Consider the following 56,124-nt stretch of genomic DNA (forward strand, 5'->3'; position numbering starts at 1 on the left):
GGAGCAGCTGGTGGAGCAGATGGAAACCGGCGAGCTGAGCCTGGAAGCGTCGCTCAGTGCTTACGAACGTGGCGTGGGCCTGTACCGCCAGTGCCAGCAGGCGCTGGAGCAGGCCGAACTGCGCGTCCGGCTGCTCAGCGATCCGGCACAGCCCGATACGGCAGAACCCTTCGATCCGCCCAGCCATGACGGCTGAGGCGGCGTTCGCGCGCTGGCGCGACCGGATCGAAAGCCTGCTCGATGCCGCCCTGCCCTCGCCGGCCGATGCACCGCAGCGGCTGCACCAGGCCATGCGCCATTCCGTCCTCGGCGGTGGCAAGCGCATGCGTCCGCTGCTGGTCTATGCCACTGGCCAGTTGTTCGGCGCTCAACCGGAAAGGCTCGACGCGGCCGCGATGGCGGTGGAACTGATCCATGCCTATTCGCTGGTGCACGACGACCTGCCGGCGATGGACGACGATGCACTGCGCCGTGGCAAACCCACCACCCACATCGCCTTCGACGAAGCCACCGCGATCCTGGCCGGCGACGCCCTGCAGACCCGCGCCTTCAGCCTGCTGGCCGAGGCACCACTGCCGGCAACACTGCGCGTGGACTGCCTGCAGGCGCTGGCACACGCCTCCGGTGCCGCCGGCATGTGCGGCGGCCAGGCGCTGGATATCGATGCCACCGGACAGCAGCAGTCGCTGGCCGCGCTGACCCGGATGCATGCGCTCAAGACCGGCGCGCTGATCCGTGCCGCGGTACGTATGGGCGCATTGTGCGGCGATGCGCCGGAGCCGCAGCGGGTGCTGCTGGACGCATTCGCCGATGCACTCGGCCTGGCGTTCCAGGTCCGCGATGACATCCTCGATGTCGAAGCCAGCTCCGAGCAGCTGGGCAAGACGGCAGGCAAGGACCAGGCGCAGGACAAGAGTACCTTCCCCGCCCTGCTCGGCATGGAGGGAGCGAAGGCGCAGCTGCGCGAGCTGGCGGCCCGCATGCAGGCTGCTCTGGCGGGCTACCACGAAGAGGCCGATGCGCTGCGCGCGCTGGCCAGGCTTGCGGTGGAGCGCGATCACTGACGTGGTGCGCAACGAAAACGCCCGGCAATGCCGGGCGTTTTCATGTCCGCATGCAGCCGGTCTTACTTGATCAGGCGCAATGCGAACGGGTAGCGATAGGCTTCGCCGTTGTTGGCCTTGACCGCGGCAATGATGCAGAACACCAGGCTGACCAGTCCGACGATCGGCATCAGGATCGCGCCGATGACCACGATGGTCAGGATGATGCAGACCACCATCGCGATGGCCACGGTGATCTGGAAGTTCAGCGCTTCCTTGGCCTGGTCGGTGACGAAGGACTTGCCGGCGTCGTCCTTGTTGATCAGCCAGATGATCAGCGCGCCGATGAAGCCGGTGAAGATGCCCAGCAGGTGCGCGGCCAGGGCCATGGTGCGCTGGTCTGCCGGGACATCGGCGGTGACCGGCGGCGGGACGTTATCGAATTCACTCACGACAAAACTCCTTTTCATTGGGTGGTCTTGACCCACCGGCATCAGGCCGGTTGCGTCAGGCGGCCATAGCTTACGCCATCGACGCCATCAATCATTACCGGCGATGGTCATCCGCCCCACCAGGATCGAACCGGTCCGGATGTGCGAGCGCGGATCGACATCGCTGCCCACCGCTTCGATCGCCATGAACATCTCGCGCAGGTTGCCGGCAATGGTGATGCCGTCCACCGGGTACTGGATCTCCCCGTTCTCGACACGGAAGCCACCGGCCCCCCGCGAGTAGTCACCGGTCACACCATTGACACCCTGCCCCATCAGCTCGGTCACCAGCAGGCCGCTGCCCATCTGCCGGGCGATGTCTTCCAGCGGCCCGGCGTTGGCCGCCAGCTGCAGGTTGTGCACGCCGCCGGCATTGGCCGTGGTCTGCAGGCCCAGCTTGCGGGCCGAGTAACTGCCCAGTACGTAGCGCTGCAGCACGCCATCGCGGACCAGTGCCGACGCGCGGGTCGCCACGCCATCGCCGTCGAAGGCGGCCGAGCGCAGGCCGCGGCGCAGGTGCGGCAGCTCGTCGATCTGCATCCAGTCCGGGAACAGTCGCTGCCCGGCGCTGTCCAGCAGGAAGCTGGCCTGGCGGTAAAGCGCGCCACCGGACACGGCCGACAGCAGATGGCCCACCAGACTGCGCGCCACTTCCGGGGCGAACAGCACCGGCATGCTGCCCGTAGCCAGCGAGCGCGGTTGCAGGCGGGCGACGGTACGCGCGGCGGCCTGGCGGCCGACCTGGGCCGGATCTTCCAGGTCCTGCCTGGCCAGCGCACTGGTGTACCAGCCGTCGCGCTGCATGCCATCGCCCTGGCCGGCAATCAGCGCACAACCGATCGAATGGTGGGTGCCGCGCTCACGGCCAATGAAACCGTGTGAATTGGCGTACACCGACAGGCTCTGCGAGGTGGACACCGCCGCGCCATCGGAGTTGCGGATCTGCGCGTCGGCCTCGCGTCCGGCGGCCTCGCAGGCCAGCGCCAGGTCCACCGCCTCGTCAGCCTGCAGGGCCCAGGGATGCCAGCCGTCCAGGTCGGGAAAGTCCTTGGCCATCAGGGCGGCATCGGCCAGTCCGGCGGCCGGATCATCCTCGGTGTGGCGGGCGATCGCGCAGGCCTGCTCCACGGTGGCCGACAGGCTGGCCTCGTTCAGGTCGCCGGTGCTGGCGCTGCCCTTGCGCTGGCCGAAGTACACGGTCACGGCAATGCCGCGGTCGCGGGTGGACTGTACGGTTTCCACTTCGCCCAGGCGCACATTGACCTCCAGGCCGCGGTCCTCGCTGCAGCTGACCTCGGCTTGGCTGGCCCCCAGCGCACGGGCACGCTCGAGCAGCTGCTGGGAAAGGTCGGCCAGCCGTTCCAGGCGGGCCGGGCTGTCGTCGCCGACAACCACTTCAGGGGCGATCACGTTCAATGCTTTATCCTGTACAGGTTGGGCCCGGCATCACGCCGGGCGACTTTTTTGAAAGCAGGTGTGGACGATGCGCGGACGCGACGAAGAAACCGGTGAATTCCTTGACAAGAGCCGCAAGCAGAAGCGCGGCGAAGCCCTGGAAGTCCTGGCCCTGGGTGAGAAGCTGGTGTCGCTGACCCCGGCCCAGCTGGCGCGCCTGCCGATTCCGGAGGATCTGCTGCCGCATATCGCCGAGTGCAAGCGCATCACGGCCCACATCGCCCACAAGCGGCAGCTGGCGTTCCTGGCCAAGCACATGCGCCGCGAGGAAGACGAAACCCTGGAGGCGATCCGCGATGCGCTGGACGCCAACAGCGAAACCTCGCGCCGCGAAGTGGCGATGATGCACCGCGTGGAAGACTGGCGCGAGCGCCTGCTGGACGACGGCGACAAGGCGCTGGCCGCGCTGCTGGACGAGTATCCGCAGGCGGATCGCCAGCAGCTGCGCACGCTGGTGCGCAACGCCCAGGCCGAGAAGGCGAAGAACAAGCCGCCGCGCGCCTACCGCGAGATCTACCAGGTGCTGCGCGGGCTGATGCTGCCGGCCGCGCTTGGCCTGAAGGTCGCCACCGACGACGACACCGGCGCCGATCTGGACGACGCGACCGACGAGGACTGAGTCCCCGCCGGCCGGGGCGCTGGCCGGGGCCGTTGCCATGTTCAGGCCTGGGTGCCGCCGACGGTCAGGCCCTCGATCAGCAGCGAGGGCTGGCCGACACCCACCGGCACGCTCTGCCCGTCCTTGCCGCAGATGCCCACGCCCTCGTCCAGGGCCAGGTCGTTGCCGACCATGCGCACCTTCTGCATGGTTTCCGGGCCGTTGCCGATCAGGGTCGCGCCCTTCACCGGCGTGGTGATGCGGCCATCCTCGATCAGATAGGCCTCGGTGGCCGAGAACACATACTTGCCACTGGTGATGTCGACCTGGCCACCGCCGAAGTTGACCGCGTACAGCCCCTTCTTCACCGAGCGGATCATCTCCTGCGGATCGTGCTGGCCGGCGCGCATGTAGGTATTGGTCATCCGCGGCATGGTCAGGTGCGCGAACGACTCGCGGCGCGCGTTGCCGGTCGGTGCCATGCCCATCAACCGTGCATTGAGGCTGTCCTGCATGTAGCCGACCAGGATACCGTCCTCGATCAAGGTCGTGCACTGGGTCGGATGGCCTTCATCATCGACGTTCAGCGAGCCGCGACGGCCGTCCAGGGTGCCGTCATCGACGATCGTCACCCCCGGGGCCGCCACGCGCTCGCCGATGCGACCGGCGTAGACGCTGGTGCCCTTGCGGTTGAAGTCGCCCTCCAGCCCATGGCCGACCGCTTCATGCAGCAGCACGCCAGGCCAGCCCGGGCCGAGCACCACCGGCATCACACCGGCCGGCGCCGGCACCGCGTCCAGGTTCACCAGCGCCTGGCGCAGCGCCTCGCGGGCGAACGCTTCCGGCCGGCCATCGGCGAACAGTTCTTCGTAGCCATAACGGCCACCACCGCCGGCATAGCCGGACTCGCGGCGACCGTTCTGCTCGACGATCACCTGCACGTTCAAGCGCACCAGGGGGCGGACGTCGGCACCCAGAACGCCGTCGCTGCGCGCGATGAGCACGGTGTCAACGCCACCGGACAGGCTGACCATCACCTGCTTCACCCGCGGATCGGCCGCACGCAGATAGCCATCCAGGCGCTTGAGCACTTCAACCTTGGCCTCGTTGCCGAGCCCATCGATCGGATCCAGCGCCGGATACAGCGCGCGTGCATTGCCGCGCAGCAGCGAGCGGCCCGCCTGGGCACCGCCCTCGCGCGAAATCGCGCGTGCCGACTGCGCCGCCGCCAGCAGCGCATCGGCATGGATGTCATCGGAATAGGCGAAGCCGGTTTTCTCGCCGGCAATGGCACGCACGCCGACCCCCTGCTCGATGGAATGGGCACCGTCCTTGACGATGCCGTCTTCCACGCTCCAGCTCTCACGCCGGGCGTGCTGGAAATAGAGGTCGCCGAAATCGACACCGGGGCCGAGCAGCTGGCCGAAGGTGCGCTCCAGTCCAGCGGTATCCAGGCCGCCGGGGCGCAGCAGGCGGTCTTGGGCAAGCGTCAGGGCGATATCAGTCATGGCTCTCGATCTGGGGATGCAGGGGCACTCAGGCAAGCCCCGGGGAATGGGAGGCCGCGCTCAGCGCGACCGCGGCAGGTCGGTCACGGCCGGTGGAAGGGTCGGCGCAGGTGCGGGAGCCGGCGGGGTCCGTTCGCGGCTGCGTTCGATCACCTCCACCTTCGGCTCCTTCCAGGGACCGGTCACCTTGTAGGTACGGGCGCCGATCTCACCCAGCGGCTTGGACAGCACCGCATTGGTCGCCGCCCCCAGCGCCGCCCCGACCGGGCCACCGGCCACTGCGCCGACCACGGTCAGCAGATTGCCGGCACGCGGATTGACGTCGATGGTCTGGTCGAACTGCTGCTGGCGCAGGTCGGCTTGGCCGCGGATGGTGATGTTCGCCGCAGGCCCTTCGATCAGCACCTTGTCGGTGCGGGCCACGCCCTGGCCGAACTGCAGGCTGCCCTCGATCTGGTTGAACGCGAAGCCCTTGGAGAAGAAATCACGGAAGTCGAACATCAGCCGCCGCGGCAGCTGGGCCACGCTGAGCAGACCCAGCACGCGACCGGCACCGGGGTCCAGTTCCAGCAGCTGACCGTTGCGCGCATGGATATCCAGCTGGCCCTGCAGATTGCCCAGCTGGAAGTCCGACGGCCCGCCATTCCACGACGCCTGCAGCTGCGCCTGGCCGGCGCCGCCACGCAACTGGCCACCGTAGTCGAGATTCTGCATCAGCGCGCCGAGATCCTCGCTGCGCACCTGCGCGTTCAGTTCGGTGCGGGCGCCGCTGCTGCTGCCCAGCCAGCGGCCGGTGATGTCGATCTCCTGGTCGGGCGCGCGGAAGCGCAGGGTCTGCACCTCCAGGCCGTTGCCCCGCGGGCGGGTGCGCAGCACGGCCTGGCCGAGCGCCACCTTGCCGAACTTCAGGTCGGCGATGTCCAGCGCGAACGGCGGCAGTCTGGCCGGATCCATGTCGTTGGCGCCGGCCTGCACCCGGGCCGGTGCCGCTGGCGCACCGGACGCGGCCGGCGGTGACTGCCAGTACACCCGGTCGAGCTGGCCGCTGATGGTGCCGCCCTCGGCATTGGGCACGCTCAGGCGGCCAGCCAGCGAAGGGCCGTCCAGGCGCACATCCAGCGCCTGCGCGCCCGGGCGCAGTTGCAGGCGGGTCTGCTCGAACACCCCTCCGATCAGCATCAAGCGGCCGACCTGCACGTCGATCGCCCGCAACGGCATCGGATCGCCGTCGCCGTCTCCGCCGCGGGCCAGGCCGATCCACTCCAACGCGTCCAGGGTCGGGCTGTGACCGTTGACCGCCAGCCCGCTGGAAGGCGGCTCGCGGTCGACCTGGCCGCTGCCCAGGGTCACCTGCACGCCGGTCTGATTGTTATGGCTGCGCGCGGCCAGGGCCAGGCGCTGGCCAAACGCCACGTCGATACGGCCATCCCCCATCGGCAGCTGCGCAGTCACGGTGGTGGCCAGTGGCTCGTCGGCGGGCTTGTCCAGCGGGGCGGGAAGATCCAGGCGCGTGCCTGCCAGATCCGAGCGCAGGCGCAGTTCGCTGGGAGGAGCGGGCGCGCCTGGCGCGACCTTCGGCAGGTTGACGGCGATGGTCCAGGGCGAGGTACCGGTGATGTAGGGCTTGAGCCAGGCCATTTCCGGCGCGCGGTCAATCAGCACGCCTGCATCAAGGCGCGCCGAAAGCTCCGACTCAAAGGCCAGCTTCGGGTCACGCACGAACCCACCCGCGCGCAGGCTCAGTTGGCCGTCCTGGCCCAGATGGCGCACCGCCAGTTGCTCGGCGGCAAAACCACCGTTGCCGTAGCGGGCCAACCCACGCATGTTGTCGAATTCCAGCGCGAAGCGCTTCTCCACCAGCTTCACGCCGGCCAGATCGACCGTGCCCTGCAGGTGACCTCCCCCTTCGTCGGCATGCAGCGGCTGCAGCAGGTCGAAGGTCACCTGCGCCGGCCCGGTGGCGGTCAGGTTGTCCAGCGTCTCGCCGTATTCCTGGTGCAACGGGCTCTGCCGCAGCAGCGCCAGCAGCTTTCCGGCTTCGCTGCGGGTATCGGCACGCACGTACAGCGGCTGCTGGCCGAAATCCTTGATGCCGGCCTCGAAGTGCTGCACCGGCACGCCTGCCAGGTCACCGCGCCCCTGCATGTGGAAGCCAGGACCGATGAAGGCGATGTCGGCGTCAACCTGGCTCATCAGCGGCCAGTCGCGCTGGAAGCGGATGTCGCCGCGGGTGATATGGCCGGTCGCCTCGAACCGCCCGTCGTTGTTGTCGAAGGGCCAGTCGTCGAGGTCACCGGTGACCAGGCCGATACCATCACGCACCTGGCCGCCGGCCAGCGCCATGTCCAGCCAGTCGGTGGCACCCTTGCTCATCCTGGAATGGATCCAGAAGCGCTTGGCGGCCGTCATCGGTACATCGTCCAGCTTGGCCGCCAGCTGCAGCCACGGACGCGTGCCATTGCCCTGGAACCAGACACCGCCGCGCAGATCGGCTGCGTAATCCGTGCCTTCCACACGCAGGGCGGCCGTGCCGATGCGCCAGCCGCCGCCTTCGTCGCGCCACCCCACCACTTGGCCTGCCAGGTGCAGGTCATGGCGCACGCCGAAGCCGGTCGGCCAATCGAACTGGAGCTCGCGCTGCGGCTGCAGCTGCAGGCGGAAGCCATCGGCGTCGCCTTCGAAATGGCCGCCCAGCCCACGCAAGCCAGGTGCGTCACCGACGCTGGCAAAACCCAGCGACTGCAGCTCGCCCTGGGCCCACAGCGGACCGTTGCGCTTGCCGGCCAGCTGCAGTTCCCGCAGATCCAGCTGCGGCTTTGACAGGAACAGCCAGCGCCGCAGGCCAGGGTCCAGGCGGTCACTCAGCGCCAGCGCACGCAGCGCGGTGCCGGCCTGCACCGCCCCGCTGCGGATGCCCAGTTGCGTGCCGACCTGCAGTTGCAGTCCATCAAGCTGCTGCGCGCCGGTGTCGTCCACCAGCCGCAGGCGCGGTACCTGCATCGCCCATCCGTCCGCCTGCCGCTGCCAGCGCAGCAGCGCCTGCATGCGCTGCAACTGCAGCCGCGGCACTGCCAGCCCCGGCATCGGTGCGCCGTCGATGCGCAGATCCCGCAGATCCGAATCGGTGGTCAGCGCCACGGGGACGAAATCGCGCAGGGTCAGCCACACATTGAGTTCGCCGCGTCCTTCACGCAGGCGCACGCCGCCGGCCGCCAGCAACGGCGACCAGGCGCGGAAATCGATGGGATCGGCGCCCAGCCATGCCTCGCCGTCGCCACGCACACGGTCCACATCCAGCACGGCGGTCAGCGGCAGTGCGTCGGTCTGGGCCCAGGCCCGCACGCCTACCCGCAGGCGGTCGCCATTGACGCGCAGGCGCAGATCGACGCGCGGCAATACGGTGTCGATGCCGAGTGCCGGGGCCTGCACGCCCAGCCGGCCGCCGATCACCTGCAGCTCGCCCAGCCGGCGCAGCGCCTCCAGCGGGTCACCACCGCTGCTGGGCTGCGGCAGGCCACGCACCGACCAGCGACCGTCCTCGCTCTGCTGCAGATCCAGGGCCAGGCCGCGCAGACGCAGCTCGGTCAAGGAACGGCCCGGCAGCAGGCCGCTGTACATCGACACCAGGATTTCAGCCTCGCCGACCGCCAGGCCCTGCCCGGCGCCGATGCGCAGGCCCTTCAGCTGCAGCAGCGGGCCACGACGGGTCCACGCCGTGTCCAGCTGGTCGAAACGGACCGGCTGGCCTGCGCGCTCGCTCAACCAGGCGGCGATCCTGTCGGGGTGTCGCTCGGCCAGCGGCAGCAGCTGGCTGAAGGTGCCCACCAGCAGCGCCAGCCCGACCAGGGCCACCGCACAGGCAGCAATGAGATGACGGCGGATCCTTCGCAGTCGCAGGCGCGGCGGCGCGCTCATCGGCCGCCGCCGACCTTCTGCCGGCGTGGATCAGAGCAGCACAACATCGAACTGCTCCTGCAGGTACTGCTCATCCGCCTGGAAACGGATGCTCTTGCCGAGGAACTCTTCCAGCTCTGCCACCGCCGCGGATTCCTCATCGGTGATGCGCGCCACCACCTTGGTCGACGCGATCACCAGCAGGCGCGCGGCATCGAACTGGCGCACCGCGCGGGTGATCTCGCGGAAGATCTCGTAGGTGACCGTTTCGGTGGTCTTGATGGTGCCGCGACCGCTGCACTGCGGGCAGGTCTCCGACAGCTGGCGCTCCAGGCTTTCGACCGTGCGCTTGCGGGTCATCTCCACCAGGCCCAGCGGCGAGAAGTCGTAGACCGTGGTCTTGGCATGGTCCCGCGCCAGCGCCTTTTCCAGGGTCCGCAGCACCTGGCGGCGGTGCTCGGCATCGTCCATGTCGATGAAGTCGATGATGATGATGCCGCCGAGATTGCGCAGGCGCAGCTGCCTGGCCACGGCCTGCGCCGCCTCCAGGTTGGTGCGGAACACCGTCTCCTCCAGGTTGCGCTGGCCCAGGAACGACCCGGTGTTGACGTCGATGGTGGTCATCGCTTCGGTCTGGTCGATCACCAGGTAGCCACCGGACTTCAGCGGCACCTGCTTGTCCAGCGCGCGGCCGATCTCGTCCTCCACGCCGAACATGTCGAAGATCGGGCGATCGCCGGAGTACAGCTCCAGCTTCTCGGCCAGCACCGGCATGTACTTGGCCACGAAAGCCTGCAGCTGCGCGAACGTTTCCTTGGAATCGACCTTCACCTTGTCCACGTCCTTGCGGATCAGGTCGCGCACCGAACGCAGCGGCAGGCTCAGGTCTTCATAGATCACGCTGCAGGGGGTGGCGTCGCGGCCGCGGCGCTCCACCACGTTCCAGACCCGCGACAGATAGGCGATGTCTTCGGCGATGGCTTCGGCCGGCTGCCCTTCGGCGTTGGTGCGCACGATGTAGCCGTAGCCGCCGTGCTGTGCCGACAACTCGGTCACCAGCGCCTTCAGGCGCGCGCGCTCGGCCTCATCCTCGATGCGCGCGGAGACGCCCACCACTTTCGATTGCGGCAGCAGCACCATGTAGCGCGACGGGATGCTGATCTGCGTGGTCAGCCGCGCGCCCTTGGTACCGATGGGATCCTTCACCACCTGCACCACGATGTCCTGGCCGTCGCGCAGCAGCTCGACGATCGGCACGCTGGCCGGTGGTGGCAGCGTGGTGTTCTCGGTGTCGGCACTGGCCACCGGCGCTGGCCGCACCACGTCGTTGGCATGGAGGAACGCAGCGCGCTCAAGGCCGACCTCGACGAAGGCGGCCTGCATGCCCGGCATCACCCGCTGCACCTTGCCCTTGTAGATGTTGCCGACCACACCCCGGCGCCAGCCGCGCTCGATGTGCAGTTCCTGCAGCATGCCATTCTCGATCACCGCGACCCGGGTCTCGCGTGGGGTCACATTGACCAGGATTTCCTCAGACATCTGCAGCCTCCCTGGCGGCGTTGGCAATGGGAGCCGGCACGCCGCAGCGCGCCAGCAGACGATCGGTGTGCAGCAGCGGCAGCCCCATCACACCGGAGTAGCTGCCGGACAGGTGTTCGATCCAGCGCTCGGCCCCACCCTGGATGGCGTAGGCCCCGGCCTTGTCCAGCGGCTCACCGGTGGCCACATAGGCGGCGATGTCGGCGGCGCCGATCGCAGCGAACGTGACCTCGGACACCACCAGTTCGCTGTCCAGCCCGGCCGCGCCGACCACCACCACGGCCGTCATCACCTGGTGCGTGCGTCCGGCCAGGCGCGTCAGCATTGCCCGGGCATCGGCGGCATCGACCGGCTTGCCGAACACCTCGCCATCAAGCACGACCTCGGTGTCCGAGCCCAGCACCCGTGCGTCCGGGTCATCGGCCAGCACCCGGGCCAACCCGGCGCGCGCCTTGTCGGCCGCAACCCGGCAGACGTACTGTTCGGCGCTTTCACTGGGCGCGCGCTGCTCGACAACCTCCAGGTCAAGCGCCTGGAAGGGGCGTCCGAGTCGGGCCAGCAGCTGGTTGCGTCGGGGGGAGCGGGAAGCAAGATAGAGCATCGGCACAGCATAACCTGAGGCCGCCGCCTGAATCGTCGGCAACCTGCTCCCGCGTGCCTTCAACCCCGAACGGACTCACAGCGCGTTCATCGCTACGACACCACCCTCACGCCACAACAAGGAGATCCCATGCGCCTGACCGCCTCCCCGCTGCTGCTTGCCCTGTCCCTCGCCCTTGGAGCCTCGATGTCCGCCCATGCCGCCCCGCCGCCGCCGATCGCCGCCCCGGCCGAGGGCACCCTGCTGAACATTTCGGCCAACGCCGAAGCGACCCGTGTGCCGGATGTGGCCACCCTGTCGGCCGGCGTGGTCACCCAGGCCGCCGACGGCAACAGCGCCATGCGCCAGAATGCGCAGCAGATGGACAAGGTGCTGGCCGCGATCAAGGCGGCCGGCATCGCCGAGCGCGATGTGCAGACCAGCGGCGTCAGCCTCAACCCGCAGTACCGCTATGCCGACAACGAAGCGCCGAAGATCACCGGCTACCAGGCCAGCAACACCGTCAGCCTGAAGGTCCGCGACATCGCCAAGCTGGGCCGGGTGCTCGATGCGCTGGCCGCCCAGGGCGCCAACCAGATCAACGGCCCCAGCTTCGAGATCGACCAGCCGGAGCCGGTCTATGACGAAGCCCGCTTGGCCGCGCTGAAGAAGGCACAGGCGCGCGCCCAGACCTATGCCAAGTCGCTGGGCCTGCAGGTGCGCCGCATCGTCAGCATCTCTGAAAACAGCAACGGCGGCTTCCGCCCGGTGCCGATGATGCGGGCACAGATGGCCTCGGCCGCCATGGACAAGGCCACGCCGGTCGCGCCGGGCGAATCCACCGTTTCGGTCAACCTGGACGTGGTGTTCGAGCTGGGTCGCTGACGACCGGGCACGGCGGGGGCACTGTCCGCCGGACAGCGCCCTGCCCTGATCTGCTGCCCACGGGGCCGGATGCCTTTCCAGCGGAAAGGTCTCCGGCCCCGTTGCGTAGATGAAGGCCAGTTCAACATCGCCTGACATGCCTCTAGGCAGTGGCGGCCACGACGCGCTAATGCTTGGCTGCCAGCCGCGTGCGGCAAACCCCGATGGCGGCCCTGGTGCGTTGACGTCTTTCGACACTGGCACGGAGGTGGACCATGGTTCGTACGTATCCCGTTGCATCCGCGCACTTCGACCCCGCCCGCATCGCCGCCTGGAGCGCGGCCATCGCACTACATCTGCTGGCGTTGCTGCTGCTGCTCATCCCCGCCACCTACCAGGCGGTACAGGCCCCGCGTGACACGACCACGGTCCGCTGGATCGAAAAGGTCGAGACACCGGAACCTCCGCCGATCCTGCCCACCGAACCCGAACAGGTGAAGGTCGCCCCCCGCTCCCAGGCGGTGCCGACCGCACCGGCGCTGCCAGCCCCCACCGCAACGGTCGAAGACGCGCCGGGCATCGTCCTGCCGGCCGCCGAACCGACCGCCGTGATGGCGCCGCCGACGCTGGCGGCAGCTACGCCGCTGGCGGGAGCCCAGCTGCAGTACCGCAGTGCGCCGCCCCCGGCCTATCCCATCCCCGCGCTGCGCAACCGCGAACAGGGCACGGTCCTGCTGCGCGTGGAAGTGGACAGCAACGGCCAGCCTGTTGCGGTCAGCATCGAACGCAGCAGCGGTTCGCGCAGCCTGGACCAGGCCGCACGCCAACAGGTGCTGCGCCACTGGCGGTTTGAGCCCGCCCAGCATGACGGCGTGGCGGTGCCTGCCATCGGCATGGTGCCGGTGCAGTTCTCGCTGCCCGACTGACCGCTGCACCGGCCCCGCCGCACGCCCGGGCGGGAAACCCGCCCCGGGTTTCCAATACCCCCCCCGCCCCGGCCCGCGGGGCCCCTTAAACAAAAATTAACCCCAACGTGACCAGCCCGGAACCCATAATTGCCCCGCCCCGGCCTGATCCGGCGACAGCCCTCAACGCAAGGTTTTCCAGTTAGGAGAGAAGCTGTGAAACACCCGATCCATCGGCCCGCCAGCCGCCGTGACACCCTGGCATCGTCCATCACTCACATCCTTACCGGCAGCGCCCTGCTGCTGGCCGGCGCCGTGGTTTCCTCCTCCGCCTTCGCCCAGGAGCAGGCCACCAATCTCGACCGCATCACGGTCACCGGCTCGAACATCCCGCGCACCAATACCGAGACACCGTCCCCGGTGCAGGTGGTGACCCGCCAGGAGATCGACCGCACCGGCAAGACCACGGTCGCCGAATACCTGCAGACCCTGACCGCCGACGGTTCCGGCTCGATTCCCAAGACCTTCGGCAACGGCTTTGCCGGCGGCGGCGCCGGCATCTCCCTGCGTGGCCTCGGCGCCGGCTCGACGCTGGTGCTGTTGAATGGCCGCCGCATGGCCACCTACGGCCTGGCTGACGATGGCCAGAAGGTCTTCACCGATCTGAGCACCATTCCGCTGGATGCGGTGGAGCGCGTGGAAGTTCTGAAGGACGGCGCATCGGCGATCTATGGCTCCGACGCCATCGCCGGCGTGGTCAACATCATCCTGCGCAGCGATTTCCAGGGCGCGATCCTGCGCGGTTCCTACGGCGTCTCCGGCGACGGCGACGGCGATGCCAAGAAGGCGACGCTGACCGCAGGCACCGGCGACCTGGCCACCGATGGCTGGAACGCATTCTTCAGCCTGGACGTCGGCAAGACCGACGCGATCAAGATCGGCGATCGCAAGAACCGCAAGTGGATCGGCACCGGTGACATCCGTCGCTGGGGCTATTCCGCCGCCGACGCGCAGTTCCTGGGCGGTGCCTACCTGTCCGGTGGTACTGCCGGTGGCGTGGGCCCGAACGGCTCGGTGTTCGACGACCGCAATGTCGACGACGACAATCCCGCGTTCCTGGTGGCTCTGCCGGGCTGTGCCAATCTGACCAGCATTCCCGGCCAGACCGATGCGACCGCACAGCAGCAGGGCTGCCTGTGGGATCCGGCGCAGAAGTTCCGTGACCTGAGCCCGGAAGAGAAGTACATCAACGTGTTCGGACGTGCCAGCTTCGCCTTCGGCGAAGGCGGCGAGATCTACACCGAGATCGGCTACTCGAAGAAGGAAACCACCTTCAGCAACACGCCCTCGGGCGTGTCCGGCGGCTGGGGCTACCCGGAAGGACCGGTCAACGCCAACAGCGGTTCCGGTGCCACCGTGCTCGGCCCGGATCATCCGGACAACCCGATTCCCGGCCAGGCCTCGCGCCTGCGCTATTCGGCCTGGGACGTTGGTCCGCGCGTGACCAACAACACCAACGAGTTCAACCGCTTCCTGGTGGGCGTCAAGGGCAACTGGGGCGACTGGAACTATGACACCGCCTACCTGCACTCCGGCACCGACCTGATCAACCGTCGTACCGGCTTCCTGCACTACGACAACGTCCGCTGTGCACTGGCCAACCCGAACTGTGCCGGTGGCGTATGGCGCATCGGCGACAACGCCAACCTCAACTCGCAGGCGCTGTACGATTTCATCTCGCCGGAGATCAGTGCACGCGCCAAGTCCAGCCTGGACATGTTCGACTTCACCGTGTCGCGCAGCCTGATGGACCTCAAGGGTGGCCCGCTCGGCCTGGCGATGGGCACCGAGTGGCGCAAGACCAGCAACAGCCTGACCCCGCAGACGTTCACCGACACCGGCGACATCATCGGCCTGGGCTACTCGGCCTATGACGGTACCCAGAACGTGTACGCCGGATACGTCGAACTGTCCGCGCCGGTGCTGGAACAGCTGGAGCTGTCCGGTGCACTGCGCTACGACAAGTACGAGAGCGGTGAAGGCAAGGCGACGCCGAAGCTGGGCGTGAAGTGGACCCCGGCCGACTGGATCGCGCTGCGCGCCAGCTACGCCGAAGGTTTCCGCGCGCCGAACCCGGCCGAGAACGGCGACGGTGGCCTGGCCGCCTTCTCCAACGCCCGCGACCCGGTGCGCTGCGCCATCAGTGAAGCCGAATGCACCGCACGCTCGGTGGCGATCATCACCCGCCCCAACAGCGACCTGAAGCCGGAGGAATCCAAGAGCTATTCGGTGGGTATCGTGCTGCAGCCGACCTCCTCCACCTCGATGACGGTGGATGCGTGGCAGATCAAGCGCACCAACGAAATCGCCCAGGGCAGCACCGCCGACGCCATTGCCGCCGGCAACGTCCTGCGCGACACCAACCTGCTCAACGGCATTGCCGGCACCGGCAGCATCCTGGCGGTCAACACGCAGTACATCAACGCCGCTTCCACCCGCGTGCGCGGTATCGACACCGATATCCGCCAGACCTTCGATATCGGTCCGGGCCAGCTGGAAATGGATCTGCAGTGGAGCCATGTGCTGAAGTTCGAGCGCACCGATGCTGACGTGACGGTCGACTACGCCGGCACCCACGGCAACTGCGACGTCACCAACTGCATCGGCACGCCGAAGGACCGCATCAACTTCGGCACCACCTGGAGGCAGGGCCCGTGGAGTGTCAGCGGCGTCGCCAACTACATCAGCAAGCTGGAGAACAAGGACCGCCGTGGCGGCGACTACCTGGCGTTCTACGAGGATGGCTCGCCGGTCGAGAAGATCTCCTCGTTCACCACCTTCGACCTGTCCGGTCGTTGGAACATCACCGAAGCCTTTGAACTGAACGCATCGGTGCAGAACGTGTTTGATCGCATCGCACCGCTCGATCCGACCACCTATGGCGGCGTGAACTACAACCCGCTGCACTTCAGCGGAGCCATCGGCCGCTACTTCACTGTCGGTGCCAAGTACACCTTCAACTGATCGTCGCTGCAGCATCACCTTCGGAGGCCCGGCCACATGCCCGGGCCTCCGTCGTTGCAGATGTTGCATGCGGCTTCACGGCACTGCCGCTACTGTGCCCCTGCGGCCGCGCTGCCGCAGGGGAGATTCATGGCTGCGACCTCACAAAGGCTGGGCCTGGCTGCACTGACCGCTCTGGTGGTCGGCTCGATGGTCGGCGCCGGCATCTTTTCCCTGCCACAGAACGTGGCGCGCAGCGCCGGTCCGGCCGCCGCGATCATCGGCTGGGCGGTGAGTGGCGCCGGCATGCTGATGCTCGCCTTCGTGTTCCAGGCCCTGGCCAACCGCCGGCCGGACCTCGATACCGGCATCTACGCGTATGCGCGGGAAGGCTTCGGCAACTACATCGGCTTCTCCGCGGCATGGGGCTACTGGGTTGCCTCGGTACTCGGCAACGCCAGCTTCTTCGTGCTGATCTTCAGTGGCCTCGGCCACTTCATGCCGGTGTTCGGTGAAGGCAATACGCCGGCAGCGGTGGCTGCCTCGTCGCTGTTGCTATGGACCGTGCACCTGCTGGTGCTGCGCGGCCTGCGCACTGCCGCCATCGTCAACGGCCTGGTCACGGTGGCCAAGCTGCTGCCCATTGCGTTGTTCCTCATCCTGGCCGCCGGCGCGTTCCGCATGGACGTGTTCGGCGCCGATTTCCTGGGTACCCCCGCACTTGGCGATCTCGGCCAGCAGCTGCGCGGCATGATGCTGGTGACCGTATGGGTGTTCATCGGCATCGAAGGCGCCAGCATCTATTCCCGGCGCGCTGCGCGTCGTGCCGATGTAGGGCGCGCGACCGTGATCGGCTTTCTCGGCGTATGGCTGCTGCTGGTCCTGGTGAGCCTGTTGTCGATGGGCGTGCTGTCGCAGGCCGAGCTGGCCGCCCTGCCCAATCCATCGATGGCCTACGTGCTGCGCGCCATCGTCGGCGAATGGGGCGCGACCGTGATCATCATCGGTTCGATCATCTCGGTGCTTGGCGCCCTGCTGGCCTGGGTACTGCTGTGCGCCGAGGTGCTGTATGCGGCTGCCGGCGACGGCACCATGCCCGCGTTCCTTGGCCGCGAGAATGCGCGCGGCGTGCCGGCCAATGCGCTCTGGCTGAGCAACGGCCTGATCCAGTTGTTCCTGCTGCTGGTGCTGGTGAATTCCGGCAGCTATACCGGCCTGGTACTGCTGGCTGCATCGATGAGCCTGGTGCCCTATTTCCTGTCCACGGCATTCGGCGTGCAGCTGGCCTGGCGTGGTCAGGCCTATGCGGGCGGCGAAGCAGGAATCCGCTGGCGCGACTTCAGCGTCGCGCTGCTGGCGAGCGCGTATGCGCTGTGGCTTGTGTATGCCGGTGGCCTGCACAACCTGCTGCTGTCGGTGCTGTTGTATGTGCCGGGCGTAGCGCTGTTCGCGCTGACCCGTCGCCAGCGTGGCGAACAGGTGTTCACGCCTTGGGAGTGGGTGCTGTTCGGCGCCATCCTGGCCGTTGCGATCGCCACACTGGTGGCGTTCTGGCGAGGAGCGCTGACTCTGTAGAGCAAAAAAAAACCTGCATCTCGCGATGCAGGTTTCTGAAAGTGGCGCCCGAAGTTGGACTCGAACCAACGACCCCCTGATTAACAGTCAAGTGCTCTAACCGGCTGAGCTATTCGGGCAGACGAACAGTATAACGGCTCTTCACGCGCGATGGTAGGGGTGATTTGCAATCATTGCGGCGGCCCGGTACAGCTGTTCCGCCACGACCAGCCGCACCAGCATGTGCGGCAGCGTGAGCGGACCAATCGACCACTTCTCGTCGGCCAGTGCCGAAACTTCGGGCGAATGCCCCTCGGGACCGCCGATCAGGAACGCCAGGTCCCTGCCCTGTCCCCGCCAATGCTCCAGGCGCTGCGCCAGCTGTTCGGAACTGAGCTGGCGGCCGGGCACATCCAGCGCCACGACGTAGGCATTCTTCGGCAGCGCGGCGATCACCCGCCGGCCCTCGTCCTCGGTGGCACGGCGTGGATCGCGGCCTTTGCCGCGCAGGCCGGGCTCGATCTCGACCAGCTCGAACGGCAGCCAGTGCGAGAGCCGCTTCTGGTACTCGGCGAACCCCTGCGCGACCCAACTGGGTGCGCGTTCACCGGTGGCGATCAGGCGGGCTTTCATCAGCGCTCCTCGAAAACGTCGAGGGCGCCCAAGGCCCCCGGGAAAGGGTTGAAAAAACAGCGGGGCAGGCCCCAAAGTAGGCGCAGGAAGGGGGCGGGGGACCCCCCCCCCCCCCCCGTGGTGGCGCTTCCCCGGGTGGCCTGCTGGCGGTCTTTCATCCGCGTCCCTCAAAACCGCCCCCGCCGCCTGCGGCGCCCTCGAAGGGATGCATCAACGTGCGGCTCAGGCCACTTCGTCGTCGCTGGACGGCGGCTGGTCACCGACCGTCCACAGGCGCTCGAGGGCGTAGAACTCACGCACGCGCGGCAGCATCACGTGGACGATCACGTCGCCCAGATCGACCAGTACCCACTCGGCTTCGCGCTCGCCCTCAACCCCGAGCGGCATCACGTCGATCTTCTTGGCGAAGCGCACGACCTCGTCGGCGATCGACTTGACGTGGCGGGTCGAAGTACCCGAGACGATCACCAGGTAATCGGCAACGCTGGACCGGCCGCGCACGTCGATCTCGACCAGGTCCTTGGCCTTCAGGTCTTCGGTGGCTTGACGGACACTGGCCAGCAGTTCCGGCACGGACGGCGGCGGGCTGGGCAGATCGACCTTGATGGTCTGGGGCTGGGTCTGGTTGCTCAAAGTGGATCGACTCGATAAACGTGGGGGCGATTATACGGGGATGGCGCGGTCGCGGCATTCACGGTGTTGCCGGATGGTACAGCCGCTGCGCGGCCACGTAGTCGGCCACCGCCGGCGGCAGCAGGGCACGCCAGGGCCCTGCCGCGGCGATCTGCGCGCGCACGGCGCTGGCCGATTCCCCGCGCAACGGATGGTGCAGGCGCAGGATGCGGCCGGCCGGACTGGCAAACAGGTCCTGTTCGCTGTCGGCCCACCGCCCTTCCAAGACACGGCCGAGCTCGCCGTCGACCGAGGCCTGCAGTGGACTGCCCGGCCGCTCCGCCACCACGAAGTGGGCCAGGCCGAACAGCGCCTCCCACTCATGCCAGCCGGGCAGGCCCAGCAGGCTGTCGGCGCCGACCAGCCAGGCCAGGGGCCGGCTGGGACCGAGCTCGCCGCGCAGTTCGCGCAGGGTATCGACGGTGTAGGACGGGCGACCGGGAAAGCGCGCGGCCCGATCCAGTTCGTGCCGGTCCAGCAGCAGCCCCGGCTCGTCGCCGATGGCCAGCGACAGCATCGTGCAGCGCTGTTCGGCGGTCGCGCCGGGAACCGGGCGGTGCGGTGGATCGGCCGCCGGCAGCATCCGCACCGCGACCTGCAGCTCATCGCGCGCGGCGCGCGCGATCGCCAGGTGCCCCAGGTGCACCGGATCGAAGGTGCCCCCGTAATAGACCCGCAGGCTCATCGATCAGGCCCGGGCCAGCAGCCGCACGGCGCGCGGCTCGGCCACGGCCACCAGCAGGCGCTCCAGCGCCAGCCAGGCGTCGCCGTCGGCGCGCCCCTTGGCGATGCGGTCGACCAGCCCGGCCTCGGCCACGAAACGTTCCCAGCGCTTGCCTTCCGGATGCCGCTGCAGCGCACGCTTGTACGGTGCCTGCCGCGACTCCCAGATGCCGCGCGATTTCATCTCGGCGGCAAGGTTGCCACCGCGTGCCTGCACCCGCGCCAGCCCGGCACCTGCCAGCAGTTCCCGGATCACGATCGGCATCAGCGCGGCCACCGCCTCGCCTTCGCCGCGCAGGCCGGCAAGCATACGCAGCACCGCCGCCGGTTGCCCGGAGAACGTGGCTTCCACCAGCCGGAATACGTCATAGCGGGCGGCATCGGCCACCAGCGATTCCATCCGTTCCACGTCCAGCGCGTGCCCATCGGCCAGCAGCGCCAGCTTGTCGATCTCCTGCGCCGCGGCAAGCAGATTGCCTTCCACGCGCTCGGCCAGGCGCTGCACTGCGGCCGGATCCGCGCGCAGGCCTTTGCTGCGCAGGCGACGCTCGATCCAGTCGGGCAGTTCATGCGGCTTGATCGCCCAGGCCACCGACAGCACGCCGACCCGGCCCACCGCTTCAGCCCACTTGCCCTGGTGCGCCTTGCTCCATTCGTTGGCGGTGATCATCAGCACGACGTCCGGTGCCGGATCGGCACAGAACCGGCTGATCACCTCGGCGCCGTCCTTGCCCGGCTTGCCACTGGGCAACCGCACTTCCACCAGGCGACGGGCACTGAACAGGCTCGGCGCGTTGAAGCTGGCGTCGAGCTGGCCCCAGTCGAAGTCGCGACCATCGGCGTCGAACACCTCGCGCTCACCGATGCCGGCGGCGCGCGCCCGCGCACGGACCGCGTCGGCGGCTTCCAGCACGCGCAGCGTCTCAGGGCCGGCGATCAGGTAGACCGGCGAAAGCGGGGTATCAGCGCCCTGGCTGGCCAGCTGCTCCGGACGCAGTTCCATGCCGGTCCCGGTCAGGGCTTGATGGCCGGTGCCGGTGTCGGCTCGGCCGGAACCGCAGGATCGACCGGCTTCGGCGCGGACAGGCTGCCCCCCTTCGCGACTTCGGCACGGACCACGCTGTCGATGCGGCGGATGATCGAGGCCGACATCTCCCGGCGCAGTTCATCGGCCAGGATCTCGCGCTCGGTGGTGGTACCGGTCGCGTCGGTGGGCGGCGACACGTAGTCGCGCGACAGTTCGATCACCTGCTGCGGCACCAGTTCGCTGCCATCCTCGCGCCGGAAGATGAAGATCACCGCGTAGCGCAGGCTGTATTCCTGCGCACGACCCTGCGAGTCGATCGCGATCGGCAGGTCGCCCCAGCGCTCGGACAACACTTGCAGCTGGGTGCTGGGTTCGTTGCCATCCTCGCTTGCCAGCTTGGCGCCGGACGCCTGCAGACTGCGGTTGAGCAGCTTGACCAGTTCACTGTACGGGGCCGTGGAGACCACCTTCACCGGCGCGGTGTCGGTCGGCAACATCAGCTTGTTGCGCAGATGGAAGCCACAGCCGGCAAGGCCGAGGACAAGAACGAGGGCAAGCAGGAGTCGGGTCATGGAGAACAGTCTGGCGGAGCCGGGCGATCACGGCAACAGACAGCGTGCCCGAGACCGCGTGAACGCAGGGCCATCAACCGCATGCCCCCGCGTTGCTGGAACACCGGCCGCCGGGGGGGCGGCCGGTGCGGGGTACATCAGGCGGCGACGATGTTCACGATCTTGCCCGGGACGATGATGATCTTGCGCACCGTCAGGCCTTCCATGAACTTCGCTGCATTCGGCTCGGCCAGGGCCAGCGCCTCGACCTGCTCGCGAGCGGCATCGGCGGCCACTTCGATGGTGCCGCGCAGCTTGCCGTTGACCTGCACGGCCAGGGTCAGCGCGTCGCGCACCAGCGCGCTGGCGTCGGCCTGCGGGAACGGCTGGTCCTCCAGCAGCGTCTCGCCATGGCCAAGCACCTGCCACAGGGCGTGGCTGGCATGCGGGGTGATCGGATTCAGCAGCAGCACGATGGCCTGCAGTGCTTCCTGACGCACCGCGCGGCCAAGTTCGCTGCCGTCCTCGAACTTGGCCAGCGCGTTCATCAGTTCCATCACCGCAGCGATCGCGGTGTTGAAGCTGTGGCGGCGGCCATAGTCGTCGCCGACCTTGCCGATGGTCTCGTGGGTCTTGCGGCGCAGCGCCTTCTGGCCACCGTCCAGCGCGGCCACGTCCAGCGCGGGGGCGGCACCCTCGGCGGCATGCTTCTGCACCTGGGCCCACAGGCGACGCAGGAAGCGGGCCATGCCGTCCACGCCGGCCTCGTTCCACTCCAGCGACTGTTCCGGCGGTGCGGCGAACATCGAGAACAGCCGCACGGTGTCGGCGCCATACTTGCCGACCATCGCCTGCGGGTCCACGCCGTTGTTCTTCGACTTGGACATCTTCTCGGTGCCACCGACCACCACCGGCTGACCGTCGGCGATCAGGGTCGCGCCGGTGATGCGGCCGCGCTCGTCACGCTGCACTTCCACGTCGGCGGGATTGATCCAGTCCTTGGAACCGTCCGAGTTCGGACGGTAATAGGTCTCGGCGATCACCATGCCCTGGCACAGCAGATTGCGGGCCGGTTCGTTGCTGTCCACCATCCGCGCGTCACGCAGCAGCTTGTGGTAGAAGCGGAAGTACATCAGATGCAGGATCGCGTGCTCGATGCCACCGATGTACTGGTCCACCGGCAGCCAGTAGTTGCCGCGCTTGTCCACGGCATCACGCGCGCCCGGCGAGGTGTAGCGCGCGTAGTACCAGCTCGACTCCATGAAGGTGTCGAAGGTATCGGTCTCGCGCTCGGCTGCACCGCCGCACTCCGGGCAGGTGGTCTTGCGCCACTCCGGGTCGGTCTTGATCGGCGAACCGGTGCCGGAGAACGCGACGTCCTCCGGCAGCACCACCGGCAGCTGCTCTTCCGGCACCGGTACCGCGCCGCACTTGGCGCAGTAGATCACCGGAATCGGGCAGCCCCAGTAGCGCTGGCGGCTCACGCCCCAGTCGCGCAGGCGGTAGTTGACGCGGCGCTGCCCCTGCGCCTTGCGCTCGAAACGCTCGGCCAGGGCTTCAAAGGCGCCCTGGAAATCCAGCCCGTCGAACTCGGCCGAATTGATCAGTTCGAAGGCACGGTTCTTGTCGCTGTACCAGTCCTGCCAGCGCGCGCCATCCCAATTGCGCTCGTCGTCATTGCGCGGATCCTTCAGCGCGATGACCTGCACGATCGGCAGGCCGTACTTGTTGGCCACTTCGTTGTCGCGCTGGTCATGGCCGGGCACGGCCATCACCGCACCGGTGCCATAGCCCATCAGCACGAAGTTGGCGACCCACACCGGCACCTTCTCGCCGGTGACCGGATGGATGGCGCGCAGGCCGGTATCCATGCCGCGCTTTTCCTGGGTTTCCAGCTCGGCCTCGGACACGCCGCCCTGCTTCATTTCCGACAGCAGCGCGGCCAGTTCCGGATTGTTCTTCGCTGCGTGCAGCGCCAGCGGGTGCTCGGCGGCGATCGAGACGAAGGTCACGCCCATCACGGTGTCCGGGCGGGTGGTGAACACGCGCAGCGGATCCAGCGCGCTGCCATCGACGTCGCGCACGTCGAACTGGATCTCCAGGCCCTCGGAACGACCGATCCAGTTGCGCTGCATGGTCTTGACCGATTCCGGCCAGCCGTCCAGCTCGTCCAGGCCGTCCAGCAGCTCCTGGGCGTAATCGGTGATGCGCAGGAACCACTGCGGAATCTCACGCTTCTCGACCAGCGCACCGGAACGCCAGCCACGGCCGTCGATGACCTGCTCGTTGGCCAGCACGGTCTGGTCGACCGGGTCCCAGTTCACCACCGCGTTGCGGCGGTAGGCCAGGCCCTTGCGCATCAGACGGGTGAACATGCGCTGCTCGTGGACGTAATAGTCCGGGCGGCAGGTGGCGAACTCGCGCGACCAGTCGATGGCATAACCCAGCGACTTCAGCTGGCTGCGCATGTGGTCGATGTTCTTGTAGGTCCACGCCGCCGGCGCGGTTTTGTTCTTGATCGCCGCGTTTTCTGCCGGCAGGCCGAACGCGTCCCAGCCCATCGGCTGCAGCACGTTGTGGCCGGTCATGCGCTTGTAGCGGCTGATCACGTCACCGATCGTGTAATTGCGCACGTGCCCCATGTGCAGCGCACCGGACGGGTACGGAAGCATCGACAGGCAGTAGTACTTCGGCTTGTCGGAAGTCTCGTCGACCTCGAACGCGCGGGTGGCGTCCCAGTACTGCTGGGCGGCGGATTCAACCTGCTGCGGGTCGTAGGCGTTGGGTTCAGCGCTGGTCATGGAACACGCGGATGCGGCGGCAAAGCGGTACAGCGTACCGCAGTGCGGCAAACGTCTCCAATCCTGTCCGACGGCTGTGGGCCCGGTGGCGGCCCCGCGACCGTCTCAACGGGCCCGCGACAGCGGCAGCGCCAACGCCAGCCAGACCGCCCAGCAGGCGAAGGCCAGCCGCTGCGACAGAGGCGCCGGCAGCACGCCCTGCAGGGCGAAGGCTGCCAACGCGGCAACCACACCACAGGCCAGCGCCACCCAGCCCAATGCCCGGCCCTGTGTGTCGCGCAGGCGCGCCGTGCCCAGCAGCAGGGCGCCGGCAACGAAGCCCAGCACCCATACCATCCAGGCGCTGGCATGCAGCTGGCTGGCCAGCCCGTGCAGGTCATCCACATCCAGCGGCAGCACGCCCATGGCGGCGAACGCCAGGCCGGCCAGCAGCAGCATCTGGCTGCCCACACGCGGGGCCCAGCCCGCGGTGGCCGGCAGCTGCCGGCGCAGGCATTCGGCCACCACCACCGCCAGCAGGCCCGGCAGCATGAAGCCCAGCAGATTGAAGCCCAGGGCATGCGGCATCCCCTGCGCGCCCAGCAACGCCACCGGATGGCGGGCCTGCGCATAGCCGTCGAGGCCGGCACCGAAGCCGATGACCGCAGCCACGAAGACGAGTGCGGCGATCACGCCCGACAGGTGCAGCAAGGGGGACGGCGACGACATGCAGGCTCCACGACAGCGGCAACAGGAAGGCCGCATTGTCGGCCATTTGCAGCGGCCCGGGTTGAGACGGACAGGTTCCGCCACCATAGAATCCCTCTCCAGATGCCAAGCGATGCCTCCTCCATGACCGAGACGACCTACGTATTCGACGCCACCACTGCGACCTTCGAGGCCGAAGTCCTGCAGAAGTCGCTGCAGACGCCGGTGCTGGTCGATTTCTGGGCCACCTGGTGCGGTCCGTGCAAGACGCTGGGACCGATGCTGGAAAAGCTGGCCGGCGAGTACAACGGCGCCTTTGAGCTGGCCAAGGTCGATGTCGACAAGGAACAGCAGATCGCTGCCGCCTTCCAGATCCGCTCGGTGCCGACCGTGTTCCTGGTCAAGGACGGGCAGCTGGTGGACGGCTTCCCCGGCGCCATCCCGGAGGGCCAGCTGCGCGAGTTCCTGGCCCAGCACGGCATCGTCCCCGCTGATGTCGGCGATACGGTCAGCGAGGAGGAAGCACCGCTGGACCCACAGGCACAGGTGGACGTGCTGCGCGCGCAGATCGCCGCCGAACCGGACAAGGACGAGCTGAAGCTCGACCTGGCCCTGGCCCTGCTGCAGATCGGCGGCGTGGATGAAGCCGGTACGCTGATCGACCGCCTGCCGGCCAACCTGGCCACCGACGACCGCGCCGTGCGCGCCCGTGCACGCCTGGCCTTCGCGTCCGCACTCAAGGACGCCCCGGCCGCCGAGGTGCTCGAATCACGCATCGCCGCCGATGGCAGCGACCTCAAGGCGCGCCATCTGCGGGGCGTGCAGCTGCTGCTGGAGGGCCAGGACGAGGCGGCCCTGGCCCAGTTCCTGGAAATGCTGCGGATCGACCGCGGTTTCGAGGACGGATTGCCGCGCAGGACCCTGATCGACGCCTTCAATGTGATCTCCGACGAGGACCTGGTCGGGCAGTACCGCAGGAAGATGGCCTCGCTGCTGTTCTGAACGGAAGCCTGTCCCGTTCAGAATCCCTGCACTGAACGCGGGCGATAATGTGATCGATGGCGGCCGTTCGGCCGCCGCGATCCATTCGGGGGGATGAGGGTCGGGGCCATTGGGTCTTGCTGCTGCGCCTCCGCATTGCCGGGACTGCAAACTGTGACCTTCGTCCGCACTTCGCCTTTCATTACGCGCCTCCAACGTGTCCTGCTGTGTGCCCTCCTGCTGCTGCCGGCCATCGCCGCCGCACAGGACTGGAACTACCGGGTCCGTCCCGGTGACACCCTCTGGGACCTGGGTGGCCTGTACCTGAAGCCTTCCGTGCCCTGGCAGCAGCTGCAGCAGCACAACCGCATCGCCAATCCCTATCAGCTGCCGCCGGGCCAGCTGCTGCGCTTCCCGATCAGCTGGCTGCGCACCGAGCCTGCGCCGGCACGGGTCCTGTCCGTGCGCGGCAAGGTCGGGCTGGTGGGCGGCGATGGCAGCGCCACCCGCGCGGTGCGGGCCGGAGAGCAGCTGCGCATCGGCGACACCGTGGAAACCGAAGGCGACTCCAGCATCACCCTCGAATTCGCCGATGCCTCGCGGTTGCAGCTGCGCGAGTATTCGCGCCTGCGCCTGGACCAGCTCAGCCGCTACGGCCGCACCGGCATGGTCGATACCCGCCTGCGCCTGCAGCAGGGCCGCGCCAGCAACCGAGTCACCCCGGCACGTGGCCCGGCATCGCGCTACATCATCGATGCACCGACGGCGACCAGCAGCGTGCGCGGCACGGTCTTCCGCGTCAGCGCCGGCGATGGCGATGCCGGCCGGATCGGTGCCACCGAAGTGCTGGAAGGACGGGTGCAGGTCGCCAACACCCACGGCCAGCGCCTTGTCCGTCCGGGTCAGGCCAGCCGCAACGCCAGCGCCGACAAGGCGCCCGCCGCCGTGGCCGCGCTGCTGCCGGCGCCGACGCTGCGTCAGGATGAGCTGAAACTGGCACCGCTGCCGAGCCTGCTGGCCTGGGACCCGGTCGCCGGAGCCGACCACTACCGGGTGGAGGTGGTGCAGGCGGCCACCCCGGAAATCCTGCTGTTCGCCGCCACCACCGCCGACACGCGACTGGCGATCGGCGATCTGCCGCCCGGCGAGCTGCGTGTGCTGCTGCGTGCGGTCGACGCACAGGGCGTGGAGGGCCTGGACGCCAGTGCCGACTTCGAACTCAGCGACCAACCGCCGCCGCCGTTGACCGTCTCTCCGCTGCACGGCCAGACCGTCAACAGCGATCGCCCCCGGTTCCGCTGGACCCAGGCCCCGGGCGCGAGCAGCAGCGTGCTGCAGGTCGCTGCAGAACCGACGTTCACGCAGCCGCTGCAGGAGCAGGCCAGCACCGGTACCGACCTGCGCCTGGCGCAGCCCCTGCCGCCGGGCCAGTACTACTGGCGCCTTGCCTCGCGCGATGACAACGGCCACCAGGGGCGCTATGGACAAGCACTGCCACTGCAGCTGACCAACGAACCGGTGGACCCTGCCCTGCAGCCGCCCGAGGCGGCGCATGGCCAACTGACCCTGCGCTGGCAGGCCGGCAGCGAAGGCCAGCGCTACCGCGTGCAGGTGGATCGTCGTGGCGACTTCGCCAGCCCGATGCTCGATGAAACCGTCGAGCAGCCCCAGGTCAGCTTCAAGCGGCCATGGAGCGGCACCCTGCACGTGCGCGTGCAGTACATCGACGACGACGGGCACGCAGGCGATTTCTCGCCCGCGCAGCAGGTCAAGCTGCCCTGCCGCCTGTGCTACGGCGCCGGCGGCGGCGGTGCGCTGCTGCTCTGGCTGTTGTTATGAGGCGTTCGCCGCTTCCATGGTCCCGACGGATCGCACTGGCCGTGCTGGCCGGTGTGCTGACCGCCGTGGCCAGCCATGGCCAGTGGCTGTGGCGCCAGGATGAAGCGGCCTACGACGCGATGGTCGGCGGCTGGGACTATCGACCCGACCCCAGCGTGCTGATCATCGCCATCGACGAAGGCAGCCTGCAGCGCATCGGCCAATGGCCATGGCCGCGCTCGGTACATGCGCGCCTGCTTGATCGCCTCACCGACGCCGGCGCTGAACGCATCGCACTGGACCTGATGCTGTCAGAACCCGACCGCCGCGACAGCCGCCAGGACGAAATCCTGGCCGCCGCGATCCGGCGCAATGGCCACGTCGTACTACCCGTGCTGGCGGCGCCGGCAGCCGGCGACCGCATGGCCGAGGAACTGCTGCCCATTCCACTGATCGCGGCCAGCGCTGCGGCGATCGGCCACAGCGATGTCGAAGTGGATGGCGATGGCGTCGCCCGTGGGGTGTACCTGCGCGCCGGCATCGGCCAGCCGCATTGGCCTGCGCTGGGCCTGGCCCTGGCCGGACTGCCCGCCAGCGCGATCGACGGCCTGCCGGATCCCGAGCCGGAGGTCGATTCCCCCTATCAGTGGCGCCGCGACGATTACGTGCGGGTGCGCTACGCCGGCCCGCCGGAACGATTGCCGCAGGTGTCCTATGCCGACGTGCTCGAGGGCCACGTGGACATGGCGATGCTGCATGGGCGACGCATCGTGGTCGGAATGACCGCCAGCGGCATCGCCCCGCGCCTGCTCACGCCGACCACGCGCGAGTACTGGATGAGCGGCAGCGAGTACCAGGCCAACATCGCCTCGATGCTGCTGCAGGGCAGGCAGATCCACGTCCTGCCACGGCTCTGCCAGGACGCCATCGGTGGCCTGCTGGTGGCGCTGTGCGTGATCCTCCTCGGCCTGCGCCTGCCCTGGCTGACGGCGCTCTGTTCGCTGCCGCTGGCCCCGCTGCTGAGCTGGGCGCTGCTGCGCGCCGGCAACCTGTGGTGGGCACCGGCCAGCGCGATGCTGGGCATCGTGCTGGTGCTGCTGGCCTGGGCGATATGGCGGATCGCGGCCTGGCACCGGCTGGCCAACCGTGACGCGCTGACCGGCCTGGGCAACCGGCTGCGTTTCGAACAGTCGCTGCAGCAGGAATGCGATGCCGCACGGCGCAGCGGCAAGCCACTCACGCTCGCGCTGATCGACGTCGATCACTTCAAGCACCACAACGACCGTCACGGTCACCAGGTCGGCGATCGCGTACTGCGCGAAGTGGCGCAGCAGATAGCCGCGCACGCGCGTCGCCCGCGCGACAAGGCGGCACGCTACGGCGGCGATGAGTTCGCGCTGGTGCTGCCGGATACGCCGGCCGAGGGCGCGCGGCAGGTGATCGAAGACCTCATCCAGAGCATCCGCGCCCTGCCCGCACCGGGTGAAGGCCATGGCGGCGGCATCACCCTGACCATCGGCGTCTATACCCGCATCCCCAACGGCGAGCTGCAACCCCACCATTTCGTGGAAGGTGCCGACGCGGCGCTGTACCAGGCCAAGGCCAATGGTCGCGACGGCTACGTGATCGACGCCGCAGGGTGACCCGCGCCGCGCACAGCTACAACATACGCATGCGAATGGTTAGACTTGGGGCCCGCCCCTCCGCCCTCGCGATGCACATGAACGCCCGCCTGTTCCGTTTCGGCATCAACCTGTGGCCGCCCTTCCTGTTCACCGGCATCCACGTCACCCGGGTCAGCCCGGACTACCGGCAGATCGACGTCGAGCTGCGCCAGCGCCCCTGGAACCGCAACTACGTGGGCACCCACTTCGGTGGCAGCCTGTTTGCGATGACCGACCCGTTCTGGATGCTGGGCCTGCTGCATATTCTCGGCCGCGACTACTACGTGTGGGACCGCGCCGGCGCGATCGACTTCCTCAAGCCGGGGCGCGGCACCGTGCGCACGTCGTTCCGCATCGACGATGCGCTGCTGGACGAACTGCGCGCCGACGCTGCCGGCGGCGGCAAAGTGCTGCGCTGGTTCAGCAACGATGTGGTCGATGAAAGCGGCGAGGTGGTCGCCCAGGTGCGCAAGCAGGTCTACCTGCGGCTGAAGCCGCACGCACGCTGATCCCGGCCGCATTCCCCCGCATCATCGGCAAGCGCTGGCCGCTACAATGCGCCCATGTCGCTCGAAGCCCCCTCCCTGGTCCCCCGCCCCTCCCTGCAGCGCCTGTTCCTGACCGGCCTGCTGACCCTGCTGCCGATCTGGCTCACCTGGGTCGTGGTCAAATTCGTGTTCGTGCTGCTGTCGGGCATCTCCAGCCCGCTGGTGGTGCCCCTGTCGGAGCAGATCGCGACCAGCTTCCCGCATTACCTGGGCTGGGTGCGCGCGGAGTGGATCCAGAACACCATCGCGCTGCTGGCGACGCTGCTGGTGATCCTGGCCGTGGGCGTGGCCAGCCGCCGCGTGCTCGGCCAGCGCCTGCTGCGCTGGATCGGCGCGGTGATCAAGCGGATCCCGCTGGCCAGCATCATCTACGACAGCGCCAAGAAGCTGCTGGACATGCTGCAGACCGAACCCGGCAGCACGCAGCGCGTCGTGCTGATCGACTTCCCGCACCGCGACATGAAGTCGGTCGGCCTGGTCACGCGGGTGATCAAGGAACACGGTACCGACCGCGAACTGGCAGCGGTGTACGTGCCGACCACGCCGAACCCGACCTCCGGCTATCTTGAAATCGTGCCGGTGGAACTGCTCACACCCACCGACTGGACCGTGGACCAGGCGATGAGCTTCATCATTTCCGGTGGTGCTGTGGCGCCAGCCAGCGTGCCGTTCACCCGCGCGGGCGAACGCACCGAATGAGCACGACGCCGGTCGAGCGCCCGCTGCAGGACCGCGCGGTCCTGCTGTTCATCGTGCTGGCCGCGTTCTTCTGCGGCAATGCCGTGCTGGCCGAGCTGATCGGAGTGAAGATCTTCGCGCTGGAAGACACGCTCGGCATCGACCCGCTGAACTGGAACCTGTTCGGCCAGACCGGATCGTTGAGCTTCACCGCCGGCACACTGCTGTGGCCGGTGGTGTTCATCATGACCGACACCATCAACGAGTTCTTCGGCAAGCGCGGGGTGCGTTTCATCTCGTGGTTGGCGGTGGTGCTGATCGCCTACGGCTTCCTGTTCGCTTTCGCGGCGATCTCGCTGGCGCCGGCCAGCTGGTGGGTCACCTCGATGAACGCCCATGGCGTGCCCGACTACCAGGCCGCGTTCGCCGCGGTGTTCGGCCAGGGCATGTGGACCATTGCTGGTTCGCTGGTGGCCTTCCTGCTCGGCCAGCTGATCGACGTGGCCGTGTTCCACAGGATCCGGCAGGCCACCGGCGAGCGCCACGTCTGGTTGCGCGCTACCGGTTCCACCGCGGTCTCGCAGCTGGTGGACAGCTTCGTGGTGATCTGGATCGCTTTCGTGCTCGGCCCGCAGCAGTGGCCGACATCGCTGTTCCTGGCGGTGAGCAGCGTCAACTACGTCTACAAGATGGGCTTTGCGATCGCCCTGATTCCCCTGCTGTACCTGATGCGCCGTGCGATCACCCGATACCTGGGTGTCGAGCGCGCGGCCGCGCTGCGGGCTGCGGCCGCGGCTGACTGAAGACCCAGCGGGCGCCAGCTGACTGCGCCCCCGCGCTGGCCGTACGCGGCCGGATCGTGCAAGCTCCACGGTCTGTGTTCCACGGAAGCTCCTGATGCCGTATTCCACCCGCGCCCTGGCCGCCGCCATTGCCGCGTTGTTCCTGTTCAGCGCCGTTCCGTCGGCCGAAGCTGCGAAGAAGAAGGCCAGCCGGCCCGCTGCGACGCAGAGCCGTCCGGCGGCCAAGCCCAAGGCGCGGCCCAGCACGCGCGCCACCGCACCGGCACGCAGCGCCACCCGCTCCCCCGCGCGCCCGGTCGCCGCCGCCCGCACTGTGCCCAAAACGGTCCAGCTGGAGCGCCTCTATGACGAATACTGGGATGCGTCGATGCGGTTGAACCCGCTGCAGGCGACCTTCCAGGGCGAAACCCGCTACAACGACCAGCTGCCGAACATCCTGTCCGCGGCGTGGCGCCAGCAGTCGCATGACTTCACCGTAGAGTGGCTGGGCAAGGTCGAGAAGATCGGCAGCGACGGCCTGCAGGGCCAGGACCTGCTGAGCTACGAGATCTTCGTGCGCGACGCGCGCGCGACCTTGGCCGCCGAGCCGTATCCCAGCTGGATGATGCCGATCAGCCAGTACTACAACGTCGGCAGCATCATGGCCATTCTCGGTGCCGGCGCGGGTGCGCAGCCGTTCAATACCGTGCAGGACTACGACACCTGGTCGCGCCGCTCGCTGGGCATTCCGGCGCTGTTCGACCAGGCCATCGACAACATGCGCCAGGGCATGAAGGCCGGTGTGGTGCAGCCGCGCGACCTGATGGAAAAAGTGCTGCCGCAGCTGGATGCGGTGATCAAGCCGACCGCCGAGGAAAGCATCTTCTGGTCGCCGATCCGGACCATGCCGGAGTCGATTTCCGCCGAGGACAAGGCGCGCATCAGTGCCGAGTACAAGCGCATGATCGAACTGCGCATCATGCCGTCCTACCGCGCCCTGCGCGGCTTCATCGCCACCGAGTACCTGCCGGCCACGCGGACCAGCAGCGGTCTGGGGGCCCTGCCCAATGGCCAGGCGTGGTACGCCAACCTGATCGTGCAGACCACGGCCAGCGAACAGACACCCGCGCAATGGCATGCGCTCGGCGAACAGCGCGTGCAGGAGCTGCAGGCGCAGATCGCCGCAGTGATGAAGGATGCGAAGCTGCGCGGCACGCCGACCAAGCTTCTGCGCAGCATGCGCAGTGATCGCCAGTTCCAGTATGGCGACGCCAACGCGCTGCTCGGCCGCTACCGCCAGGTGCAGCAGCAGGTCGCCACGCGCCTGCCGCAGGTGCTCGACACGCTGCCGAAGGCTGCCCTGGACATCCGTGCAGTGGAGCCCGAGCGTGCGCTCACCGCGGCCGCGGCCTCCTACCAGCCGACACAGCCCGGCGAGGCCGGGGTGCTGTATGTGAACACCCGCGACCTGCCCAGCCGCAAGCGCTGGAACGTGCCGGTGCAGTACCTGCATGAAGGCATTCCCGGCCACCACGTGCAACTGGGTCTGCAGCAGGAGCTGGCCAAGCAGCCGCGCTTCCGGCGTGCCGGCGGCGACCTGGCCTTCATCGAAGGCTGGGGCCTGTACTCGGAAACGCTGGGGGAAACGCTGGGCGTCTACACCGATCCCTACGATCGCATCGGCTATCTCTCCTCGCGCCTGCTGCGCGCAGCGCGCGTGGTCGCCGACACCGGCGTGCATGCCCAGGGCTGGAGCAAGCAGCAGGCCGTCGCCTACCTGCAGAAGACCGTGGACATGAGCAGCGATGATGCCAATGCCGAAGTGGAGCGGATCATGGCCCAGCCCGCGCAGGCGCTGTCCAACGTGGCCGGCCTGACGACCCTGCTGGCACTGCGCGACAAGGCCAAGGCACGCCAGGGTGCGGCATTCGACCTGCGCCGTTTCCATGCCGAACTGCTGAAGGACGGCTCGATGCCGCTGGACGTGCTGGAGCGGAAGATGGAACGATGGCTGTCACAGCCGCCGGGGTCCGCGCCCACCCCCTGATCGCCACGGAGCCCTCATGCGTCCCGCCACCGTCGTGTTCGCTGCCGTACTGGCCCTGCTGCCGCAGGCCGCGCCTGCCGCACCGGCGGTGATGCCACCGGATGCGGGCATCGATGGCCTGATGCAGGCCTATGATGGCCAGGTGCCGGGAGCAGCGGTACTGGTGCTGCACGATGGGCAGGCGGTGTTCCGCCGCGGGTACGGCCTGGCGGTGGTGGAAGATGGCACCGCGGTGACCGCGGCCAGCAATTTCCGGCTGGCCTCGGTGAGCAAGCAGTTCACCGCCGCCGCCGTGCTGCTGCTGGTGGAAGAGGGCCGCCTGGGCCTGGACCAGCCAGTGCGACGCTGGCTGCCGGAACTTCCCACTGCGGCGTCCTCCGTCACCCTCCGTCACCTGCTGTCGCATACCAGCGGTCTGCCCGACTATGAGGGCCTGATGGACCCCGCCGACAGCCGCCAGGTGCACGATGCGGACGTGCTGGCGCTGCTCGCACGCGAGGACCGGCTGGATTTCACACCGGGCACTGCGTACCGCTACAGCAACAGCGGATATGCGCTGCTGGCGCTGATCGTCGGGCGCGCGTCGGGCCAGGATTTCGCCACCTTCCTGCAGCAGCGGATCTTCGGCCCGCTGCACATGACCCACACCGTCGCCCACCAGGACGGCGTCGATACGGTCACTGCGCGGGCCTACGGCTACAGCTGGCTCGACGGTCGCTGGCAGCGCACCGACCAGAGCACCACCAGTGCCGTGCTGGGTGATGGTGGCATCTATTCCTCGCTGGACGACCTCGCCCGCTGGGATGCCGCACTGTACGACGACCGCCTGCTTTCAGCCGCATCGCGGCGGGCCATGTTCAGCCCGGCCACCGCAACCACCGAACCGGACGTACCGCATTACGGCTTCGGCTGGCGCCTCAACGGCCGCATGCAGTGGCACAGCGGCGAAAGCATCGGCTTCCGCAACGTCATCCTGCGCTATCCGGACCGGCATCTGACAGTGATCGTGCTGAGCAACCGCAACGACCCCGAACCCTATCCGCTGGCGCTGAAGATCGCCCAGCGCTGGCTGGACATCCTGCAATGACCGACGATCCGACCGCCCTGCTGGGCATCCATCATGCCGCGCTGATCTGCAGCGACTATGCGCGCTCGAAGGATTTCTACGTGCGCATCCTCGGCCTGCGCGTACTGGCCGAGAACCACCGTGCCGCGCGCGATTCGTGGAAGCTGGACCTGGCACTGCCCGATGGCGGCCAGCTGGAACTGTTCTCGTTCCCGTCACCACCGCCCCGGCCCAGCCACCCGGAGGCACAGGGCCTGCGTCACTTGGCCTTCCGCGTGGCCGCGCTGGAGCCATTCATCCAGCGCCTGGCCAGCTGCGGCGTGGACTGCGAACCGGTCCGCGTGGACGAATACACCGGCCGCCGCTTCACCTTCTTCGCCGACCCGGACGGCCTGCCGCTGGAACTCTACGAAGTCGGCTGATGGCTCGGGGTCAGATCCCTTTTCCATCGGGAAAGGATCTGGCCCCACTCACCTGCTCGACCCGGCACCCCCTTCCCCATACCCCGCCGAATGGGTATACAGTCGGCGTGTACCGGCACCGTGCCGGAATGACCCCTGGGAGGGGACCATGCGCAAGACCTTCAAGACCCTGCTGCTGGCGCTGCCGCTGTGCCTGGCGGCGCTCTCGGCGCAGGCCGCCGATGGCGCGGCCGGCCGCTGGAAGACCATCGACGACAAGACCGGCCAGGTGAAGTCCATCGTCGAGATCAGCCAGGCCGCCAACGGCACGCTGTCCGGCAAGGTGGTGGACATCCTGCACTCGGACAAGGGTCCGAACCCGGTCTGCGATGGCTGTGAGGGTGCCAACAGGAACAAGCCGGTGAAGGGCATGACCATCCTCTGGAACCTGAAGGCCGACGGCGCCAGCAAGTGGTCCGGCGGCACCATCCTCGACCCCGCCAACGGCAAGACCTACAAGTCGAAGATGGAACTGCAGCCGGGTGGCAACAAGCTGGACGTCTCCGGCTGCATCGCCTTCATCTGCCGGGCGCAGACCTGGGTACGCGAGTAGGCCACCGGCCCGTCCGTGCATTCCCGTGGCCCCGGCCCCGGCCGGGTCACCTCGTTGCGGGCATGCGATAATCTGCGGTTCCCCTCGGCTTCACCCCGCGACCATGACCCGTACCGCGCTCGTCACCACCGCCCTGCCCTACGCCAACGGCCCGCTGCATCTGGGCCATCTGGTCGGCTACATCCAGGCCGACATCTGGGTGCGTGCACGGCGAATGAGCGGCGGCAGGACCTGGTTCGTCTGCGCCGATGACACCCATGGCACGCCGATCATGCTCGCAGCCGAGAAGGCCGGGGTAACCCCGGAGGCCTTCATCGCCAGCATCCAGGCCAGCCATGAACGTGATTTCGCCGAATTCGGCGTGGCCTTCGATCACTACGATTCGACCAATTCGGCAGCCAACCAGGCGCTGACCGAGGCGTTCTACCTGAAGCTGGAAGCGGCCGGCCACATCAGCCGCCGTTCGGTGGCCCAGTTCTACGACCCGGCCAAGGGCATGTTCCTGCCGGACCGCTACATCAAGGGCATCTGCCCGAACTGCGGCAGCGCCGACCAGTACGGCGACAACTGCGAAGTCTGTGGCGCCACCTACAGCCCCACCGATCTGAAGGAGCCGAAATCGGTGATCTCCGGCGCTACGCCCGAGATCCGGGATTCGGAGCACTTCTTCTTCGAGGTCGGCCGCTTCGAGGGCTTCCTGCGCGAATGGCTGGCCGGCGACGTCGCGCTGCCCGGGGTGAAAGCCAAGCTGATGGAGTGGCTGGACGCGGAGGGCGGCCTGCGCGCGTGGGACATCTCGCGTGACGCGCCGTACTTCGGCTTCCAGATCCCGGGCCATCCGGGCAAGTACTTCTACGTCTGGCTGGACGCGCCGATCGGCTACCTGTCCAGCTTCCAGACCCTGTGCGGCACGCTCGGCGAGGATTTCCAAGCCCACCTGCGCGCCGGCACCGCCACCGAGCTGCACCACTTCATCGGCAAGGACATCGTCAATTTCCATGGCCTGTTCTGGCCGGCGGTGCTGCACGGCACCGGCCACCGCGCGCCGACCCGCCTGCACGTCAACGGCTATCTGACCGTTGACGGCGCCAAGATGAGCAAGTCGCGCGGCACCTTCGTGATGGCGCGCACCTTCCTCGATGCAGGACTGGAACCGGAAGCGCTGCGCTACTACTACGCGGCCAAGTCCGGCGGTGGCGTCGACGACCTCGACCTGAACCTGGGTGACTTCGTTGCCCGCGTCAACGCTGATCTGGTCGGCAAGTTCGTCAACCTGGCCAGCCGCTGCGCCGGCTTCATCAGCAAGCGTTTCGATGGCCTGCTCGCCGCGCAGCTGCCCGATGCCGCCCAGTACCAGCGCTTCATCGACAGCCTGGCGCCGATCCGCGAAGCCTACGAGCGCAACGATCCGGCGGCGGCGATCCGCCTGACCATGACCCTGGCCGACGAAGCCAACCGCTACATCGACGACGTCAAGCCGTGGGTGATCGCCAAGCAGGAAGGCGCCGACGCGCAGCTGCAGGCCGTGTGCAGCCAGGGCCTGAACCTGTTCCGTGTACTGGTCACCGCACTGAAGCCGGTACTGCCTTCCACCGCCGCCCAGGCCGAGGCGTTCCTGGCCGCGCCAGTGGCCGACTGGACCGACCTGGCGCAGCCGCTGCTGGCCCATCGAATCGCCGACTACACCCCACTGTTCACCCGTATCGACCCGAAGAAGATTGACGCCATGATCGACGCCTCCAAGGACACCCTGCAGCCGACCGCCGCTGCCCCCGCCGCCAAGGCCGACGCCGCCAAGGCCGACGCTGCCAAGCCGGCGGCTGCCGTGCCGGCCAGTGCCGCAACGGCCAGCGCCGAGGCACCGGCCTACATCGGCATCGACGACTTCGCCAAGCTCGACCTGCGCATCGGCAAGGTGCTGGTGTGCGAGTTCGTGGAGGGTTCGGACAAGCTGCTGCGCTTCGAGCTGGATGCCGGCGAACTTGGCAAGCGGCAGATCTTCTCCGGCATCCGTGCCAGCTACGGCGAGCCGGAAGCGCTGGTCGGCCGCAGCGTCGTGTTCATCGCCAACCTGGCCCCGCGCAAGATGCGCTTCGGCCTGAGTGAAGGCATGATCCTGTCGGCAGGTTTCGATGGTGGCGCGCTGGCGCTGCTGGACGCCGACAGCGGCGCGCAGCCGGGCATGCCGGTCCGCTGATGCACTGCGCGGGCGCGGCCACGGCGGCGCCCAGCGGTCACGGCAACGACGGGACGCACCACGGGAGGCATCGGAATGGAACTGGCGCTGTTCGACTTCGACCATACCGTCACCACCTGCGATACCTATGGCCGCTTCCTGCGCCGCGTGGCCACCGCCGAGCAGCTTGCGCAGGCGTGGTGGAAGGTGGGTCCGTGGCTGGCGGCGTACCGGCTGAAACTGATCTCGGCCGAACGCATCCGCGCCCGCGTCACCCGCCTCACCTTCAGCGAGCGCCACGCCGATGACATCGCAGCGCTGGCCACCGGCTTCTCGCGCGAGTTCCTGCCCGAGGTGGTGCGCCCGGAAATGCTGGAACAGATCCGCTGGCACAAGGAACAGCAGCACACCGTGGTGGTCGTGTCCGGTTCGCTGGATCTGTACCTGCGTCCCTGGTGCGAAACGCTGGGTCTTGAACTGATCTGCAACCGCCTTGAAAGCCGGGACGGACGCCTGACCGGCCGTTACCACGGCGGCGATTGCGGTCCTCGCAAGGTCGAGCAGATCCGTCGCCGTTTCGATCTGTCGCGTTACACGCGCATCCACGCTTATGGCGACAGCGCAGAGGACCGGCCGATGCTGGCCCTCGCCCACGAGCGTTGGTTCCGTGGCAAACCCCTGAAATGATCCATACGCGCAGCCTTCGCCACGCATGAGCCTGATTCCGCCGCTGACCGAACGCCTGGACCGACTGTTGCCGCAGACGCAATGCGGACAATGCGGCTATGACGGTTGCCGCCCCTATGCGCAGGCGATGGCGCGCGGCGAGGCGGGCGTGGACCGCTGCCCGCCGGGCGGCGATGCGGGCGCGCGTGCACTGGCCCAGGTACTGGGTGTGCCGGCACTGCCGTTTGATCGTACGCGCGGCGAACACAAGGCGCCGCAGGTTGCGGTGATCGTCGAGGCCGACTGCATCGGCTGCACCAAGTGCATCCAGGCCTGCCCGGTGGACGCGATCGTCGGCGGCGCGAAGTACATGCATACCGTGATCGCCGACCTGTGCACGGGCTGCGAGTTGTGCATTCCACCGTGTCCGGTGGACTGCATCGTGCTGCGGGAACGGTAGCGGTGCCAGCTCCCTTCCGGCAGGAAAGGGAGCTGACACCCGCCCGCCGTTACGGCACGGCCGCCGTCACCACGATCTCGACCTTCCACTCGGCGTGTGCCAGCTTGGCTTCGACCGTGGCACGGGCCGGGGTCGCACCCTCGACCACCCATTCGTCCCACGCCTTGTTCATGCCGTCGAAGTCGGCCATGTCGGCCAGGAACACCTCCGCGCGCAGCACATGCTGGCGATCACTGGCCACCAGTGCCAGCAGCTTGTCGATCTCGGCCAGCACCTGCCGGGTCTGTCCGGTGATGTCCTGGCTGGTGTCCTCCGGAATCTGGCCGGAGAGGTAGGCAACCTTGTTGTACACGGTCATTTCGGACATGCGCGGTCCGACGTCGTAACGCTCCATCATGGGCGTGGCTCCTGCGGGTGATCAGGCCTGCATTGTCCTCCAAACCGGCGGCGGGTGGGGCTCTTGCACCACCGCTGTTCAAATGCCTTCGAGAGGCGCACGATGCGCCACGCCCGCGTTGACACCGCCCTCGCCCTCCCTGCCGCACCCTTGCGCCGATGACCGTCCCTTCCGATCCCGCAACCGCTCTGTCCATCCCGGTCTGGAAGCGGCTGCTTACCATCTTCGTTCCCCTGCTGATCCTGGCCCTGGCCCTGCATGGCCTGGCCGGCGAGTTCGACGAACATGGCTACCGCGCCATCCGCCAGGCGTTCCATGCACTCAGCGCAACGCAGATCGCACTGACCGTGACGCTGGGCCTGGCCAGTTATGCCTGCCTGATCGGCTTCGATGCCATCGGCCTGCGACGCAGCGGCATCCGCGTGCATCCCGCGCGCATCGGCATCACCGCGTTTCTCGCCCACACCCTGGGCCAGACCGTCGGCTTTGCGGCCTTGACCGGCGGCGCGGTGCGCCTGCGGGGCTATCGCGGTGCCGGGCTGGATCTGGCCCAGATCGGCCAGGTCGTGCTGATGAGCACGCTCGGTTTCATGTTCGGTGCATGGCTGTTGATCGGCCTGGCGTTATGCCTGGAACCCTCAGCGGCGGCGCTGGCGCTGCCGTTGGATTCCGGCGCCGTGCGCGCGGTCGGCATTGCCGCCCTGCTCGCCTATCTGGCCACGGTGCTGCTGGTCGGCCGCAGCGGACGCCAGTTCCGTGTGTTCGGCCACGCCCTGTGGCTGCCCGACCGGCTGACCATGCTCGGCGTCACCGCGCTCAGCGTGATCGAACTGGTGCTGGCCAGCGCAGCGTTCTACGTGCTGCTTCCGGACTCCACGCCCACCGGGCTTCCCGGCTTCGTCGGCCTGTACCTGGTGGCGGTGCTGGCAGGCCTGGTCTCGACCGTTCCGGCCGGCCTGGGCGTGTTCGAGTGGAGCCTGCTCAAGCTGCTGCCGCAGGTGGCACCGGCGGCGGTGCTGGCGGCCGCGCTGATCTACCGCGTCACCTACTACGTCCTGCCGCTGCTGCTGGCCACCGTGCTCGCGCTTGCGCCTGCACTGCGGCGACCGCTGCGGGCCAGCGCCGGCGCCACCCGCGCCGGCTGGAACGCGCTGCGCCCCTGGCTGCCGCAGATCATCGCGCTGGCGGCTTTCAGCATCGGCGCCGCCCTGGTCATCGATGGCACCTTGCCGACCCCGCGTCGCCATCTGCTCAATGCATCGCTGCCGATCCTGGAAACATCGCACCTGATCGGCAGTCTTGGCGGTGTCGCCCTGCTGCTGATCGGCCAGGGCCTGGCCCGGCGCAGCCACGCCGCGTGGATGCTGGCGATGGCGGTCTGCGTGATCACGCCGCTGCCGCTGTGGCTGCGCGGCGGTCAACCGTTGATCGCGGTATCGGCCGTACTGGTCGCGATGGCACTGTGGGCCGCACGCCGTGAGTTCTACCGCCAGGGTGCGCTGCTGGATGAGGCGTGGTCGTGGCCATGGTTGCGCAACCTGGGGCTGGTCCTGGTCGCGGTCACCTGGCTGCTGTTCTTCACGTACAGCCATGTCGAGTACCAGAACGAACTCTGGTGGCAGTTCGCACTGTCCGGCAACGCACCGCGTGCGCTGCGTGCGCTGCTGGTGGTAGCCATCGCCCTGGTGATGTTCGGCCTCGCCCGCCTGCTGCACAGCACGCGCAGCCCGCTGCCGGCCGCTGACGAAGCCACGCTGCAGGCGTTGGCACCGGTGCTGGCCAGCGCCACCGACACCCAGGCCTGCCTGGTGCTGACCGCCGACAAGGCAGTGCTGCGCGACGATGCCCGGCAGGGCTTCGTGATGATGCAGCGCTACGGCGGCTCGTTGATCGCGATGGGTGATCCGGTCGGCCCGCCGGAGGTCGCACGTGCGTTGATCTGGCGTTTCCGTGAGGAAGCCGACCGCCTCGGCCTGCGCCCGGTGTTCTACCAGGTGGGCGAAGCCTACTGGCAGACCTATCTGGATCTCGGCCTGGGCCTGGTCAAGCTGGGCGAGGAAGCGATCGTGCCGCTGCACGACTTCGGTCTGGAAGGCCGCGAACGCGCCGACCTGCGCCAGGCATGGAACCGGGGCAAGCGCAGTGGCCTGTCGTTCCGGGTGGCGCCGGTGGAAGAGGTCCCCAGCCTGCTGCCGCGCCTGCATGCGATCTCCAATGCCTGGCTGGAAGACAAGTCCGGTGACGAGAAAGGATTCTCGCTGGGCAGCTTCGATCCCGATTACCTGGTGCGGTTCCCGGTCGCGCTGGTCGAGGCCGAAGGTCGGATCGTCGCCTTCGCCAACCTGTGGCAGGCGCCAGCCGGTGCCGAGCTGTCGGTGGACCTGATGCGGCACGTCAGCGACGCGCCGAAAGGCACGATGGATTTCCTGTTCATCGAACTGTTCCTGTGGGGCCGGGCGCAGGGCCATGCGCGTTTCTCGCTGGGCATGGCGCCCCTGTCTGGGCTGGCCCAGCATCGCCTGGCGGGCCGCTGGAATCGTCTTGCCGGCCTGCTGGCACGGCATGGTGAGCGCTTCTATGGCTTCAGTGGCCTGCGCCGCTTCAAGTCGAAGTTCGATCCGCAGTGGCGCCCGCGCTACCTGGCGGCGCCCGGTGGCATGCACCTGCCGGCAGCCCTGCTGGACGCCACCCGCCTGATTTCGCTGGATCCACGCCGCGGCTGAGCCACCCGACCGCCGGGCATGGCCCGGCGCTGCTCCTGCAGGCGTGTGCTGATTACGCGCCGCCCTTGAGGATGACCTCGGCCAGACGATCGTAGTCGCCACCGAAATGGTGGTCGCCAGGCAACCGGATCCTGCGCACGCCCTCGTTCGCAGGCAGGTCCGGACACAGCGCGTCCTCATCCTTGTCGCCATAGACGCACAGGGTCTTGGCCGCCGGCAGCCTGGCCAGTTCCGGCGCGATCGGCAGGCCATCGCCGCCACCGCCCAGCCAGTTGCTGACATGGAACTCGAAATCGGCCTTCCGCCCCACGGAGAGCAGCACGATGCGCTCGAGTGCTTCGCGGCTGCCGGCATCGAGCCGGTTGATGGTGGCCGGCAGCACGTCGGCGCCCTGCGAGAAGCCGATCAGCATCACCTTGTCGCGCCGCCATTGCTGGCGGTAGTGGTCGATGATCTTCTGCAGGTCAGCGGCAAACCCCTCCGGCGTGCGTTCGCTCCAGAAATAACGCAGCGAATCGATGCCCACCACGGCCACGCTGTGTTCGGCCAGCGACGAGGCCACGTCCTTGTCCAGTCCCGCCCAGCCGCCATCACCGGAGACGAAGATCGCCAGCGTATCGCCGTCACCGTGCGCGGGGACTTCCACCACGGGCAGGCCCTTCAACGCCGCCGGCGGCGGTGCCAGGCTGATGCCGGCCTGCGCACCGATCACCCGCGCGGCAGCCACCAGTCCCGGCGTGGCATCGCCGCGGGCGCTGCGCTTGAATCCGCGCGCCATCGCGACCTGCTGCACGAACGGACCCGCTCCCTGGCCCCTGCAGCCCATATCGCCGATGGCATTCAACCAGGGAAAGTTCAGTTCGGCCGGTTGCAGCCGCCCCTCCTTGACGCCGTCTCCGCAGACCATGCGTTCGTGGGCATGGTCGGGACAGAAGCCGGAGGTCAGCAGGCCGGCGAACACCTGGGTGTCGGCCTGTGCGGCCAGGCTGTAGGCCAGCTCGGCACCCTCACCATCGCCGCCGACCAGCGGCAGGTGATATCCCGGCAGGTGCAGGAACGCCTGCACCCAGCGCGAGAAATTCTCGACGTCGCCAGCACCGAACGAACAGGTGCTATCGCCTTCGCGTTCAAGCACGCCCCGCAGGTGCGCCACATCCACCGCCGCCACCAGCGCACCGTCGGCACGCAGTGCTTCGATCGGCGCCAGGCTGGCAGCGCCATAGGGACCTTCGTGGAACCAGATCACCACCCGCTGCGGCACTCCCGCCGGCAGATGCACCGGCACCTGCTCGAATCGGCCATGGCTGACCTGCTGCACGGATGCCGCGGCCACCGCCGGCAACGCCGCCAGTGCCATCACCAGTCCCATCGCCCTGCCCAACCCTGCACGCGTCATGTCGCAACCCCAGTGGAATGCGCACACGATACGCCGCCACCGCGTGCACGACACGTACCGGTCACGGCCGTTCGCCGGGCCCGCGGCCAGGGTTCAGGCGCGTGTGCGCGCCAGACCGCGCCGGTACAGGGTGACGGCCAGCCAGAGCAGCCAGCCGACGATCACGGCGATCACCAGCTTCTGCCCCAGCCCGCGCGGCGGCCCGTCACGCCAGAGCACATGCAGCCACAGCAACGCGAAGGCCAGCCAGGCCCAGCCCCACAGCAGGGCAGCACTGCGCTGCCAGCCCGGCTCGCGACGCAGGTACCACGCCTGCAGCAGCATGCCGACGCTGGCACACAGGAAGGCCGTGTTGGCAGCCACGCCATGCACCAGCGGCGCCAGCAGCGGCGTCGCCTGCGGCAGCCAGCTGTCGCCGATGGCGACCGTCGCCAGGCCCAGGGCGGACACGGTGAACAGCAGCGGCGCGGCCGCGCTGCGGCGGGGCCCCACGCTGTGACGATAGAGCGCGATGCCGAGCGCGGCGATCGCCACCGCCAGCAGGCAGTAGGCGGCGCGCAGCGCCAGACCCCAGGGACCGTGCAGGTACAGGCTCAGGGTCGCGCGCATCCAATCCAGATCAGCGCGCGCGAACTGCGTCCACAGGGCCGTCGCCACGAACAACAGGAGCGCCACCAGAGCCAGCAGCGCAGCCGGACGCGCTCCGGTCATGGCGTGGCCTCCGGGTGCCGCGCCTTCCATTCGGCCAACGCCTTGCGGTAACGCTGCAGCTCTTCGGCATACAGATCGAGTACGCACAGCGGGCAGCCGCTGCCGCAGCACTCGTTGGGACCAGGTTCTTCTGGTGCGGTCTGCCGGGGATCAGGATCGGGAACGGACACGGTGGGCGGCGCTACCTTGCAGATGCAGGCCGCCAGTGTAACTGCCCCGCTCAGGTGTCCAGCCGGCGGCGCAGGTTCGCGCGTGCCGCGGCATCCAGGCGCTGGTGGAAGAAGTCGCTGAGGAAGATCCGCGGTGCGCGCAGCAATCCCTGCAGGAAGCGGCGGCGGCCGGCGCGGTACAGGAAACCCGGGACCACCCCCTGGTACTCCTCGGCCACACCACGATCGTAAGCATCGAACACCGGTGCAGGCGCACCCAGGATCGCCATGTCGCAATCCAGGAACAGCGCCGCTTCGGCGTCGACATCCGCAGGACCGAGTTCGCCATGACGGGCAGTCAGCAGGATCAGCTGCTCGACGCGGGCGGCGTCGATGCCCGCCAGCGCAGGCTCCTGCGCGATGGCCTGCACGGCCAGTGCCGCCGAGCGTGCCTCGTTGTCCTTGCGCCCCGCCTCGTAGACCGCATCGTGGTAAAGCGCGGCCAGAAAGACCTCGGCGGGCTGCCGCCAACCCGGTCCATCGGCGACGTCCTGGCAGTGCTGCAGCACCGCGCGCACGTGGCCGAAGTGATGGTACGCGCGTGGCGGCGTGGCATATCGGTCCTGCAACGCCTGCCACTGCGCCGGATCGAGCGGAATCGGGGCGAAGTCCATGCCGGCATGATCCTGCCAGACGCCCCGGCCAGCAAGCTGGACAATAATTCACCACGCACTCACAGCCGCCGTCCGGCAAGGGCGGAGCACAGTTGTCCACAGCTTTGCCGAGCGCTGGTCCACATCGCCTGTGGATGACCGCGCCGCCGACCGGCGGTCGATGCACCGGCGCACGGGCAGGACTACACTCGGCGGCAGGCGGATGCGCCCGCCGCTGCCGGGAATTGCCATGCAACGTCCTGCCACCCGATTCCTGCTGCTCGCCCTGCTCGCGCTGGCGGCGCCGGCCGCCGTTGCCCTGGACGGTCCTGCCGCCGCACCGGCCGCTCAGTACCGCCCCGCCCCAGCGAGCGTGCCGACCGCAGACGAAGTGCTGGCGATTCCGCCGGCGCTGCGCGCGATGCTGACCCGACAGGTGATCGCGCGCAGCCACTCGCGCGACCAGCGCCTGCAGGCCCTGGTGGAGATGATCTTTGATCGGCAAGGACTGGATCTGCAGTACGACGCCGACGCGACCTATACCGTCGGCGAAGTCTGGCAGTACCGCCGCGCCAACTGCCTGGCATTCACGCTGCTGTTCGTGTCGCTGGCACGCGAGGCCGGCATCCAGGCCCGGGTGCAGGAAGTCGGCAGCGTGGTGTCCTGGTATCAGGAGCAGGACCAGGGCGTGGTCTACAGCGTCGGCCACGTCAATGCCGGGGTCGACGTCGGCGGCCGCTTCGGCACGGTCGATCTGGACCGCAACGTGCTGTACGACCGCCACGGCCCGCAGCCGATCGACCGTGCCCGTGCGTTGGCGCACTTCTACAACAACCGTGGCGCCGAACGCATGGCCAGCGACGATCTGGATGGTGCCCGGGTGTTCTTCGATGCAGCGGTGGCGCAAGACGCGCGATTCGCACCGGCCTGGAACAACCTGGGCGTGCTGGACAACCGGAAGGGAGACACCGCCGGCGCACGTCGTGCGCTGGAAATGGCACTGCGCCTGGACGGCCGTCAGGATGCGGCACTGAACAACGCCAGTGCGCTCTACCGGCGGTTGGGCCTGGTGGCAGCAGCGCAGCAGCTGGAGCGCCGCCTGCGCGCCGTACAGCGCGAGGATCCGTTTGCCCAGTACATGCTCGGGGCCCGCGCCGAACGCGCAGGCGACCTGGCGGAGGCCATCCGCTGCTACCGCCGGGCGGTGCGCCTGTACGATGCCGCACACCAGTTCCATTTCGGCCTGGCGAGGGTGTACTTCCTCGCCGGCCAGCTGGCCCGCGCCGACAAGGAACTGACACGGGCCCAGGAACTCGGCGGGGCGCCGCAGCAGGCCCGCTACCAGGCCAAGCTGGACAGCCTGGCCCGCTGGCGGGCGCAGCAGCAGGCCAGGCGCTGAGGGCCCGTCAGGCCTTCTTGAGGAAGCAGGTTTTCAGCACCAGCCCCTTGATCTTGTCCGAGTTGCCTTCGATGTGCTCCGCATCGTCCTCGACCAGCCGGATGTTGCGGATCACCGTGCCCTGCTTGAGCGGAATCGAGGAGCCCTTGACCTTCAGGTCCTTGATCACGGTCACGGTGTCGCCGGCCTGCAGGGTGTTGCCGTTGCTGTCACGCACGACCAGCGCCTGCCCCGCGCCCTCCTCGGCGGTCCATTCGAAGCCGCAATCGGCGCAGATCCACAGCGCACCATCGGCATAGGTGTTTTCCAGGGTGCACTGCGGACAAGCGGGAACGGACGACATTGCAAGTACCTCAAAATGAATCAACGGCCGCCATTGTAACCGCCCGCTCTTTTCACCCGTTCTCCCGCGGCCGCTCCCCCTGCCCGCCCGAGATGGCCGGCAGGCGCTTGCAGCGGACCGCAAACTGCAGCAGAGTGCGCGGCCCTTGTCCGTCCCTGGAATTCCGCATGCGCCTCGGCATCGACTTCGGTACCAGCAATTCTGCCGCCGCCATCGTGCACGAGGGCCGCCTGTTGCCGATCCGCTTCGGCGATGCCGAACAGTTCCGCACCAGCGTCTACTTCCCAGGCGTGGTACCCGATCCGGACGACTTCCAGCCCGATGCCAGCCAACAGCATGCGCTGGAGCAGATGATCGACAGCGCGGCGCGTGCCGCCCGCGCTGCCGGCCAGGAGCGCCCGCCGCAGGCGCTGCGCCGCGAAGCATTGCGCGCACTGCGCCGCGAATGGATGGAAGCCCGTGCCCGCGAAGCGCGCAGCGCCAGCGACCTGCTGCAGAACGCGATCTACGGCGATGACGCGCTGGAAGCCTATTTCGAGGAGCATGAAGGCAACCTCGTGCAGAGCCCCAAGTCGATGCTCGGCTACAACCTGCACCCGCGCGCGAAGCAGACCATCACCGGCATTGCCGCGCATATCCTTGAGCACATCCGCCTGACCGCCAGCGCGCAGCTCGGCCGGCCGCTGCGCACCGCCCTGCTCGGCCGCCCCGTGCAGTTCCGCAGCTCGATCGGCGAGGCCGGCAACGCGCAGGCGCTGGACATCCTGCGCGAGGCGGCGGCGCAGGCCGGCTTCGACCGCATCGATTTCCTGGAAGAACCTGCCGCAGCGGCGATGCACTATCACGCCGGAAGCGCGACACGGCACCAGGCCGTGATCGTCGACATCGGCGGTGGCACGACCGACATCGCCCATGCCGAAGTGGGGGGACCAGTACCCCCGCATATCCACCGTGCCTGGGGCATCGCCCGTGGCGGCACCGACATCGACCTGGCCCTGAGCCTGTCCAGCTACATGCCGCTGTTCGGTCGTGGCATCACCCGCGTGCCCGCCCACCACTACGTGGAAGCCGCCACCGTGCAGGACATGACCCGCCAGCGCGACTTCCGCCAGCACAACTACGATGCGGTCGACGCACCCTGGGGCCCGCGCCTGCAGGCACTGCAGGACACCGGCAACACCGCGCGCCTGTACCGTGATGTCGAGCGCGCCAAGATGGCCCTGAGCAGTTCTGCCACGCACCGCAGCACGCTGGACTACATCGGCCGCGACCTGCACGCCGACAGCAGTGCCGAGGGCCTGGCCAGTGCGGCCCATGGCTACCTGGAACAGATCCGCACGCTGCTCGCCCAGGTGCGCAGCGACATCGGCGGCGACCCGGACGCGGTGTTCCTGACCGGTGGCATGTCCCGTGCGGGTTACCTGCGCCAGGCCGTGGCGGAGGCGTTTCCGGGTGCCCGGATGGTCTACGGGGAGCCTTCACTCGGGGTGGTACAAGGCCTGGCGCTGGCCGCAGCCAGCCGGGATTAACAAAACGTTACGCAGGGTTTGCTACCCTCGGTAGGCTTGATCCACAGCTGTACCTTCCATCGGCCCTGCCGGTGTGTGTTCCGGGTGCAGCGCGGCCCGCCACGCGGGTCTTGCGGCCGTGCCTTCCTGGCTCGTTCATGGCCGCGCATCACCCGAGCCGCCATCGAGACCCGCTTTGGGCACCCGCCAGGCCCCTGTGGCCTTACAACCTGACGCCGCACCTGCACCCATCGACTGCCGCCGTTGTGACGCGGTCTGTTGCCGGCTGCCGGTACTGCTGCAGCCCGGCGACCACGTGCCCGGCCAGTTCCTCGCGCGCGACGCCCACGGCCGGGCCGTGATGGCGCGCAACGAGGAAGGCTGGTGCGCGGCGATCGATCCCTATCACCTGCGCTGCACGATCTATTCGCAGCGCCCGGCGATCTGCCGCCAGTTTTCGATGGGCGGCGATGACTGCCGCCGCGAGCGGCAGGATTACCTGCGCCAGGCCGATGCCTGTGCGCTTTCCTCCCCTTCCACCTGACAGGAGCAACCATGCCCCGCAAGGCAAAGACCCCCGCGAAGGCTAACAACAGCATCCGTAGCGAACGCAAGGGTGCAGCCGCCAGTACTGTGGTCAGCAGCGACTCGATCGCGTCTGACCTGGCCGCGTTCCGCAAGGCCGGTGGCAAGATCGAAGTGCTGGGTACGACCTGGGCGCTAAAGAAAGCCAGCTGACCCTCCCTGACCGCGGCGGCGCTGCCGCCGCGGCCTGCCGGTCGATGCTCAGCGGTCCAGTCGGACCCGCACGCTGCCCGAATGCGACTGGATGCGGATATCGCCGTCACCGCCCCCCAGCCGCGTGTCGAGATTGCTGCCCGGCCCATAACGCGGCCGCTCCACCGTGCCGGCATCACTGTTGATCGAACCGCTGAAGCTGTTCACCGACAGCTGCGCCGATACGGTCCGCGGCAACCGCAGATTGACCGATGCGCTCACCGATTCGACGTTGATGCGCCCCCCCGGCGCCAGACCGGCAGCGGCCAGTTCGATGCTGCCTGACACCGTCTCCACCGCCAGGCGCTGGATGCGCCCCGCATCGACATCCACGCGTCCGGACACGGTCTGCGCACCGATGTCGCCGGACACGCCTCCGCCCGCGTCAATGCGGCCGCTGACGGTGTTCACGTCCAGCCGCGGCGTCTGCAGGCGGGCAGTGACGCTGCCGCTGACCGTGTTGAGCTTGGTGTCGCCGCTGCGGCCTGCCGCGGACAGGCTGCCGCTGACCGTATCGGCCTGCAGCCGACGCACATCGATGCCACTGATGTCCTGGCTCGCACTGACGGTGCTGAGCAGCAGTTCCGCCGAGCGTGGCACGTTCAGCACCAGGGTGGCCCCGCCATTGTTGCTGCGGCGTGGATATTCCACCTCCCACCGCACGCGGTTGGCACTCTTCTCCTGACGCAGCTGCAGGCCGTCGCTGAGGCTGCCGGTGAGCTGGACCTCGTTGCGGTCCCAGCCGCGCACGGTGACCTTGCCGGCCACGTTGCTCAGTTCAATCCGGCCACCGGTGGCGAGTGCATGGCGTTCGTCGACGCGCGTGTCGGCCAGTGCCACAGCCGGTACCAGCAGCAGCGCGGCGCAGCAGAAAAGAAGGGGTCGCATCATGGGTCTCCTCAGGTTGTCAGTCCGGCGGCGGCCTGCGCCGCCTGCCGGGTCAGTTCCAGCCGCAGCGCATAGGTGCGCTTGAGCTGTCCAAGCAGGTGCGGCGCACGTGGATCCTGCGCCATCGCCGCGCGGATCTGCTCCGCGCTGCGGTCGAGTTCGTGCAGGGCCGGTTGCCACTCCGCTGCCCCGCCCTGCGGCAGGGAGGCCACCGCCTGCTGGTACTGCTCGGTCATCGCTGCGGCCTGCAGCTGCAGCCCGGAAGGCGCTGGCGTGGCCTGCGGCGGCTGCCACCACGGTGCCACCGCGTAGACCGCCAGGCTGGCGGCCAGCGCCGCGCCCACCGGCAGCCACCAGCGCCGTCGCGGACGCGGCGTCATCGCCACCACCTTGCCTGCTGCCGGGAGCGGTCCGGGGGCGGACCCGCGCGGTGGCAGGCTGGCCGACAGCCGCGCCCAGCCGTCCTCCGGAACGCTGCGCTCGCGGGGCAGGGCGCGCAGGCGCGCGAGCAGGTCGTGGTCGTGGTCGTAGTCGGGGTCGTTCATCGTCATGTCATGTCTCCCAGCCGTGCACGCAGCAAGCCACGCGCACGATGCAACTGTGCCTTGGAACTGCCGACAGCCATCTGCAGCTGCTCGGCGATTTCCTGGTGTTTCCAGCCTTCGATGTCGTGCAGCACCAGCACCGCCCGCGCCCGCGGGGGCAGCGTCGCCAGCGCACGTTCCAGGTCGCGCTCCGTGCCGGCGCAGCGGTCATGCACGGCCAGCTCCGGTACACCACCGTCCACGTCATCCAGGCTGTCGTGATCGTGCCCTCCCGCCCGGCCGCGCAGTTCCATCAGCGCCGCGTTGACCCCGAGACGATGCAGCCAGGTCGACAGGCTGCTTTCGAAGCGGAACCCGGGCAGTGCCTTCCACGCCTGCAGGAACGCTTCCTGCAGCGCATCCTCCGCACGTGCCTGCTGGCCGCCACACAGCCTCCACAGCACGGCGAACACCCGTGGCGCATGGCGTCGATACAGCAGTTCGTAGGCCGCTGTATCGCCACCGGCTGCCGCCCGTACCAGGGCAGGTTCGTCGACGGCGTCGGAGGCAGCAGGCGGTGCGGGCATGGTGGTGTCGAGCATAGTCCTTGGATGCGCCAGTCCCGCAGAAGGTTTAGATCGGATTCCTGCCAGGCACGATGCAACCTTTTCGGCGGCCGCTGCATCCATGGAGGGTCCTTCGTGAAATACCGTCCGGGAGCCCGCCATGTCCAGCCCATCGTGTGCCGCCCTGCTGGCCGTCGCTGCCTGCGTCGCGCTGCAGGTGCTTGGCCTGTCGCTGCAGCTCCACCCCGAGCGCGGCCGGGCCTGCCTGCAGCAGCAGCGCCAGGAGCTGGTGTGCCTGGCGTGGAGGCCGATGGTCGAATCGCCGGCACGTGCCGGGTAACATCGGCGACCACCACCGCTACCTGCTGTCGCCCCATGATGTTGTCGCTGAAGGATCACCTGCCGGCCTGGACCCATCCCTGGCTGCACAACATGGGCATCGCCCTGCAGATCGCGCTCGTCCTGCTGGCCGCCTGGCTGCTGCGGCTGCTGGCGCGCCGCCTGATCCGCCGATTCGCCGACCACTACACCCTGCCGCCGGAAATGGTGATGGGCGCGCGCCGCATCACCAGTTTCGTGGTCTATTTCAGTGCACTGCTGTACATCCTGAGCCTGCTGGGGGCCTCACCGGCAGTGCTGTGGACGGCATTCACGGGCTTTGCAGCCGTCGGTGCGGTGGCCTTCTTCGCGGCCTGGAGCGTGCTCTCCAACATCTTCTGCACGCTGCTGATCTTCACTACCCGCCCGTTCCGCCTGCATGACTACATCGAGGTGCTGGAGAACGGCGAGAAGCCCGGACTGAAGGGCCGGGTGATCGATGTGAACCTGATCTACACCACGTTGCAGGAGACCGGCGAAGGCCACGAAGGCACGGTGCTGCAGCTGCCGAACAACCTGTTCTTCCAGCGCACCGTACGCCGCTGGCGCGATCCGGCACAGGCACCGGGCGGCATCCAGGGCGACGGCTGAGCCGCCCACATCAACGCAGCTGGCTGTCTTTGCTGCCGCGACGGTTGTAGCTGCTGTGCGCCTGCTCTTCCTCATCGTGCGCCTGCTGGCAGGCCACGCACAGCCGTACGCCGGGCACGGCGTTGCGCCGCGCCAACGGAATCGGTGCGTCGCATTCCTCGCAGTGCTCCAGACCCGGGCCCTGGCGCAGCTGGCGCCGCGCGCGGGCAATCGCATCGTCTACCGTCGCGTCGATCTGGTCCTGGACCGCGCCATCTCCCGCCCAACCGGTAGCCATGTCTGTCCTCCGCAGGTGTGTGGCCTGATATGGGGACGATACACCCACGGAAAAGGCCGGGCAGTGCCCCGCCCGGCCCGTGCTTCAGCTACCTGTCTGCCCGTGGGGACGCCTGGGGCAGCGGCTTACCAGACCAGATCGTCAGGAATCTGGAACTGCGCGTAGTAGGCATCATCTTCGGCGTTGCCGGTGGAGATCTCCTCCGTCGAGCCCGGCTGCCCGTGGTCGACCACGATGGCTTCCGGCGCGCGCTCGCGCACCTTTTCCGCCGCAGCACGCGGCAGCAACGCGTAACCCTCGCCCTGGGCGACGATGACCAGCACGCCCACCGACAGCGCCTTGCGCAGCTTGGGGTCGATCAGCAGGGTGCGGATCGTGCTGCCATCGCTGAAGCGATACTCGTCCTCGCCCTTATGCGGCACGGCATGGGCAGCGATGATCTGCTTTGCCTGCGCCTTCTGCTCGGCCAGCCTGGCCTGTGCGTTGCGCTCGGCGGCCAGGGCACGATCACGCTCGATCTTCTCGGCGCGGGCGCGTTCAGCCTCACGCTGGACCTCGGCCGACGTCGATTCAGCCTTGCCCTGGCGCGCCTTGGCCTGTTCGCGTGCGGCGGCGCTGGCCTGCGACTTCTTGGCCAGGCCGGCCTTGAGCAATTGTTCCTGCAGCGCGTTGGGCTTTGCCATGGTCGGTGCGTACCGCGTGTAATCTTGGATGCCCCCATTCTACCGACGCCCCGCCGCCCCTGCATGGCAGTCCTGAAGTACCTCACCGGTTATCCCGAACCCCTGGTCGCCCAGGTCAGCGAACTGCTGGCGCAGGGCCGGCTCGGCCCGTGGCTGCAGCAGCGCTATCCCGAGCCCCATGAGGTGCGCAGCGACCGCCAGCTCTACGACTACACCCAGGAGCTGAAAGACCGCTACCTGCGCAAGTCGGTACCGCTCAACAAGGTCTGCTACGACAACACGCTGGAAGTGATCAAGCATGCATTGGGCACGCATACCGCCATTTCCCGCGTGCATGGCAGCCGCCTCAAGGCCAGCCGTGAGATCCGCATCGCCACGGTGTTCCGGCAGGCGCCGGCCGCCTTCCTGCGCATGATCGTGGTGCACGAACTGGCGCATCTGAAGGAAGCCGACCACAACAAGGCCTTCTACCAGCTCTGCCAGCACATGGAGCCCGATTACCTGCAGCTGGAATTCGACACCCGCCTGTACCTGACCGAGCTGGCCAACCGCAGCCAGCGCTGACCGCGCGCAGGGGCTACACTGCGCGGCCCCCGCCCGACCTGCCCGCCCATGGAACCGATACGCCTCGACAAACGCTTGTCCGCCCTGCTCGGCATCCCGCGCGGCGAAGCGCGGCGCTACATTGAAGGTGGCTGGGTCACGGTCGATGGCGAGGTGGTCGAACAGCCACAGCGCCCGGTCGATGACACGGCGGTGATCGTGGTCGATGAACAGGCCAATGACAGCAAGGCCGAGCGCGTGGGCATGCTGCTGCACAAGCCGGCTGGTGCTGCCGCCGAAACCCTGTGTGCGCTGGTCAGCAGCAACAGCCACAGCGCTCTGGACGCCAGCGGCATCCGGCCACTGCAGCGCCATTTCCACGGGTTGCAGCTGGCTGCGTCCCTGCCCGCGGCAGACAGCGGCCTGGTCGTGGTCAGCCAGGACCCGGCCACGCTGGCCCACCTGCAGCGCAATCTCGGCCGCACCGAACAGGAGTATCTGGTCGAAGTGGCAGAAGGCGGGCCGGAACGGGGCCCCTGGCTGCTGGCCCGGCTGCAGCAGGAGTCGGGCGGGGCCAAGGTGAGCTGGCAGAGCGAGCAGCGGCTGCGCTTCGCCGGCAAGGGGCTGACGGCCAAGGGCCTGAAGACCGCGGTGGCTGCCGCTGGCCTTCAGGTCACCGCCCTGCGCCGCCTGCGCATCGGCCGGGTGGCACTGGGCCCGCTGCCGCCGGGACAGTGGCGCTACGTGGGCAGCGACGAACGGTTCTGACGCGCGCCGCCGCGCGGCACGCCGATCCACTAGCATGGGGCCATGAGCCCGCCTGCGCCTGTGTGGCGACGCCTGTTGCGCGTCGTTGCGATCATCTTCGCCATCCTCCTGCTGCTGGTCCTGTCCGGACTGCTGCTGGCCGACCACCTGACGCCACAGGCGCACGGTGAGCCGTCGCACGTACTGCCGCTGCAACCGGCGCAGACCCGCATCGACCAGCAGGTCGTGCCGCTGCAGGAGGCGCACCCCGGGCAATCCGGCGTGGCCTTCCTCGGCGATGGCATGGATGCATTCGCGGCGCGCGCGATGATCACCGCGCAGGCCGGGCGCAGTCTGGACCTGCAGTACTACATCTGGCACGACGACCTGATCGGTCACCTGATGGCCAGAGCGCTGCATGACGCCGCCGAGCGCGGGGTGCGCGTGCGCATCCTGCTGGACGACATGAATGCCAAGGACAAGGACGCGCTGATGATGGCGCTGGACCGGCATCCGAACATCGAGATCCGGCTCTACAATCCGTTCCGCAACCGCAGCGGCATCCTGCGCATGGTGGAGATGGTGCAGCGCTTCTTCAGCGTGAACCACCGCATGCACAACAAGAGCTGGATCGCCGATGGCCGTGTTGCCATCGTCGGTGGCCGCAACATCGGCGAGGAGTATTTCAGCGCGCGCACGGATGTGAACTTCCAGGACCTGGACCTGCTGGTCGCCGGCCCTGCCGTTGCACAGGCGAACCGGATATTCGACGACTACTGGAACAGCCCGGCGGCGATTCCGGTCTCCGCGCTGGCCTTCCATACCGACGCGCAGCTTCGCCTTCTGGTGCGTGAGTCCGACCATGAAGCGCAGCGCGATGCTGCCCGGCCCTATCTTGCGCGCGTGGCCGAATCACGCCATCGGCAGCGTCCCAGCCCCGAGCCGCTGCACTGGAGCAGCACCGTGCGCATCGTCTCGGATCCGCCGATGAAACACCGCAACGACGACCGCGGCAGCTGGCTCGTTACCGGGCTGATCGGTGAACTGGAGTCTGCGCGCAGCAAGGCCTTGTTGATTTCGCCCTACTTCGTGCCGGGCAACGAGGGCCTGGACGGGCTCTCGGCAATGGCGTCGCGCGGCGTGCACGTGGGCATAGTGACCAACTCCCTTGCCGCCAACGACGTTGCGGCCGTGCACGGCGGCTACATGGGCTACCGCGTGCCCCTGCTGAACGCCGGCGTGCACCTGTATGAGCTGAAGGCACAGGGCCAGGCGGGCGATGCAGGCCTGTTCGGCAGCAGCGGGGCCAGCCTGCACACCAAGGCCTTCCTGGTGGACGACCACCGTGGCTTCGTCGGTTCCTTCAACCTCGACCCGCGCTCGGCCTATCTCAACACCGAAATGGGGGTGCTGTTCGACGATCCCGTGCTGGGCGCGCAGCTGCGCGACGAGTACCTGCGCCTGGCCGACGCCAGGCACAGCTGGTGGCTGGCAGTGGACAACCGCGATCGGCTGCGCTGGCTGGAGCGTGAGCCTCCGCCGCGCTGGGTGGAGGACGAGCCAGGTGCTACGCGGCGCCAGCGCTGGCTGTCGCGGATCATCAGCTGGCTGCCGGTGGAATCGCAGCTGTAGCGCTCAGTGTGCCCTGGCCTCGCCTTCATGCGGGGCGTCGTCCAGTGTTTCCACGCTGCGACCATGCAGGCGCCGCCAGATCCAGCGAAGCGCATGGGGCGGAGCCGACGGCAGCTGCTCCAGCAGGGCCAGCATGCGGCCCTGGGTGGAGTGGCCATGCCGGCACAGCAGGCTCGCCGCCGCCGCTGCGCTGCCCAGCCGCAGGCTGTCGGACAGAGGGCCCGAGGCGTCGGCCGCCAGGGTCTGGTGTACCGGGTCGGGCAGCTCCCAGGCGGCGGCCACCCGCTGTGCCAGCGGCAACGACCACTGCTGCAGCAGCTGCAGAGCCAGGGCCGGCTGCACGTCCTCGCCGCGCGCCTGGGCTTCCTGCAGCAGCTGGCGCATCACCAGCGCCGCACCGAGTCCCTGCACCAGGCCCAGCCACTGCGCAGCGAAGGCATCGCCGGAGTTCACGCTGCGTGCGTGGTCGGCAGCAGCACGCGATGCCAGCAGGGCGTGCTCCCAGGTGATCGTGCTGAACTGCGGGAACCGCTCGCACTGAACCTGCATCACCGGCTGCACCAGCACCGCACTGATGATCTGCCGCACGCCTTCCGTGCCGACCAGGGTCACCGCCCGCTGCAGGCTCTCGACCGGGCGTTCGTGCACCTTGTACGCGGGACTGTTGGCGATACGCAGCAGGTTGCCCGTGAGTACCGGATCCTGGCCGATGATCGCCGCCATCACCCGTGCCGAGGCGGCATCATCGTTGACGGTCTGGATCAGCTGCGGCAGCAGCTGCGGCCGGCGCGGCAGCTGCCGCGTCGCCCAG

55 protein-coding genes and 1 tRNA gene (2 of these 56 only partly in view) are annotated in these 56,124 nt (G+C 68.3%); 30 read left to right on the forward strand and 26 right to left on the reverse strand.

The features are described from left to right. A protein-coding gene (locus tag ACVOME_RS06280; RefSeq protein WP_065174877.1) for an exodeoxyribonuclease VII small subunit crosses the window boundary here: on the forward strand, nt 1-196 show its 3' portion. The gene continues 65 nt to the left of window position 1, outside the view; 196 of the gene's 261 nt are visible here — the last part of the coding sequence; the start codon falls outside the window, past its left edge; its stop codon occupies nt 194-196. After that, nucleotides 186-1,064 carry a polyprenyl synthetase family protein gene (locus ACVOME_RS06285; RefSeq protein WP_461289150.1) on the forward strand — a complete coding sequence of 293 codons (879 nt, stop codon included), beginning with the start codon at nt 186-188 and terminating at the stop codon, nt 1,062-1,064. The genes ACVOME_RS06280 and ACVOME_RS06285 overlap by 11 nt, the downstream gene beginning before the upstream one ends. A 62-nt stretch (nt 1,065-1,126) precedes the next feature. On the opposite strand, the gene ACVOME_RS06290 is transcribed toward ACVOME_RS06285, so the two are convergent. Further along, complete coding sequence (locus ACVOME_RS06290; protein WP_481504844.1) at nt 1,127-1,495, reverse strand: DUF4870 domain-containing protein; 369 nt, start codon at nt 1,493-1,495, stop codon at nt 1,127-1,129. A gap of 87 nt (nt 1,496-1,582) precedes the next feature. Continuing rightward, the gene (gene pmbA, locus ACVOME_RS06295) at nt 1,583-2,950 is read right to left on the reverse strand and encodes a metalloprotease PmbA (protein ID WP_193396089.1); all 1,368 of its coding nucleotides are present in this window, start codon (nt 2,948-2,950) and stop codon (nt 1,583-1,585) included. Between the two features lie 67 nt (nt 2,951-3,017). On the opposite strand from pmbA, the gene yjgA reads away from it, so the two are divergent. Next, complete coding sequence (yjgA, locus tag ACVOME_RS06300) at nt 3,018-3,608, forward strand: ribosome biogenesis factor YjgA (RefSeq protein ID WP_065181832.1); 591 nt, start codon at nt 3,018-3,020, stop codon at nt 3,606-3,608. 41 nt (nt 3,609-3,649) lie between these two features. Here yjgA and tldD read toward each other — a convergent pair whose 3' ends face one another. The 4 genes from tldD to ACVOME_RS06320 are packed head-to-tail and all read right to left on the reverse strand — an operon-like array spanning nt 3,650 to nt 11,129. After that, nucleotides 3,650-5,095, reverse strand: a complete 1,446-nt coding sequence (gene tldD, locus ACVOME_RS06305) for a metalloprotease TldD (RefSeq protein ID WP_065174873.1) — start codon at nt 5,093-5,095, stop codon at nt 3,650-3,652. 60 nt (nt 5,096-5,155) lie between these two features. Continuing rightward, on the reverse strand, nt 5,156-9,010 hold the full coding sequence (locus tag ACVOME_RS06310) for a YhdP family protein (protein ID WP_262218632.1): 3,855 nt from the start codon (nt 9,008-9,010) through the stop codon (nt 5,156-5,158). Nucleotides 9,011-9,040: 30 nt separating this feature from the next. Continuing rightward, nucleotides 9,041-10,528, reverse strand: coding sequence for a ribonuclease G (gene rng, locus ACVOME_RS06315; protein ID WP_053516779.1), 1,488 nt, complete (start codon nt 10,526-10,528; stop codon nt 9,041-9,043). Further along, nucleotides 10,521-11,129, reverse strand: coding sequence for a Maf family nucleotide pyrophosphatase (locus tag ACVOME_RS06320; protein WP_065174871.1), 609 nt, complete (start codon nt 11,127-11,129; stop codon nt 10,521-10,523). Before ACVOME_RS06320 ends, rng begins: the two co-directional genes overlap by 8 nt. A 129-nt stretch (nt 11,130-11,258) precedes the next feature. Here ACVOME_RS06320 and ACVOME_RS06325 point away from each other — a divergent pair, with 129 nt between their 5' ends. The 4 genes from ACVOME_RS06325 to ACVOME_RS06340 all read left to right on the forward strand — a co-directional run bounded on the left by ACVOME_RS06325 (nt 11,259) and on the right by ACVOME_RS06340 (nt 17,455). Next, on the forward strand, nt 11,259-11,993 hold the full coding sequence (locus tag ACVOME_RS06325) for an SIMPL domain-containing protein (protein WP_053516775.1): 735 nt from the start codon (nt 11,259-11,261) through the stop codon (nt 11,991-11,993). 254 nt (nt 11,994-12,247) lie between these two features. Further along, the gene (locus ACVOME_RS06330) at nt 12,248-12,898 is read left to right on the forward strand and encodes an energy transducer TonB (protein WP_053516772.1); all 651 of its coding nucleotides are present in this window, start codon (nt 12,248-12,250) and stop codon (nt 12,896-12,898) included. Between the two features lie 195 nt (nt 12,899-13,093). After that, nucleotides 13,094-15,901: a TonB-dependent receptor gene (locus ACVOME_RS06335; RefSeq protein WP_065181829.1), complete on the forward strand. Its 2,808-nt coding sequence runs from the start codon at nt 13,094-13,096 to the stop codon at nt 15,899-15,901. Between the two features lie 129 nt (nt 15,902-16,030). Further along, nucleotides 16,031-17,455: a basic amino acid/polyamine antiporter gene (locus ACVOME_RS06340; RefSeq protein ID WP_065174868.1), complete on the forward strand. Its 1,425-nt coding sequence runs from the start codon at nt 16,031-16,033 to the stop codon at nt 17,453-17,455. A 42-nt stretch (nt 17,456-17,497) separates the two neighbouring features. Here the strand turns inward: ACVOME_RS06340 and ACVOME_RS06345 are convergent. From ACVOME_RS06345 to ACVOME_RS06380, 8 genes are all read right to left on the reverse strand, one after another. Beyond that, a tRNA-Asn gene (locus ACVOME_RS06345) sits at nt 17,498-17,574 on the reverse strand. Nucleotides 17,575-17,596: 22 nt separating this feature from the next. Then, a complete protein-coding gene (gene rlmH / locus ACVOME_RS06350; RefSeq protein WP_019662111.1) occupies nt 17,597-18,067 on the reverse strand; it encodes a 23S rRNA (pseudouridine(1915)-N(3))-methyltransferase RlmH in 471 nt (156 codons plus the stop codon). A 222-nt stretch (nt 18,068-18,289) separates the two neighbouring features. Further along, entirely contained in the window at nt 18,290-18,700 is a 411-nt protein-coding gene (gene rsfS / locus ACVOME_RS06355; RefSeq protein ID WP_053520119.1) for a ribosome silencing factor, read from the reverse strand. A gap of 58 nt (nt 18,701-18,758) precedes the next feature. Then, the gene (gene nadD, locus ACVOME_RS06360) at nt 18,759-19,424 is read right to left on the reverse strand and encodes a nicotinate-nucleotide adenylyltransferase (RefSeq protein WP_053520120.1); all 666 of its coding nucleotides are present in this window, start codon (nt 19,422-19,424) and stop codon (nt 18,759-18,761) included. Between the two features lie 3 nt (nt 19,425-19,427). Beyond that, nucleotides 19,428-20,465: a DNA polymerase III subunit delta gene (gene holA / locus ACVOME_RS06365; RefSeq protein ID WP_053520121.1), complete on the reverse strand. Its 1,038-nt coding sequence runs from the start codon at nt 20,463-20,465 to the stop codon at nt 19,428-19,430. 11 nt (nt 20,466-20,476) lie between these two features. After that, nucleotides 20,477-21,061, reverse strand: a complete 585-nt coding sequence (locus ACVOME_RS06370) for an LPS-assembly lipoprotein LptE (protein WP_053520122.1) — start codon at nt 21,059-21,061, stop codon at nt 20,477-20,479. A 137-nt stretch (nt 21,062-21,198) separates the two neighbouring features. Next, nucleotides 21,199-23,841, reverse strand: a complete 2,643-nt coding sequence (gene leuS / locus ACVOME_RS06375; RefSeq protein WP_481504845.1) for a leucine--tRNA ligase — start codon at nt 23,839-23,841, stop codon at nt 21,199-21,201. 105 nt (nt 23,842-23,946) lie between these two features. Next, nucleotides 23,947-24,549 (reverse strand): DUF998 domain-containing protein, encoded by a 603-nt coding sequence (locus tag ACVOME_RS06380; RefSeq protein WP_481504846.1) that lies wholly within the window; start codon nt 24,547-24,549, stop codon nt 23,947-23,949. Between the two features lie 123 nt (nt 24,550-24,672). On the opposite strand from ACVOME_RS06380, the gene trxA reads away from it, so the two are divergent. The 13 genes from trxA (at nt 24,673) to rnfB (ending at nt 38,428) form a co-directional block, all read left to right on the forward strand. After that, entirely contained in the window at nt 24,673-25,530 is an 858-nt protein-coding gene (gene trxA / locus ACVOME_RS06385; RefSeq protein ID WP_053520124.1) for a thioredoxin, read from the forward strand. Nucleotides 25,531-25,683: 153 nt separating this feature from the next. Then, nucleotides 25,684-27,348 (forward strand): FecR family protein, encoded by a 1,665-nt coding sequence (locus ACVOME_RS06390; protein WP_481504847.1) that lies wholly within the window; start codon nt 25,684-25,686, stop codon nt 27,346-27,348. Next, nucleotides 27,345-28,970, forward strand: coding sequence for a CHASE2 domain-containing protein (locus ACVOME_RS06395; RefSeq protein ID WP_262100418.1), 1,626 nt, complete (start codon nt 27,345-27,347; stop codon nt 28,968-28,970). Before ACVOME_RS06390 ends, ACVOME_RS06395 begins: the two co-directional genes overlap by 4 nt. Nucleotides 28,971-29,047: 77 nt before the next feature. Next, a complete protein-coding gene (locus tag ACVOME_RS06400) occupies nt 29,048-29,500 on the forward strand; it encodes a DUF4442 domain-containing protein (protein ID WP_065174907.1) in 453 nt (150 codons plus the stop codon). A 54-nt stretch (nt 29,501-29,554) separates the two neighbouring features. After that, nucleotides 29,555-30,238, forward strand: coding sequence for a DUF502 domain-containing protein (locus tag ACVOME_RS06405; protein WP_053520126.1), 684 nt, complete (start codon nt 29,555-29,557; stop codon nt 30,236-30,238). Continuing rightward, complete coding sequence (locus ACVOME_RS06410) at nt 30,235-31,020, forward strand: queuosine precursor transporter (RefSeq protein ID WP_053520127.1); 786 nt, start codon at nt 30,235-30,237, stop codon at nt 31,018-31,020. The genes ACVOME_RS06405 and ACVOME_RS06410 overlap by 4 nt, the downstream gene beginning before the upstream one ends. A 94-nt stretch (nt 31,021-31,114) precedes the next feature. Next, on the forward strand, nt 31,115-33,046 hold the full coding sequence (locus ACVOME_RS06415; protein ID WP_065181825.1) for a DUF885 domain-containing protein: 1,932 nt from the start codon (nt 31,115-31,117) through the stop codon (nt 33,044-33,046). A 16-nt stretch (nt 33,047-33,062) separates the two neighbouring features. Further along, entirely contained in the window at nt 33,063-34,133 is a 1,071-nt protein-coding gene (locus ACVOME_RS06420; protein ID WP_180876106.1) for a serine hydrolase domain-containing protein, read from the forward strand. After that, complete coding sequence (gene gloA2 / locus ACVOME_RS06425) at nt 34,130-34,534, forward strand: SMU1112c/YaeR family gloxylase I-like metalloprotein (RefSeq protein WP_481504848.1); 405 nt, start codon at nt 34,130-34,132, stop codon at nt 34,532-34,534. The genes ACVOME_RS06420 and gloA2 overlap by 4 nt, the downstream gene beginning before the upstream one ends. A 148-nt stretch (nt 34,535-34,682) precedes the next feature. Next, nucleotides 34,683-35,126, forward strand: a complete 444-nt coding sequence (locus tag ACVOME_RS06430; RefSeq protein WP_053519945.1) for a DUF2147 domain-containing protein — start codon at nt 34,683-34,685, stop codon at nt 35,124-35,126. A gap of 103 nt (nt 35,127-35,229) precedes the next feature. Then, nucleotides 35,230-37,323: a methionine--tRNA ligase gene (gene metG, locus ACVOME_RS06435; RefSeq protein ID WP_481504849.1), complete on the forward strand. Its 2,094-nt coding sequence runs from the start codon at nt 35,230-35,232 to the stop codon at nt 37,321-37,323. 75 nt (nt 37,324-37,398) lie between these two features. Beyond that, nucleotides 37,399-37,989 (forward strand): HAD family hydrolase, encoded by a 591-nt coding sequence (locus tag ACVOME_RS06440; RefSeq protein WP_065174860.1) that lies wholly within the window; start codon nt 37,399-37,401, stop codon nt 37,987-37,989. A gap of 25 nt (nt 37,990-38,014) precedes the next feature. Further along, nucleotides 38,015-38,428, forward strand: a complete 414-nt coding sequence (gene rnfB / locus ACVOME_RS06445; protein ID WP_080375344.1) for an Rnf electron transport complex subunit RnfB — start codon at nt 38,015-38,017, stop codon at nt 38,426-38,428. A 49-nt stretch (nt 38,429-38,477) separates the two neighbouring features. On the opposite strand, the gene ACVOME_RS06450 is transcribed toward rnfB, so the two are convergent. Then, nucleotides 38,478-38,825 carry a RidA family protein gene (locus ACVOME_RS06450; protein ID WP_049426796.1) on the reverse strand — a complete coding sequence of 116 codons (348 nt, stop codon included), beginning with the start codon at nt 38,823-38,825 and terminating at the stop codon, nt 38,478-38,480. Between the two features lie 158 nt (nt 38,826-38,983). Here ACVOME_RS06450 and mprF point away from each other — a divergent pair, with 158 nt between their 5' ends. Further along, nucleotides 38,984-41,548: a bifunctional lysylphosphatidylglycerol flippase/synthetase MprF gene (gene mprF, locus ACVOME_RS06455; RefSeq protein WP_481504850.1), complete on the forward strand. Its 2,565-nt coding sequence runs from the start codon at nt 38,984-38,986 to the stop codon at nt 41,546-41,548. Nucleotides 41,549-41,600: 52 nt separating this feature from the next. Here mprF and ACVOME_RS06460 read toward each other — a convergent pair whose 3' ends face one another. The 4 genes from ACVOME_RS06460 to ACVOME_RS06475 form a co-directional block, all read right to left on the reverse strand. After that, complete coding sequence (locus tag ACVOME_RS06460; protein WP_481504851.1) at nt 41,601-42,944, reverse strand: virulence factor family protein; 1,344 nt, start codon at nt 42,942-42,944, stop codon at nt 41,601-41,603. A gap of 93 nt (nt 42,945-43,037) precedes the next feature. Beyond that, the gene (locus ACVOME_RS06465) at nt 43,038-43,655 is read right to left on the reverse strand and encodes a DUF998 domain-containing protein (protein ID WP_053519940.1); all 618 of its coding nucleotides are present in this window, start codon (nt 43,653-43,655) and stop codon (nt 43,038-43,040) included. Beyond that, entirely contained in the window at nt 43,652-43,825 is a 174-nt protein-coding gene (locus ACVOME_RS06470; protein ID WP_481504852.1) for an oxidoreductase-like domain-containing protein, read from the reverse strand. The genes ACVOME_RS06465 and ACVOME_RS06470 overlap by 4 nt, the downstream gene beginning before the upstream one ends. A 50-nt stretch (nt 43,826-43,875) precedes the next feature. Further along, nucleotides 43,876-44,478: an HD domain-containing protein gene (locus ACVOME_RS06475; protein WP_053519939.1), complete on the reverse strand. Its 603-nt coding sequence runs from the start codon at nt 44,476-44,478 to the stop codon at nt 43,876-43,878. A gap of 229 nt (nt 44,479-44,707) precedes the next feature. Between ACVOME_RS06475 and ACVOME_RS06480 the strand changes: the two genes are divergently transcribed. Beyond that, nucleotides 44,708-45,856 (forward strand): tetratricopeptide repeat protein, encoded by a 1,149-nt coding sequence (locus tag ACVOME_RS06480; protein WP_065181978.1) that lies wholly within the window; start codon nt 44,708-44,710, stop codon nt 45,854-45,856. Between the two features lie 7 nt (nt 45,857-45,863). On the opposite strand, the gene ACVOME_RS06485 is transcribed toward ACVOME_RS06480, so the two are convergent. Continuing rightward, entirely contained in the window at nt 45,864-46,199 is a 336-nt protein-coding gene (locus ACVOME_RS06485; protein WP_053519938.1) for a zinc ribbon domain-containing protein YjdM, read from the reverse strand. 167 nt (nt 46,200-46,366) lie between these two features. Between ACVOME_RS06485 and ACVOME_RS06490 the strand changes: the two genes are divergently transcribed. From ACVOME_RS06490 to ACVOME_RS06500, 3 genes are all read left to right on the forward strand, one after another. Next, nucleotides 46,367-47,728, forward strand: coding sequence for an Hsp70 family protein (locus ACVOME_RS06490; protein WP_481504853.1), 1,362 nt, complete (start codon nt 46,367-46,369; stop codon nt 47,726-47,728). Nucleotides 47,729-47,957: 229 nt separating this feature from the next. Further along, entirely contained in the window at nt 47,958-48,251 is a 294-nt protein-coding gene (locus ACVOME_RS06495) for a YkgJ family cysteine cluster protein (protein WP_080375345.1), read from the forward strand. A gap of 11 nt (nt 48,252-48,262) precedes the next feature. Continuing rightward, entirely contained in the window at nt 48,263-48,445 is a 183-nt protein-coding gene (locus ACVOME_RS06500; RefSeq protein WP_053519936.1) for a hypothetical protein, read from the forward strand. Between the two features lie 48 nt (nt 48,446-48,493). Here ACVOME_RS06500 and ACVOME_RS06505 read toward each other — a convergent pair whose 3' ends face one another. The 3 genes from ACVOME_RS06505 to ACVOME_RS06515 are packed head-to-tail and all read right to left on the reverse strand — an operon-like array spanning nt 48,494 to nt 50,498. Further along, nucleotides 48,494-49,375, reverse strand: coding sequence for a DUF4097 family beta strand repeat-containing protein (locus ACVOME_RS06505; protein ID WP_053519561.1), 882 nt, complete (start codon nt 49,373-49,375; stop codon nt 48,494-48,496). An 8-nt stretch (nt 49,376-49,383) separates the two neighbouring features. Beyond that, nucleotides 49,384-49,917, reverse strand: a complete 534-nt coding sequence (locus ACVOME_RS06510) for a hypothetical protein (protein ID WP_065174855.1) — start codon at nt 49,915-49,917, stop codon at nt 49,384-49,386. A 2-nt stretch (nt 49,918-49,919) separates the two neighbouring features. After that, a complete protein-coding gene (locus ACVOME_RS06515) occupies nt 49,920-50,498 on the reverse strand; it encodes an RNA polymerase sigma factor (protein WP_065174854.1) in 579 nt (192 codons plus the stop codon). A 124-nt stretch (nt 50,499-50,622) separates the two neighbouring features. Between ACVOME_RS06515 and ACVOME_RS06520 the strand changes: the two genes are divergently transcribed. Both ACVOME_RS06520 and ACVOME_RS06525 read left to right on the forward strand, forming a co-directional pair. After that, nucleotides 50,623-50,802: a hypothetical protein gene (locus tag ACVOME_RS06520; RefSeq protein WP_053519558.1), complete on the forward strand. Its 180-nt coding sequence runs from the start codon at nt 50,623-50,625 to the stop codon at nt 50,800-50,802. 35 nt (nt 50,803-50,837) lie between these two features. Beyond that, a complete protein-coding gene (locus ACVOME_RS06525; RefSeq protein WP_080375333.1) occupies nt 50,838-51,431 on the forward strand; it encodes a mechanosensitive ion channel family protein in 594 nt (197 codons plus the stop codon). A gap of 10 nt (nt 51,432-51,441) precedes the next feature. Here ACVOME_RS06525 and ACVOME_RS06530 read toward each other — a convergent pair whose 3' ends face one another. Then, entirely contained in the window at nt 51,442-51,708 is a 267-nt protein-coding gene (locus tag ACVOME_RS06530) for a DksA/TraR family C4-type zinc finger protein (protein WP_053519557.1), read from the reverse strand. Nucleotides 51,709-51,833: 125 nt separating this feature from the next. Beyond that, nucleotides 51,834-52,391: a DUF2058 domain-containing protein gene (locus ACVOME_RS06535; RefSeq protein ID WP_053519556.1), complete on the reverse strand. Its 558-nt coding sequence runs from the start codon at nt 52,389-52,391 to the stop codon at nt 51,834-51,836. A gap of 63 nt (nt 52,392-52,454) precedes the next feature. On the opposite strand from ACVOME_RS06535, the gene ACVOME_RS06540 reads away from it, so the two are divergent. Genes ACVOME_RS06540 through ACVOME_RS06550 form a run of 3 tightly spaced genes read left to right on the forward strand, consistent with a single transcriptional unit; the run spans nt 52,455 to nt 55,313 of the window. Next, nucleotides 52,455-52,955 carry a M48 metallopeptidase family protein gene (locus ACVOME_RS06540; RefSeq protein WP_053519555.1) on the forward strand — a complete coding sequence of 167 codons (501 nt, stop codon included), beginning with the start codon at nt 52,455-52,457 and terminating at the stop codon, nt 52,953-52,955. A 48-nt stretch (nt 52,956-53,003) separates the two neighbouring features. Then, nucleotides 53,004-53,702 (forward strand): RNA pseudouridine synthase, encoded by a 699-nt coding sequence (locus tag ACVOME_RS06545; protein ID WP_065181817.1) that lies wholly within the window; start codon nt 53,004-53,006, stop codon nt 53,700-53,702. Nucleotides 53,703-53,744: 42 nt separating this feature from the next. Then, entirely contained in the window at nt 53,745-55,313 is a 1,569-nt protein-coding gene (locus ACVOME_RS06550; protein WP_164151983.1) for a phospholipase D family protein, read from the forward strand. Between the two features lie 3 nt (nt 55,314-55,316). Here the strand turns inward: ACVOME_RS06550 and ACVOME_RS06555 are convergent, their stop codons facing one another. Further along, nucleotides 55,317-56,124, reverse strand: the 3' portion of a protein-coding gene (locus tag ACVOME_RS06555) for an HDOD domain-containing protein (protein WP_065174851.1). 275 nt of this gene lie beyond the right edge of the window; 808 of the gene's 1,083 nt are visible here — the last part of the coding sequence; its start codon lies off the right edge, out of view; it ends in the stop codon at nt 55,317-55,319.

It is taken from the genome of Stenotrophomonas sp. STEN008, from assembly GCF_056760435.1.

Coding starts and splice junctions, on each gene's coding strand:
- tldD (WP_065174873.1), bottom strand. CDS start 5,095: ATGACTGATATCGCCCTGACGCTTGCCCAAGACCGCCTGCTGCGCCCC.
- rnfB (WP_080375344.1), top strand. CDS start 38,015: ATGAGCCTGATTCCGCCGCTGACCGAACGCCTGGACCGACTGTTGCCG.
- rlmH (WP_019662111.1), bottom strand. CDS start 18,067: ATGAAAGCCCGCCTGATCGCCACCGGTGAACGCGCACCCAGTTGGGTC.
- ACVOME_RS06285 (WP_461289150.1), top strand. CDS start 186: ATGACGGCTGAGGCGGCGTTCGCGCGCTGGCGCGACCGGATCGAAAGC.
- ACVOME_RS06330 (WP_053516772.1), top strand. CDS start 12,248: ATGGTTCGTACGTATCCCGTTGCATCCGCGCACTTCGACCCCGCCCGC.
- ACVOME_RS06500 (WP_053519936.1), top strand. CDS start 48,263: ATGCCCCGCAAGGCAAAGACCCCCGCGAAGGCTAACAACAGCATCCGT.
- ACVOME_RS06475 (WP_053519939.1), bottom strand. CDS start 44,478: ATGGACTTCGCCCCGATTCCGCTCGATCCGGCGCAGTGGCAGGCGTTG.
- leuS (WP_481504845.1), bottom strand. CDS start 23,841: ATGACCAGCGCTGAACCCAACGCCTACGACCCGCAGCAGGTTGAATCC.
- ACVOME_RS06405 (WP_053520126.1), top strand. CDS start 29,555: ATGTCGCTCGAAGCCCCCTCCCTGGTCCCCCGCCCCTCCCTGCAGCGC.
- ACVOME_RS06400 (WP_065174907.1), top strand. CDS start 29,048: ATGAACGCCCGCCTGTTCCGTTTCGGCATCAACCTGTGGCCGCCCTTC.
- ACVOME_RS06465 (WP_053519940.1), bottom strand. CDS start 43,655: ATGACCGGAGCGCGTCCGGCTGCGCTGCTGGCTCTGGTGGCGCTCCTG.
- ACVOME_RS06490 (WP_481504853.1), top strand. CDS start 46,367: ATGCGCCTCGGCATCGACTTCGGTACCAGCAATTCTGCCGCCGCCATC.
- ACVOME_RS06485 (WP_053519938.1), bottom strand. CDS start 46,199: ATGTCGTCCGTTCCCGCTTGTCCGCAGTGCACCCTGGAAAACACCTAT.
- nadD (WP_053520120.1), bottom strand. CDS start 19,424: ATGAGCCTGCGGGTCTATTACGGGGGCACCTTCGATCCGGTGCACCTG.
- ACVOME_RS06450 (WP_049426796.1), bottom strand. CDS start 38,825: ATGATGGAGCGTTACGACGTCGGACCGCGCATGTCCGAAATGACCGTG.
- ACVOME_RS06370 (WP_053520122.1), bottom strand. CDS start 21,061: ATGACCCGACTCCTGCTTGCCCTCGTTCTTGTCCTCGGCCTTGCCGGC.
- yjgA (WP_065181832.1), top strand. CDS start 3,018: ATGCGCGGACGCGACGAAGAAACCGGTGAATTCCTTGACAAGAGCCGC.
- mprF (WP_481504850.1), top strand. CDS start 38,984: ATGACCGTCCCTTCCGATCCCGCAACCGCTCTGTCCATCCCGGTCTGG.
- ACVOME_RS06480 (WP_065181978.1), top strand. CDS start 44,708: ATGCAACGTCCTGCCACCCGATTCCTGCTGCTCGCCCTGCTCGCGCTG.
- ACVOME_RS06430 (WP_053519945.1), top strand. CDS start 34,683: ATGCGCAAGACCTTCAAGACCCTGCTGCTGGCGCTGCCGCTGTGCCTG.
- ACVOME_RS06325 (WP_053516775.1), top strand. CDS start 11,259: ATGCGCCTGACCGCCTCCCCGCTGCTGCTTGCCCTGTCCCTCGCCCTT.
- holA (WP_053520121.1), bottom strand. CDS start 20,465: ATGGAACTGCGTCCGGAGCAGCTGGCCAGCCAGGGCGCTGATACCCCG.
- ACVOME_RS06380 (WP_481504846.1), bottom strand. CDS start 24,549: ATGTCGTCGCCGTCCCCCTTGCTGCACCTGTCGGGCGTGATCGCCGCA.
- ACVOME_RS06440 (WP_065174860.1), top strand. CDS start 37,399: ATGGAACTGGCGCTGTTCGACTTCGACCATACCGTCACCACCTGCGAT.
- ACVOME_RS06505 (WP_053519561.1), bottom strand. CDS start 49,375: ATGATGCGACCCCTTCTTTTCTGCTGCGCCGCGCTGCTGCTGGTACCG.
- ACVOME_RS06510 (WP_065174855.1), bottom strand. CDS start 49,917: ATGAACGACCCCGACTACGACCACGACCACGACCTGCTCGCGCGCCTG.
- gloA2 (WP_481504848.1), top strand. CDS start 34,130: ATGACCGACGATCCGACCGCCCTGCTGGGCATCCATCATGCCGCGCTG.
- metG (WP_481504849.1), top strand. CDS start 35,230: ATGACCCGTACCGCGCTCGTCACCACCGCCCTGCCCTACGCCAACGGC.
- ACVOME_RS06530 (WP_053519557.1), bottom strand. CDS start 51,708: ATGGCTACCGGTTGGGCGGGAGATGGCGCGGTCCAGGACCAGATCGAC.
- trxA (WP_053520124.1), top strand. CDS start 24,673: ATGACCGAGACGACCTACGTATTCGACGCCACCACTGCGACCTTCGAG.
- ACVOME_RS06310 (WP_262218632.1), bottom strand. CDS start 9,010: ATGAGCGCGCCGCCGCGCCTGCGACTGCGAAGGATCCGCCGTCATCTC.
- ACVOME_RS06540 (WP_053519555.1), top strand. CDS start 52,455: ATGGCAGTCCTGAAGTACCTCACCGGTTATCCCGAACCCCTGGTCGCC.
- ACVOME_RS06520 (WP_053519558.1), top strand. CDS start 50,623: ATGTCCAGCCCATCGTGTGCCGCCCTGCTGGCCGTCGCTGCCTGCGTC.
- ACVOME_RS06410 (WP_053520127.1), top strand. CDS start 30,235: ATGAGCACGACGCCGGTCGAGCGCCCGCTGCAGGACCGCGCGGTCCTG.
- ACVOME_RS06320 (WP_065174871.1), bottom strand. CDS start 11,129: ATGCTCTATCTTGCTTCCCGCTCCCCCCGACGCAACCAGCTGCTGGCC.
- ACVOME_RS06420 (WP_180876106.1), top strand. CDS start 33,063: ATGCGTCCCGCCACCGTCGTGTTCGCTGCCGTACTGGCCCTGCTGCCG.
- rng (WP_053516779.1), bottom strand. CDS start 10,528: ATGTCTGAGGAAATCCTGGTCAATGTGACCCCACGCGAGACCCGGGTC.
- ACVOME_RS06550 (WP_164151983.1), top strand. CDS start 53,745: ATGAGCCCGCCTGCGCCTGTGTGGCGACGCCTGTTGCGCGTCGTTGCG.
- ACVOME_RS06525 (WP_080375333.1), top strand. CDS start 50,838: ATGATGTTGTCGCTGAAGGATCACCTGCCGGCCTGGACCCATCCCTGG.
- ACVOME_RS06535 (WP_053519556.1), bottom strand. CDS start 52,391: ATGGCAAAGCCCAACGCGCTGCAGGAACAATTGCTCAAGGCCGGCCTG.
- ACVOME_RS06460 (WP_481504851.1), bottom strand. CDS start 42,944: ATGACGCGTGCAGGGTTGGGCAGGGCGATGGGACTGGTGATGGCACTG.
- ACVOME_RS06395 (WP_262100418.1), top strand. CDS start 27,345: ATGAGGCGTTCGCCGCTTCCATGGTCCCGACGGATCGCACTGGCCGTG.
- ACVOME_RS06545 (WP_065181817.1), top strand. CDS start 53,004: ATGGAACCGATACGCCTCGACAAACGCTTGTCCGCCCTGCTCGGCATC.
- ACVOME_RS06415 (WP_065181825.1), top strand. CDS start 31,115: ATGCCGTATTCCACCCGCGCCCTGGCCGCCGCCATTGCCGCGTTGTTC.
- ACVOME_RS06515 (WP_065174854.1), bottom strand. CDS start 50,498: ATGCTCGACACCACCATGCCCGCACCGCCTGCTGCCTCCGACGCCGTC.
- ACVOME_RS06340 (WP_065174868.1), top strand. CDS start 16,031: ATGGCTGCGACCTCACAAAGGCTGGGCCTGGCTGCACTGACCGCTCTG.